This is a genomic window from Rhodanobacter spathiphylli B39 (assembly GCF_000264295.1).
GTDB lineage: Bacteria > Pseudomonadota > Gammaproteobacteria > Xanthomonadales > Rhodanobacteraceae > Rhodanobacter > Rhodanobacter spathiphylli.
In genome coordinates this window covers 56,525-111,593 of sequence record NZ_AJXT01000018.1, presented here as the reverse complement: position 1 = coordinate 111,593, position 55,069 = coordinate 56,525, and the positions used below count along the sequence as shown (strand labels likewise).

58 protein-coding genes (2 of these 58 cut by a window edge) are annotated in these 55,069 nt (G+C 67.7%); 43 read left to right on the top strand and 15 right to left on the bottom strand.

Annotation, left to right across the window (positions count from 1 at the left end; all coding sequences use genetic code 11):
• Positions 1-844, bottom strand: partial view of an acyltransferase family protein gene (locus UU7_RS08835; protein ID WP_007807453.1) — the 5' portion only. 356 nt of this gene lie to the left of the window's left edge; only the first 844 of its 1,200 coding nucleotides appear in the window; the start codon lies at positions 842-844; the stop codon falls past the left edge of the window.
• Positions 845-988: 144 nt separating this feature from the next.
• Between UU7_RS08835 and UU7_RS08830 the strand changes: the two genes are divergently transcribed.
• The 3 genes from UU7_RS08830 (at position 989) to UU7_RS08820 (ending at position 3,261) form a co-directional block, all read left to right on the top strand.
• Entirely contained in the window at positions 989-1,855 is an 867-nt protein-coding gene (locus UU7_RS08830) for a LytTR family DNA-binding domain-containing protein (protein ID WP_007807451.1), read from the top strand.
• A 79-nt stretch (positions 1,856-1,934) separates the two neighbouring features.
• Positions 1,935-2,672 carry a hypothetical protein gene (locus UU7_RS08825; RefSeq protein ID WP_007807449.1) on the top strand — a complete coding sequence of 246 codons (738 nt, stop codon included), beginning with the start codon at positions 1,935-1,937 and terminating at the stop codon, positions 2,670-2,672.
• Between the two features lie 130 nt (positions 2,673-2,802).
• Complete coding sequence (locus UU7_RS08820; RefSeq protein ID WP_007807447.1) at positions 2,803-3,261, top strand: DUF6491 family protein; 459 nt, start codon at positions 2,803-2,805, stop codon at positions 3,259-3,261.
• A gap of 54 nt (positions 3,262-3,315) precedes the next feature.
• On the opposite strand, the gene UU7_RS08815 is transcribed toward UU7_RS08820, so the two are convergent.
• Positions 3,316-3,732: a universal stress protein gene (locus UU7_RS08815; RefSeq protein WP_007807445.1), complete on the bottom strand. Its 417-nt coding sequence runs from the start codon at positions 3,730-3,732 to the stop codon at positions 3,316-3,318.
• Positions 3,733-4,000: 268 nt separating this feature from the next.
• On the opposite strand from UU7_RS08815, the gene UU7_RS08810 reads away from it, so the two are divergent.
• The 9 genes from UU7_RS08810 to UU7_RS08775 all read left to right on the top strand — a co-directional run bounded on the left by UU7_RS08810 (position 4,001) and on the right by UU7_RS08775 (position 9,908).
• Entirely contained in the window at positions 4,001-4,459 is a 459-nt protein-coding gene (locus UU7_RS08810) for a hypothetical protein (RefSeq protein WP_040673132.1), read from the top strand.
• A gap of 101 nt (positions 4,460-4,560) precedes the next feature.
• Positions 4,561-4,722 (top strand): hypothetical protein, encoded by a 162-nt coding sequence (locus UU7_RS18320; protein WP_157582051.1) that lies wholly within the window; start codon positions 4,561-4,563, stop codon positions 4,720-4,722.
• The gene (locus UU7_RS08805) at positions 4,722-5,195 is read left to right on the top strand and encodes a hypothetical protein (protein WP_007807441.1); all 474 of its coding nucleotides are present in this window, start codon (positions 4,722-4,724) and stop codon (positions 5,193-5,195) included. The genes UU7_RS18320 and UU7_RS08805 overlap by 1 nt, the downstream gene beginning before the upstream one ends.
• 53 nt (positions 5,196-5,248) lie before the next feature.
• The gene (locus UU7_RS08800) at positions 5,249-6,103 is read left to right on the top strand and encodes an energy transducer TonB (protein ID WP_007807438.1); all 855 of its coding nucleotides are present in this window, start codon (positions 5,249-5,251) and stop codon (positions 6,101-6,103) included.
• Positions 6,104-6,195: 92 nt separating this feature from the next.
• Positions 6,196-7,035, top strand: coding sequence for an energy transducer TonB (locus UU7_RS08795; RefSeq protein ID WP_007807436.1), 840 nt, complete (start codon positions 6,196-6,198; stop codon positions 7,033-7,035).
• Positions 7,036-7,156: 121 nt separating this feature from the next.
• Positions 7,157-7,915 (top strand): DUF2884 family protein, encoded by a 759-nt coding sequence (locus tag UU7_RS08790; protein WP_007807434.1) that lies wholly within the window; start codon positions 7,157-7,159, stop codon positions 7,913-7,915.
• An 84-nt stretch (positions 7,916-7,999) separates the two neighbouring features.
• Positions 8,000-8,575, top strand: a complete 576-nt coding sequence (locus UU7_RS08785) for a DUF924 family protein (protein ID WP_007807432.1) — start codon at positions 8,000-8,002, stop codon at positions 8,573-8,575.
• Between the two features lie 56 nt (positions 8,576-8,631).
• On the top strand, positions 8,632-8,940 hold the full coding sequence (locus UU7_RS08780; RefSeq protein WP_040673129.1) for a DUF2845 domain-containing protein: 309 nt from the start codon (positions 8,632-8,634) through the stop codon (positions 8,938-8,940).
• 116 nt (positions 8,941-9,056) lie between these two features.
• On the top strand, positions 9,057-9,908 hold the full coding sequence (locus UU7_RS08775) for a mechanosensitive ion channel family protein (RefSeq protein WP_007807428.1): 852 nt from the start codon (positions 9,057-9,059) through the stop codon (positions 9,906-9,908).
• A gap of 29 nt (positions 9,909-9,937) precedes the next feature.
• Here the strand turns inward: UU7_RS08775 and UU7_RS08770 are convergent, their stop codons facing one another.
• Both UU7_RS08770 and UU7_RS08765 read right to left on the bottom strand, forming a co-directional pair.
• Positions 9,938-13,525, bottom strand: a complete 3,588-nt coding sequence (locus UU7_RS08770; RefSeq protein WP_007807426.1) for an ABC transporter permease/M1 family aminopeptidase — start codon at positions 13,523-13,525, stop codon at positions 9,938-9,940.
• A 95-nt stretch (positions 13,526-13,620) separates the two neighbouring features.
• Entirely contained in the window at positions 13,621-14,505 is an 885-nt protein-coding gene (locus tag UU7_RS08765; RefSeq protein WP_007807425.1) for an ABC transporter ATP-binding protein, read from the bottom strand.
• Between the two features lie 226 nt (positions 14,506-14,731).
• Between UU7_RS08765 and aceF the strand changes: the two genes are divergently transcribed.
• Positions 14,732-16,135 carry a dihydrolipoyllysine-residue acetyltransferase gene (gene aceF / locus UU7_RS08760; RefSeq protein WP_007807424.1) on the top strand — a complete coding sequence of 468 codons (1,404 nt, stop codon included), beginning with the start codon at positions 14,732-14,734 and terminating at the stop codon, positions 16,133-16,135.
• A gap of 14 nt (positions 16,136-16,149) precedes the next feature.
• On the top strand, positions 16,150-17,961 hold the full coding sequence (gene lpdA, locus UU7_RS08755; RefSeq protein ID WP_007807423.1) for a dihydrolipoyl dehydrogenase: 1,812 nt from the start codon (positions 16,150-16,152) through the stop codon (positions 17,959-17,961).
• Positions 17,962-18,128: 167 nt separating this feature from the next.
• On the opposite strand, the gene UU7_RS08750 is transcribed toward lpdA, so the two are convergent.
• Entirely contained in the window at positions 18,129-18,632 is a 504-nt protein-coding gene (locus tag UU7_RS08750; protein ID WP_007807422.1) for a Spy/CpxP family protein refolding chaperone, read from the bottom strand.
• A 133-nt stretch (positions 18,633-18,765) separates the two neighbouring features.
• On the opposite strand from UU7_RS08750, the gene UU7_RS08745 reads away from it, so the two are divergent.
• Together UU7_RS08745 and UU7_RS08740 are read left to right on the top strand one after the other, a co-directional pair.
• The gene (locus tag UU7_RS08745; protein WP_007807421.1) at positions 18,766-19,467 is read left to right on the top strand and encodes a response regulator transcription factor; all 702 of its coding nucleotides are present in this window, start codon (positions 18,766-18,768) and stop codon (positions 19,465-19,467) included.
• Positions 19,464-20,816 (top strand): sensor histidine kinase, encoded by a 1,353-nt coding sequence (locus UU7_RS08740; protein ID WP_007807420.1) that lies wholly within the window; start codon positions 19,464-19,466, stop codon positions 20,814-20,816. Before UU7_RS08745 ends, UU7_RS08740 begins: the two co-directional genes overlap by 4 nt.
• A 955-nt stretch (positions 20,817-21,771) precedes the next feature.
• Here the strand turns inward: UU7_RS08740 and UU7_RS18315 are convergent.
• Positions 21,772-22,068 carry a hypothetical protein gene (locus UU7_RS18315; protein WP_157582045.1) on the bottom strand — a complete coding sequence of 99 codons (297 nt, stop codon included), beginning with the start codon at positions 22,066-22,068 and terminating at the stop codon, positions 21,772-21,774.
• Between the two features lie 666 nt (positions 22,069-22,734).
• Here UU7_RS18315 and dapB point away from each other — a divergent pair.
• Positions 22,735-23,535 carry a 4-hydroxy-tetrahydrodipicolinate reductase gene (gene dapB / locus UU7_RS08735; RefSeq protein ID WP_007807418.1) on the top strand — a complete coding sequence of 267 codons (801 nt, stop codon included), beginning with the start codon at positions 22,735-22,737 and terminating at the stop codon, positions 23,533-23,535.
• A 4-nt stretch (positions 23,536-23,539) separates the two neighbouring features.
• Here dapB and UU7_RS08730 read toward each other — a convergent pair whose 3' ends face one another.
• Both UU7_RS08730 and UU7_RS08725 read right to left on the bottom strand, forming a co-directional pair.
• Positions 23,540-24,019, bottom strand: coding sequence for a hypothetical protein (locus tag UU7_RS08730; protein ID WP_007807417.1), 480 nt, complete (start codon positions 24,017-24,019; stop codon positions 23,540-23,542).
• Entirely contained in the window at positions 24,016-24,591 is a 576-nt protein-coding gene (locus UU7_RS08725; protein ID WP_007807416.1) for an RNA polymerase sigma factor, read from the bottom strand. The genes UU7_RS08730 and UU7_RS08725 overlap by 4 nt, the downstream gene beginning before the upstream one ends.
• A 123-nt stretch (positions 24,592-24,714) precedes the next feature.
• Here UU7_RS08725 and UU7_RS08720 point away from each other — a divergent pair, with 123 nt between their 5' ends.
• The gene (locus UU7_RS08720) at positions 24,715-25,041 is read left to right on the top strand and encodes a DUF6249 domain-containing protein (RefSeq protein ID WP_007807415.1); all 327 of its coding nucleotides are present in this window, start codon (positions 24,715-24,717) and stop codon (positions 25,039-25,041) included.
• A 59-nt stretch (positions 25,042-25,100) separates the two neighbouring features.
• Positions 25,101-25,727, top strand: a complete 627-nt coding sequence (locus UU7_RS08715; protein ID WP_040673152.1) for a trimeric intracellular cation channel family protein — start codon at positions 25,101-25,103, stop codon at positions 25,725-25,727.
• 52 nt (positions 25,728-25,779) lie between these two features.
• Here UU7_RS08715 and UU7_RS08710 read toward each other — a convergent pair whose 3' ends face one another.
• Positions 25,780-26,730, bottom strand: a complete 951-nt coding sequence (locus tag UU7_RS08710; protein ID WP_238530912.1) for an OmpA family protein — start codon at positions 26,728-26,730, stop codon at positions 25,780-25,782.
• Positions 26,731-27,148: 418 nt separating this feature from the next.
• Between UU7_RS08710 and UU7_RS08705 the strand changes: the two genes are divergently transcribed.
• The 15 genes from UU7_RS08705 (at position 27,149) to UU7_RS08635 (ending at position 39,718) form a co-directional block, all read left to right on the top strand.
• Positions 27,149-27,433, top strand: coding sequence for a hypothetical protein (locus tag UU7_RS08705; protein ID WP_007807412.1), 285 nt, complete (start codon positions 27,149-27,151; stop codon positions 27,431-27,433).
• Positions 27,434-27,550: 117 nt separating this feature from the next.
• A complete protein-coding gene (locus tag UU7_RS08700; RefSeq protein ID WP_007807411.1) occupies positions 27,551-29,131 on the top strand; it encodes a pilus assembly protein TadG-related protein in 1,581 nt (526 codons plus the stop codon).
• A gap of 47 nt (positions 29,132-29,178) precedes the next feature.
• Positions 29,179-30,150 (top strand): hypothetical protein, encoded by a 972-nt coding sequence (locus tag UU7_RS08695; protein WP_157582042.1) that lies wholly within the window; start codon positions 29,179-29,181, stop codon positions 30,148-30,150.
• 21 nt (positions 30,151-30,171) lie between these two features.
• Positions 30,172-31,083 (top strand): TadE/TadG family type IV pilus assembly protein, encoded by a 912-nt coding sequence (locus UU7_RS08690; protein WP_157582039.1) that lies wholly within the window; start codon positions 30,172-30,174, stop codon positions 31,081-31,083.
• Positions 31,073-31,735, top strand: a complete 663-nt coding sequence (locus UU7_RS08685) for a hypothetical protein (protein ID WP_007807407.1) — start codon at positions 31,073-31,075, stop codon at positions 31,733-31,735. Before UU7_RS08690 ends, UU7_RS08685 begins: the two co-directional genes overlap by 11 nt.
• Positions 31,736-31,752: 17 nt before the next feature.
• Positions 31,753-31,959 (top strand): hypothetical protein, encoded by a 207-nt coding sequence (locus UU7_RS08680; RefSeq protein WP_007807405.1) that lies wholly within the window; start codon positions 31,753-31,755, stop codon positions 31,957-31,959.
• A gap of 4 nt (positions 31,960-31,963) precedes the next feature.
• A complete protein-coding gene (gene cpaB / locus UU7_RS08675; RefSeq protein WP_007807403.1) occupies positions 31,964-32,755 on the top strand; it encodes a Flp pilus assembly protein CpaB in 792 nt (263 codons plus the stop codon).
• A 2-nt stretch (positions 32,756-32,757) separates the two neighbouring features.
• The gene (locus UU7_RS08670) at positions 32,758-34,110 is read left to right on the top strand and encodes a type II and III secretion system protein family protein (RefSeq protein WP_007807401.1); all 1,353 of its coding nucleotides are present in this window, start codon (positions 32,758-32,760) and stop codon (positions 34,108-34,110) included.
• 10 nt (positions 34,111-34,120) lie between these two features.
• Positions 34,121-35,839 carry a TadA family conjugal transfer-associated ATPase gene (locus UU7_RS08665; protein WP_007807400.1) on the top strand — a complete coding sequence of 573 codons (1,719 nt, stop codon included), beginning with the start codon at positions 34,121-34,123 and terminating at the stop codon, positions 35,837-35,839.
• On the top strand, positions 35,836-36,684 hold the full coding sequence (locus UU7_RS08660; RefSeq protein ID WP_007807398.1) for a type II secretion system F family protein: 849 nt from the start codon (positions 35,836-35,838) through the stop codon (positions 36,682-36,684). The genes UU7_RS08665 and UU7_RS08660 overlap by 4 nt, the downstream gene beginning before the upstream one ends.
• A complete protein-coding gene (locus tag UU7_RS08655; protein WP_007807397.1) occupies positions 36,681-37,571 on the top strand; it encodes a type II secretion system F family protein in 891 nt (296 codons plus the stop codon). Before UU7_RS08660 ends, UU7_RS08655 begins: the two co-directional genes overlap by 4 nt.
• An 8-nt stretch (positions 37,572-37,579) precedes the next feature.
• Entirely contained in the window at positions 37,580-37,921 is a 342-nt protein-coding gene (locus UU7_RS08650; RefSeq protein WP_238530911.1) for a DUF192 domain-containing protein, read from the top strand.
• A complete protein-coding gene (locus tag UU7_RS08645; protein ID WP_007807393.1) occupies positions 37,906-38,418 on the top strand; it encodes a tetratricopeptide repeat protein in 513 nt (170 codons plus the stop codon). The genes UU7_RS08650 and UU7_RS08645 overlap by 16 nt, the downstream gene beginning before the upstream one ends.
• Complete coding sequence (locus tag UU7_RS08640) at positions 38,415-39,071, top strand: TadE/TadG family type IV pilus assembly protein (protein WP_007807391.1); 657 nt, start codon at positions 38,415-38,417, stop codon at positions 39,069-39,071. The genes UU7_RS08645 and UU7_RS08640 overlap by 4 nt, the downstream gene beginning before the upstream one ends.
• Entirely contained in the window at positions 39,068-39,718 is a 651-nt protein-coding gene (locus tag UU7_RS08635) for a hypothetical protein (protein WP_007807388.1), read from the top strand. The genes UU7_RS08640 and UU7_RS08635 overlap by 4 nt, the downstream gene beginning before the upstream one ends.
• 4 nt (positions 39,719-39,722) lie before the next feature.
• On the opposite strand, the gene dinB is transcribed toward UU7_RS08635, so the two are convergent.
• From dinB to UU7_RS08620, 3 genes are all read right to left on the bottom strand, one after another.
• Complete coding sequence (gene dinB / locus UU7_RS08630; RefSeq protein ID WP_007807387.1) at positions 39,723-40,796, bottom strand: DNA polymerase IV; 1,074 nt, start codon at positions 40,794-40,796, stop codon at positions 39,723-39,725.
• Between the two features lie 58 nt (positions 40,797-40,854).
• On the bottom strand, positions 40,855-41,760 hold the full coding sequence (locus tag UU7_RS08625; RefSeq protein WP_007807385.1) for an ATP-grasp domain-containing protein: 906 nt from the start codon (positions 41,758-41,760) through the stop codon (positions 40,855-40,857).
• A gap of 85 nt (positions 41,761-41,845) precedes the next feature.
• Positions 41,846-42,169, bottom strand: a complete 324-nt coding sequence (locus tag UU7_RS08620; protein WP_007807383.1) for a hypothetical protein — start codon at positions 42,167-42,169, stop codon at positions 41,846-41,848.
• Between the two features lie 116 nt (positions 42,170-42,285).
• On the opposite strand from UU7_RS08620, the gene UU7_RS08615 reads away from it, so the two are divergent.
• The 7 genes from UU7_RS08615 to UU7_RS08585 all read left to right on the top strand — a co-directional run bounded on the left by UU7_RS08615 (position 42,286) and on the right by UU7_RS08585 (position 52,285).
• The gene (locus tag UU7_RS08615; RefSeq protein WP_007807381.1) at positions 42,286-43,623 is read left to right on the top strand and encodes an APC family permease; all 1,338 of its coding nucleotides are present in this window, start codon (positions 42,286-42,288) and stop codon (positions 43,621-43,623) included.
• 14 nt (positions 43,624-43,637) lie between these two features.
• Positions 43,638-45,770: a hypothetical protein gene (locus UU7_RS08610; protein WP_007807379.1), complete on the top strand. Its 2,133-nt coding sequence runs from the start codon at positions 43,638-43,640 to the stop codon at positions 45,768-45,770.
• A 245-nt stretch (positions 45,771-46,015) separates the two neighbouring features.
• Positions 46,016-46,636, top strand: a complete 621-nt coding sequence (lexA, locus tag UU7_RS08605) for a transcriptional repressor LexA (RefSeq protein ID WP_040673126.1) — start codon at positions 46,016-46,018, stop codon at positions 46,634-46,636.
• Positions 46,636-47,259: a translesion DNA synthesis-associated protein ImuA gene (gene imuA / locus UU7_RS08600; protein WP_007807376.1), complete on the top strand. Its 624-nt coding sequence runs from the start codon at positions 46,636-46,638 to the stop codon at positions 47,257-47,259. The genes lexA and imuA overlap by 1 nt, the downstream gene beginning before the upstream one ends.
• A 12-nt stretch (positions 47,260-47,271) precedes the next feature.
• Positions 47,272-48,672, top strand: coding sequence for a Y-family DNA polymerase (locus UU7_RS08595; RefSeq protein WP_040673124.1), 1,401 nt, complete (start codon positions 47,272-47,274; stop codon positions 48,670-48,672).
• Complete coding sequence (locus tag UU7_RS08590; protein ID WP_007807373.1) at positions 48,669-51,737, top strand: error-prone DNA polymerase; 3,069 nt, start codon at positions 48,669-48,671, stop codon at positions 51,735-51,737. The genes UU7_RS08595 and UU7_RS08590 overlap by 4 nt, the downstream gene beginning before the upstream one ends.
• 119 nt (positions 51,738-51,856) lie before the next feature.
• Positions 51,857-52,285, top strand: coding sequence for a hypothetical protein (locus UU7_RS08585; protein WP_040673122.1), 429 nt, complete (start codon positions 51,857-51,859; stop codon positions 52,283-52,285).
• A 39-nt stretch (positions 52,286-52,324) separates the two neighbouring features.
• Here the strand turns inward: UU7_RS08585 and UU7_RS08580 are convergent, their stop codons facing one another.
• From UU7_RS08580 to UU7_RS08570, 3 genes are read right to left on the bottom strand one after another with little or no spacing between them, the layout of a single operon-like run.
• The gene (locus tag UU7_RS08580) at positions 52,325-52,729 is read right to left on the bottom strand and encodes a hypothetical protein (protein WP_007807369.1); all 405 of its coding nucleotides are present in this window, start codon (positions 52,727-52,729) and stop codon (positions 52,325-52,327) included.
• Positions 52,726-53,196: an Mpo1 family 2-hydroxy fatty acid dioxygenase gene (locus UU7_RS08575; RefSeq protein ID WP_007807368.1), complete on the bottom strand. Its 471-nt coding sequence runs from the start codon at positions 53,194-53,196 to the stop codon at positions 52,726-52,728. The genes UU7_RS08580 and UU7_RS08575 overlap by 4 nt, the downstream gene beginning before the upstream one ends.
• Before the next feature lie 21 nt (positions 53,197-53,217).
• Complete coding sequence (locus UU7_RS08570) at positions 53,218-54,114, bottom strand: phosphoribosylaminoimidazolesuccinocarboxamide synthase (RefSeq protein WP_007807367.1); 897 nt, start codon at positions 54,112-54,114, stop codon at positions 53,218-53,220.
• A 124-nt stretch (positions 54,115-54,238) separates the two neighbouring features.
• On the opposite strand from UU7_RS08570, the gene UU7_RS08565 reads away from it, so the two are divergent.
• Both UU7_RS08565 and djlA read left to right on the top strand, forming a co-directional pair.
• The gene (locus tag UU7_RS08565) at positions 54,239-54,565 is read left to right on the top strand and encodes a c-type cytochrome (RefSeq protein WP_007807366.1); all 327 of its coding nucleotides are present in this window, start codon (positions 54,239-54,241) and stop codon (positions 54,563-54,565) included.
• Positions 54,562-55,069, top strand: partial view of a co-chaperone DjlA gene (gene djlA, locus UU7_RS08560; RefSeq protein WP_007807365.1) — the 5' portion only. It continues 305 nt past the right edge of the window; 508 of the gene's 813 nt are visible here — the first part of the coding sequence; the start codon lies at positions 54,562-54,564; the stop codon falls past the right edge of the window. Before UU7_RS08565 ends, djlA begins: the two co-directional genes overlap by 4 nt.

Below are 55,069 nucleotides of genomic sequence, written 5' to 3'. Positions count from 1 at the left end.
GCACCGCCAGCACCAGGGGCGGGGCGGCATCGTCCGGCAGGGTCTCGATGCCCAGCAGGTAGAACGCGAAGCAGCCCAGCGCCAGTGGCAGCGAGGCCCGGCGCAGCCGCGCCAGTTCGGCCCAGATGCCGGTGTCGGTGCCGAGCAGGTAGCCATACACGAACACCGTGGCGTAGATCGCATGGGCGTACCAGTCGCCCCACAGCGCGCCGGTCACCGGGTAGCGGCCGGCCAGCAGGGAACCCCACAGCAGCAGCGGCAGGGCAGGCAACAGGAGCAGTTGCGTGCCGCGCAACTTCAGGCAGGCGTTGCGCAGGCGCTGGCCCGCCCGCGACTCCAGCAACGGCAGCAGGGCCAGCAGCAGCATCGTGTATACCCACAGGTAGGGCAGGTACCACAGGTGGTTCCAGGTGAAGCCGTACTGCCAGCCGGTGAACGCGCCCGCGGGCCACGGGCCGCCGCTCCAGTAGCGCAGCAGGAACTGGCCGAAGCCGGGCTCGACCAGATGGTTCGACAGTCCCTGCACGTACGGCTGGATCGGCACCACCACCAGCACGCCGAACACCAGCGGCAGCAGCAGGCGCAGGCTGCGCTTGCCGGCCAGCCGGCCGATGCTGCCGCGCCGGCGCATGAAGTTCACCGCCAGCCCGGAGACCAGGAACAGCAGCTCCATCCGCCAGCGGTTGAGGAACAGCATCGGGTACTGCAGCCATTCGGCGGTGTGGCTGCTCTTGAGGTGGAAGTCCCAGCCGTCCCCGGCCACGTACAGCATCGCGGCGTGGTACAGGATCAGCAGGCCGAAGGCGAGGACGCGCAGTGCGTCGATATCGTGGCGGCGGTTCATGGCGGCATTCCCGTGTGAAAGTGGCCCCAGCCTGGGTCGCCGCGCGCCGCCTGTCCCGTCCTAAGTGACCGCCTGACGGGCCCTGGGGACGAATGGCGGCCGGCAGGGACGAGTGGCGGGGACGACTTCGGTAAACTCCGGCCGATGGGCACGACTCCCGGCTTCGACATCTACCAGCGCTGGCGGCGACCGTTCGAGGTCGCGGTCTGGCTGGTGTTCTTCGCGATCAACGGCGTCTTCAACAGCATCAACTCGGGCATCGACCACGCCGGCGCGGCGGCGTGGGAACCCTGGCTGTGGGAGTGGAGCAGCGTGGTGATGCTGCTGGCGCTGTTGCCGGGGGTGATCGCGCTGGAGCGGCGCTGGCCGATCCGCTTCGACACCTGGCGCCGCAACCTGCCGTTGCATCTGCTGTTCAGCGTGCCGTTCAGCCTGATCCACGTGGGCGGGATGCACGTGTTGCGGAAGCTGGGCTACACCCTCGCCGGTGCGCATTACGACGCGTTCGGCGCCTCATGGTGGATGAATGCGGGCTACGAATACCTCAAGGATGTGCGCACCTATTTCGTGATCGTCGGCGCGCTGGTGCTGTACCGGCTGTGGCTGCTGCGCCAGCAGGGCGAGGCGCGACTGCTGGCCGCGCCGGACGAAGGCGCGCCGGTGGAGCCGGTCGAGCGCCCCGAACGATTCCTGGTGCGCAAGCTGGGCAAGGAATTCCTGCTCAACGCCAACGAGATCGAATGGCTGCAGGCTTCGGGCAACTACGTGAACCTGCGCGTACGCGGTCGCGACTACCCGCTGCGGGCCACCATGGCGGGGATCGAGGAGCGGCTGGACCCGGCCCGCTTCGTGCGGGTGCATCGCGGCTACTTCGCCAACCTCGACTATCTTGTCGAGATCGAGCCGCTGGAAACCGGCGACGCGCGCCTGCAGATGCGTGACGGCACCAGGCTTCCCTGCAGCCGGCGTTACCGCGCCGCACTGCGCGAGCGTTTCGGGCAGCCCGACTGATCGCCCGACCGCGGGCCGGTTGCGCCGCAGCGACGGATCGTTACAAGCTAGCCGTCTGTTCCCGCCAGGTATGCCGCTGATGAATGTCGCTTTTCCCTGTCGCGCCGTGATGGCGTTCGGTCTCGCCGCACTGCTGGCCGCCTGCTCGCAGGGCGGGGCTGCGGCGCCAGACGCCGCACGGCAGCAGGCGCAAGCCGCGAATGCGGACGCCGTGCGCAACCTCGACGCGTATCGTCAGTTGCTGCGCATCCACAACGACGAGATGGCAGTGACGATGGGCAAGGAAATCGTCAGGCGCTTCCCGGACAGCGACGCCGCGAAGGAAGTGCAGCAGACCCTGCCGGCGATCGAGAAGCGCTACACCGAAGCCAGCGAAAGGAGCCGGCTCGAACGCCTGTGGCTGTACCAGGTGGCGCCGATGGCCGGCGGCACGCAATCCACCGCGACCATCGAAAACAGCCAGCCCGCCAGCGGTGACCGCGTGCGGCTGGTGCTGCGCCGGCATACCAGTTGGGGCCAGAGCGTGTTCCTGTATGGCAGCAAGCCCGGCTTCGTCTGCCGTGGCAACTGCAGCATCGCCACCCACGTCGATGGGCGCACGGTGGCGGTGAAGGCGTTTGCGCCGTCCACCGGCGAGCCGGCGCTGATGATCCGCGACGACAAGGCGTTCATCGCCATGCTCGGCAAGGCGAAGAAGCTCAGCATGGACGTCACCCTGGTCGATGGCGAGAAGAAAGAGACCCTGGTCTATGAAGTGGCCGGCTTCGATCCCGCGAAGTGGACCGCCGTGGGCAAGAGCAGGTCCGCCGGGAAATAGCCGGAGTCTTTCTTGCGCTCGGGGCAAGGTAGCAACTATCGTGGAATTGCGCCGGGCATTGGACATGCTGTCATCCGCAGCGGCGCCACTGCGTTCTTGGTGAATGGAATTCCCGACGAGAGGATTGCAAATGGACAAGTCACTGCTGATCCCTGCCGCCGCACTGTTGCTGGCTATGGTCACGCCCGGATGCTCCAGCGTGCCGTACGCGCAACGCGTGCAGCAGCGCCAGGTGGCGTACACCGCGGCAGCCGGCGCGCCTGTGCGCAGTTTCACCTACTTCAGTCTGTACTCATGGGAGCCGCTGAGCGACACCGAACTGGCGGTATATACCCGGCCAAACCAGGCTTATCTGCTCGACCTCGGCGGTTGCCAAGACCTGATGTTCACCAACGCCATCGGTCTCACCTCGAACATCAACCAGGTGATGGTGGGTTTCGACAAGGTGCTAACGAGGTCGCGAAACTTCCCCTGCACCATTACCGGCATTCGTCCGGTCGACGTGAAGAGTATGAAGATCGCCCAGGAAAAACAGCGTAGCATCGAGGCTGCTGCGCGCAATGCCGCGCCGCCAGCAGAAAAAAACTAGCGGTGCTGTTTGAGATTTGCAGCAAGGCCTGCTCTCCACAGGCCTTGCCTGCCGTCAGCGCACCACGGTGACCGGCACGTGGGCGCGTGCCAGCACGTTGCCGGAGACGGAACCCAGCAGCCATCGCGCCAAGGCGCCGCGCTCGGTGTGTCCGATCACGATGTGATCGATGCCGTGCTGTTCGACCTGGCTGAGCAGGACGTCGCCGGGGCTGCCGTAGATCAGCTCCACATCGACCATGTCGGCCGCATCGGGGACCACCGCGGCCAGTTCCTGCAGCAGTTCCTGCGCCCGCCGGGTGCCGGAGTCGGCGATCATCAGTGCCGAGACGTCGGTGCCGCCTTCGGTCACCTGCAGCACCGATACCACGCGAACCCGGCCACCGGAGCAGCGCGCCAGATCGATCGCGAACTGGAACGCCCGTCGTGACACGTCCGAGCCGTCGTAACCCACCAGCGAGTGCCTGACCATCGTTTCCCTTCGCGCCTGCGCGGCCATCGGGCCGTGGCCTTCGAGTCTAGGAGCGTGGGGAGTGGAAACCAAGCGACGCACGCCGCCTGCCGTGCCTGGCGGTCCATGCATGCCGCCGAAAGCTGAACGGACGGTCATTCGTCTGCACGTCTCTGTCACGCCGCCCTGCACAGGATTCGTTCCACCCGCATCCACGACGGCCGTGCCACCCAGGCTGGCCGCGGGAAGCGCACCAACCGCTGTTCCGCACACTCGAAGGAGAGACCTCATGATCAAGCGTACTTTTGGATTGGCTGCCCTGGTAATGGCCTGCGCGGGTGCGATGACCGTACTGCCGACGAGCTCCGCACAGGCTGCCGAAGCGAGCGTGAAATGCGATCTGGTCTACAACCTGTCGGGCTGGTCGCTGATCTACAAGCATGCCGAAGGCACCGGCATGGTCACCTGCAGCAACGGCCAGAGCGCCAAGGTGAAGATCGCCGTGGTCGGCGGCGGCCTGACGGCCGGCAAGTACCACATCGACAACGGCAAGGGCGAGATCAGCAAGGTGCACGGCATCGCCGATGTCTTCGGCGACTATGCGCAGGCCGGCGCCGAAGCGGGCGTGGTCAAGAGTTCGACCGCGCAGGTACTGACCAAGGGCACCACGTCGCTGGCTCTGGCCGGCACCGGCGAGGGCGTGAACCTGGGCATTTCGGTGGGCAAGTTCACCATCAGCCAGCTCTGATCACGGCCACGGCCTGATCCGGAAGGGCGCCATGGGCGCCCTTCCTTTTGCGTGCGCGTAAACTGCAGCGATTGCGCACACCCGCTCGGAGACTCCTGTCCATGCGTCGTCTTGCTGTCCTGTTTGCGTTGCCCCTGCTGCTCGCCACGAACGGAGCGGCGTTCACCGCCATGCCCCGGGTGGGCAAGGCGGCCCCGGCGTTCCGTTTGCAGAACTCGGCCCAGGTACTGGCCGATCTGGCTCCCCTGAAGGCGGCGCACTGATGCCGCTGGCACCGAACGTCGCCGGCGCGGCGAACCGGCGCTTCGCGCCCTGGGCGATCGGCCCCTGGGTCCTGCTGTTGCTGGCCGCGATCGGCTTCGTGCAATACCTGCGGCATGCCGAGTACCTGTATCTCGGCGTGGCCGTCGCGATCATCGTGGTCTGCGCCGGCTGCATCCTGCGCCAGGCCTGGTCGCGGCCGGCGATGCAGCTGCTGGCGCTGCTGCTGGCGGTGTGGTCGCTGGTGACCGCGGTGCTGATGCTGCAGCAATCGGGTGACTTCGAGATCGCCCGCCAGCACGCCCGGGCGCAGCCGCAACTCGGCGAGATGGCGCTGTGGATGATCGCGCGGGCACAACGCACCTGGCAGGTCGGCATCGCGCTGAAGCTGGTGGCCATTCCCGCGCTGCTGTGGCTGGCCTGGCAGCTGGGGCGGCCCGCCGTGCGCACGCAATTCCGCTCGCGCCGGCCCTGACGGTCGGTGATACTGCAGCCGGGCACTTGCGCGGATCCGCTTCGGGGGAAAGGATGAAAAACTGGCTGGCGGGGTTGTGCTGTCTGTTGCTTTGCGGCGTGGCATTCGCGTCGGGCCCGGGCGGCGTGCGCAAGCGGGTCCAGGCGAGCATGCTGCTCACCGGGACGATCGTGGTGGCGCCGGACGGCAGCGTGCGCAGTTACGCCATCGATCGCGCCGACCAGGTCGACCCCGCGGCGATGAACCTGGTCAACCGCAGCATTCCCGCATGGAAGTTCGAGCCCGTGCTGATCGCCGGCAAGCCGGTGGCGGCCAGGGCAAAGATGAGCCTGCGGGTGGTTGCCAGACCGATCGGCGATGGCAACTACTCACTGGCCATCAACGGCACGCATTTCGGCCAGGAAGTGCCCGGTCAACATGTCACCTACCAGAATCGCGTGCCGCCCACCTATCCGCCGCAGGCCATCAAGGGGCGCGTGACCGGTACGGTCTATCTGGTGCTGCGAGTGGGACGGCAGGGGCAGGTCGAGGATGCCGAGGCGGAACAGGTCAATCTGGCCGTGATCGCCAGCGACCGGGACATGGTGCAATGGCGCAATGTGCTTGCGAAGTCCGCGCTGGCGGCCGCCAGGAAGTGGACTTTCCATACGCCGACCTCGGGCGAATATGTCAATGCGCCGTACTGGGTTGCACGCGTGCCGGTTGCCTACCATCTGAAAACTCTCGACGAGCCCGAAGTCGATACCTACGGGAAATGGCAGGCGTACGTCCCCGGGCCGAAGGAACTGGTGCCGTGGATCGATAGCAAGCGCCTGCTGTCCGGCAGCGCCGATGCACTGCCGGGCGACGGCATCTATCAGCTCGATCGGGACGGGCTGCAGCTGCTCACGCCGCCGAGCGGCGCCTGACTCCACCGGGGGTATTCCCGACGAATCGTGCAGGTCAGGTGCCTGGCATGGTTGGCGGCTCCGGTATTCCAAGGGCTTGCAGGGGAACACGGATGAAGCGATTTCTGATCGGGCTGTCCTGCGCTTTGCTGTCGGTCGCCGCATTGGCTACCGGCCCGACCGCACTGCGCAAGCGGATGCAGGCCAGCATGCTGCTCACCGGGACGATCGTGGTGGCGCCGGATGGCAGCGTCCGTAGCTACGTCATCGATCACGCGGAAAAAGTGCCGAAGGACGTGGGCAGCCTGATAGAGAGGAATGTGTGGCAATGGAAGTTCGCGCCCGTTCTGGTGAACGGCGCGCCGGTGGCGGCCGAGGCGAAGATGAGTTTTCGCGTCGTTGCCAAACCCGTGGGCGATGACAAATTCTCCATCGGCATCAGCGGCGCCCAGTTTGGCGAGGGCAGCCCGGGGCAGTCGATCAGCATCCGGGAAATGTCCTGGCCGGCTTATCCGGCAGTGGCGGCACGGGCTCGCGTGGAAGGCACGGTCTACCTGCTGCTGCGGGTGGGGCGGCAGGGGGAAGTAAAGGAGGTCGTGGCCGAACAGGTCAACATGGGTGTGCTGGACAACGAGCGCCAACTGGCGCGATGGCGCCCCCTTCTTGCCAAGGCGGCCATCGCAGCCGCCAGGAAATGGACCTTCAATCTGCCCGCATCGGGGCGTGGGGTCGATGACGACAACTGGTTTGTCAGGGTGCCAATCGGGTTTGGCATCGGCCCGCGAGCCGACGACTATGGCCAGTGGGAGGTCTACATACCGGGGCCGCGCCAGCCGATTCCCTGGTTTGACGGAGGGAGGCAGGTCTTGTCCAGCGCGGACGCCTCGCCTGATGGTGCCATCAGCCAGCCCGACCGGGGCTTGAATCTGCTCACTCCGCTGGACGGCGCCTGAGGGCGATGCGGGGAGCAAGGAGCCGGTCGTGAACGTGCGTGCACTTTCCCGGCGAAGGTATTCAGCGAGGGTTGCTGCGTGGGCAGTTATCGCTAGGGAACCGTTTTCCGGGATCGGGTTGATGCCCATGCGTGCGTTTCGAAGCTTCGCCTTTCTGTTGCTGTTGTCGGGTGCGTGTTCGCTGCAGGCGCAGGATCTGGCGGCGACCTGCCATGCCAGCAGCAGTTATGACGTCACCCTGAAACCTGACAGCCTGTTGTTCGACCGGCCTGCGCCGGCGCCGTTCCATGTCGAGTTGCAGCAGGGCGCCCTGCGCACCGATGGCGCCAGCGTGAGCTTGAACGCGGAGAGCCAGGACCGGCTGACGCTGTTCGAGCGCGAGCTGCGCGAGCTGGCGCCGCGCGTGCGCACGGTGGCCCGCAACGGGGTCGACGTCGCGGCGCAGGCCCTGCGCAGCGAGGCCGACGGCATGGGTCTGGGCGCCGATACCCGGGCCGAGTTCCAGCGTCGGCTGGACGCCCATGCGGCGGAGCTGAAACGACGCATCTCGGTCAGCCAGAGCACCCACGACTGGCAGGGCGATGCCGCCAACCAGGCAATGAACCAGATCGCCGGCGATCTGTTGCCGCTGCTGGCGGCCGATCTGGGCCAGCAGGCGATCAACGCGGCGCTGTCCGGAGACCTGCAGGCCGCCGCCACGCTGCGCGATCGCGCCGCCGACCTGGCCACCGAACTGCAGCCGCGATTGCAGGCGCGGTTGCAGGTATTGCGTCCTCAGGTCGAGGCGCTGTGTCCGGCGATCCGCCGGCTTGCCTCGCTGCAGCAGGGCGTGCGCGGCAGCGACGGCCAGCCGCTGAACCTGCTGCAGGTCGGGCCATGACACCCGCGCACCGGGCGCGTGTTTGCATGGTCCGCGTGCTGGCGGGCATAGTCGGAAGCCCTGCCACTGTTTGATGAATGAATCATGCCGGCCAGCGCCAGCGATGTTCTCGACTTCTGGTTCGCCGAAGCGCACGCCGCGCACTGGTTTGCCGCCAGCGCCGACTTCGACGGGCAGATCCGCGCGCAATTCGGCGGCGCCGTGGAGGACGCCGCGAACGGACGGCTGGACGGCTGGACGGCCACGCCGTCCGGCTGGCTCGCGCTGCTGATCCTGCTCGACCAGTTTCCCCGCAACCTGTATCGCCACGACCCGCGCGCCTGGGCGACCGATCCGGCGGCGCAGCGCGTCGCATTGTCGGGGCTGTCCCGTGGTGATGACCGTCAACTTCCCGCCATCCGGCGCGTGTTCGCCTACCTGCCGCTGGAGCACGCGGAGAATCCCGCGCTGCAGCGGCGTTCGGTCGAATTGTTCGAAGCGCTGAGGGTCGAAGCACCGCCCGGTGAGGTCGCCCGTTTCGACAATTTTCTGGACTATGCTCGAGGCCATCGCGACGTGATCGAGCGCTTCGGCCGCTTTCCCCATCGCAACGCCGTGCTTGGCCGCGCCAGCACCGCCGACGAGATGGACTATCTGGCCCGGCCGGGGGCGGGATTCTGAATCGCGCAACGCCGTCCGCCTCGCGGCGGCACATTCCACCGACCAGGGAGCAGGTCATGCGTATTCGTCCAGTCTTTGTGTTGTTCGCCTTCAGTGCCGCCGTGCACGCGTCCAGTACCTTGCGGGTCGGCAACCAGGTGCTGGTTGCCGGCGACAGCCGCGAACGGGTGGTGGACCTGCTCGGCAAGCCAAGCTCGAAATCGCATGCGCACAAGTCGCGCAGCCACGGCAGCCGCCGCGGCGGCGTGCGGGTGATCGACCGCAACGAGGGTGGCGAGCAGTGGCGTTACCGCCGCGATGGTCACGTCACCGTGGTGACCCTGGTCGACGGCAGGGTCACCGATATCGAGGACGATCGGCTCTGAGGCAGGTCCCCGCGGCGTCGGGGAGTTGTCGGGCACGATCCGTCCGCCTGCGTGCGTGTCACGCGGCTTTTGCGGCGGTTTGCTAGGCTGGTGGCGTTTCCGACCGGACCGAAGCAATGCACGATTTCCTCGACAACCTGCTGGGCCAGGCGCTGTCCGCCAGCGTGATCCATGCGGGACTGAACCTGCTGTTCGCCTTGCTGATCCTGCTGGTCGGCATCTGGGTGGCGGCGCGCATGGCCAACTTCAGCCGCCGCGCGCTGCAGCGAGCGAATGTGGACGACACCCTCAGCGGCTTCCTGCGCAACGTGATCTACGGCGTGCTGGTGGCGATGCTGATCGTGATGGCCCTGACCCGCGCCGGCGTGCCGTCGGCGCCCCTGGTTGCTGCGCTGGGCGCCGGAGGCCTGGCCATCGGCCTGGCCCTGCAGGGCTCGCTGAGCAACCTCGCGTGGGGTGTGTTGCTGGTGATCTTCCGGCCATTCCGCGTCGGCGATTACGTCACCGCCGGCGGAATCGATGGCACGGTGCAGGGCATCAACCTGATGCATACCCTGCTGCTGTTGCCGGACGGACGCGAGGCGGTGGTGCCGAACGGCAAGGTTGGGGGCGACGCCATCGTCAATTTCAACCGTCGCGGCCGGCGGCGGTTCGAGTTGAAGATCGGCATCGGCTACAAGGATGACATCGGTGCGGCGATGGCCGAGATCCGCCGCCTGTTCGAGGTCGACCCGCGCATCCTGCAAGATCCCGAGCCGGGGGTTTGGACAGTCGGGCTCGGCGAGAGCTCGGTGGACCTGGTGGTTCGCGCGTGGACGGGCACCGATGACTTCTGGGCGGTGCAGACCGACCTGCTGCGGGCGATCAAGGAGCACTTCGACGCCGCGGGCATCAGTATCCCGTTCCCGCAGCGCGAACTGACCATCACGCGTGGCGACCTGCCCGGGCCTGCTCCGAGGCAGGCGTGACGTCGGCGGGATGCCACGCGGGTTGACCGCTAGTCGACGGTCACCCCGCGGCGATTGTCGGTGGACACCTTGTCGATCAGCTCGTTGTAGGGATCGACGCCGGCCAGTGCGGGCTTGCCGTCGACCACCACGGTGATCGTGCTGTCGCCGTCCTTCAGCAGGCGTTTCTCCAGGTACAGCGGCTTGCCGTCCCGGCCGCCGCCGGGCGAGGCCGCGAACACGCCGATCTCGATCGGGATGTCCGCGCTGGCCGTGGTTTCCTTGCCGCTGCCGTCCAGGTAGACCTTGCCGGCGTGCAGCTTCAGGGTCACTTCGTATTTCCCGTCCGGCAGTTTCTTCGCACGGGCATCGGTGAGCCGGTTGTCGAACAGGGTGATCTTCCAGAAGAAGTCGTCCAGCAGCGATTTCCACTGCGGCCCGGCGGTCTTGTCCAGCGCGTCCATGAACTCCTGTGAAGTGGTGTAGGGCGGCTGCTGGAAGCCCTTGTCCAGCAGGAACTGCTTGAGCATGCCGTTGAGCTTCGCTTCGCCCAGGTAGTCCTGCAGCGCATAGAAGACCAGCGAGCCCTTGCGATAGTGGATGTACGGCTGGTTCTCCACCTTCGCCAGCGGCTCCTCGGCCAGCTTCTCGGTCGCGCGGCCAACCAGGTAGGCATCCAGTTCGTACTTCAGGAACTTGTGCATCTGGTCGGCGCCGTATTTGTGCTTCATCACCATCAGCGACGAGTACTGCGCCAGCGACTCGCTGAGCATGGTCGAGCCCTGCATGTTCGCGCCGATCACCCGGTGCGCCCACCACTGGTGGGCCACTTCGTGGGCGGTGACGTCGTAGACGTAGTCGATCTTCGACTTGTCGCGCAGGTCGGCGATGAAGCCGATCGATTCGGAGAACGGGATGGTGTTGGCGAACGACTGGGCGAACGCGGCGTAGCCGGGGAACTCCAGGATGCGCAGCTGCTTGAACTGGTACGGCGTGTAGTTGGCGTCGTAGTAGTCCAGCGAGTCCTTCGCGCTCTCGATCATCCGGTCCACGTTCCAGGCGTGCGCCGGGTTGTAGTAGACCGAGATGTCCACGCCCTTCCACTGCACGTGCTTCACCGAGTAGCGCGCCGACAGGTAGGCGAAGAAGTTCAGCATCGGCCGCTGCATGGTGTAGTGGAAGTAGTGCCGACCGTTGGCCGTCCATTCCTTCTGCAGCGTGCCCGGTGCCAGCGCGATCTGGTCGGCGGCGGTGGAGACGGTAGTGTCGAAGTCGATCCAGTCCGCATCGTTGCTGATGTAGGTATTGGCGCGGGCCTTCTCGTCACCCAGCTTCGGCATCCGCGGCACCTCGGCGGACAGGCCGTACTTGCGCCGGTCGTTGCGATCGGTGAGCTGGTACTCGGTCTGGTAACCGAACTGCGGCAGCATGCCGCTGTTGAAGAAGCTGCCGTTGTGCACCAAGAAGGTGGCACCGGTGTCGTTGGTGAAGCCCCTGGGCGCGTATTCCAGGCTGAAGTCGAAATCCATCGACGCCCCCGGCGCCAGCGGCGTCTTGAGGCGGTACACGGTGAAGCCCAGGTCCTTGTCCTCGCTGACCGTGTCGTGCGGGGCGAACTGCAGCGACTTCACGGTGAACTCGTCAGTGAAGTTCACGTACAGCTCGCTGATCGGCGCGGTGGATTTGTTGACCAGGGTGTAGTGGGCGCGGATGTCCAGCCTGCGCCGGTAGGGATGGATGTCCACGTCGGCCTTCACCGCGGTGATGCGCGGTTGCGGGGCGTCCTTGTACTTCGCGTACTTCTTCTCGTAGTCCGCGCGCTGCACCGTCTTCGCGGTGCTGTTGCGGTAGGTGTTGAGCACGTTGGTGTTGTAGTAGATCCACCCGCCGGTGCCGATGAAGCCCAGCGCGGCGACCACCAGCACGATCAGGGCCGGTGCATGCAGGCGGGCGCGGGCTTCGCGCAGGCGGTCGCGCCACGCATCGTCGGTGCCGCGCGCCCAGAACAGCGCAGCCAGCACCAGCATGACCACCGCCAGGCAGGCCCAGTAGCCGTCGAACCACAGTGCACCGGTGAGGAAATGGCCGAAGCCGTTCATGTCCGAATACGGCACGCTGGGACCGCTGCCGTAGTTGTACAGGTTGTGGTCCCAGTGCAGCAGGCCGAAGCCGATCGAGCTGGCCGCCACCCACAGGATGGTCAGCAGGTAGCCCAGGAACTTGTTGTTGGACATCACCTGCAGGAACAGCGCCAGCACCGCGATCAGCACGAACGGAATCGCGTTCAGCGCCAGCATGCCCAGGTACAGGCCCGGCTCCAGGTGCGTGTAGCCGTGCGCCAGCTGCCAGACGATGCCGACCACCGCGCCGATCAGCAGCATCAGCACGATGATGGTCAGCAGGGCGCCGAACTTCGCCAGCAGCGGTACCCAGTCCGGCACCGGGAAGGCGTCCGTGACTTCGGCGGAGTGCTGGCTGCGCTCGCGCCAGACCAGCTCGCCGGCATAGAAGATCACGATGATGATCAGCGGCAGGCTGAAGCTGCCGTTGATCGCGGTGAGCACCTGGTGTGTCACCGGCCACACCGGCGTGCCGTAGATCAGCCCGGACGAAACCAGCGACACCAGCATCAGCACCAGCGACAGCGCCAGCAGCACCAGCAGGGCCACGCCACGCACCACGCCAAGCGTGTCGAACAGGAACTGGGCGCGCAGCTGCTGCAGGTGGATACGCCAGCCGCGGCCAATGCTCACCCGGGGCAGGGTCAGCGCGGCGCCGCTGGCCGGCGGGCGCAGCATCGGCGGTTCGGCGCGCTTCTTGCGGCGCGGCAGCTGCAGGCCCTCGCGATTCGGCCGGAACAGCCAGTAGGCCGCCACGAACAGCACGACCGCCACGCCGATCCACAGCAGACGGTTGAACAGCAGCACGCCGTCCAGAGCGGGCAGCAGATGGTTGCTCTGGTCGGGTGACCAGTAGCGGGTGACGATGCCCAGCGTGCGGCCACCGAACGGGTCCAGCATCGCGGCGATGGTGTGGCTGTCGATGTCCCGGCTGAGATAGCCGGTGACGCCCGACAGCACGAAATACGCGATCACCCCGATATAGGTGGCCAGCAGCGAACGCGTGGTGGTGGCCAGCAGGAACAGCAGCGCGGCGATGAACAGCATGTTCGGGATCACCATCACGCCCAGCGACCACGCATAGCCGTACCAGCTGGCCGGGCCCAGTCGCGCCGCGTCGATCCACGGCATCGCGGCGCCCAGCGCCAGCCCGAGGGCACACACCAGCATGATCGCCAGCGCGGCCAGGTAGCCCGCGGCGAAGCGGCCGCCCAGGTAGGCGCCGCGACTCATCGGCGTGCTGAAAAACAGCTCCGAGGTGCGGTTGTCGAAATCACGCAGGGCGGCGCCGGCCACGAAGATGGTGATCAGGAACACGCTGAGCACGGTGAGCACGCCCAGCAGGCGCACGATCACCAGCGGCGCATTGCGCAGCACGTTGCCGCTGGCGCCTCCGGCAACCACCATGTCGGTGCTGGAAAGCGCGAAGGCCAGCGCGCCGAACGCGGCGGCGACGATCCAGAACAGCGGCGCCTTCAACTGCTGGCGCAACTCGAAGCGGAGTATTTCGAAGAACATGGGTGATCCTGGCTGCTGCAAGGACGCCGTGTGCGCGATGTCCTCCATCGGACGGAACATCGCACGCAGGTGGCCCCTGCGGATTCGGGGCGCCTTCAGGCGGCCTTGGCGGTGGCCTGCGCCCGCAGGCGACCGAAGTAGACGTCCTCCAGGTCCGGTGCGACCGCTTCGAAGCCTTCCTCCGGCTTCGTGTCGGCCAGCACGTGCAGCAGGGTGCGGCCGCCGGCAAGGCGGGTGGACAGGATGTTCATGCGGGCGCGATAGCCGTCCAGCTGGTTCTTGTCGATGCTGCGGCGCCAGACCCGGCCCTCCAGCGAGCGGATCGCCTCGCCCGGTTCGCCGGTCAGCAGCACCTGGCCCTGGCCGATGATCGCCATGCGCGAGCACAGGTCGGTGACATCCTCAACGATGTGGGTGGACAGGATCACCACCATCCGCTCGCCCAGTTCGGCCAGCAGGTTGAGGAAGCGGTTGCGTTCCTCCGGGTCGAGTCCGGCGGTGGGTTCGTCGACGATGATCAGGCGGGGCTCGCCAATCAGCGCCTGGGCGATGCCGAAGCGCTGGCGCATGCCGCCGGAGTAGGTGCCCAGCTTGCGCTTGCGCACGTCCCACAGGTTGACCTGGCGCAGCAGCGCTTCGACCAGGTCGCGCCGCTCGCCTTTCACGGTGACGCCCTTGAGCACGGCGAAGTGGTCCAGCATCGCCTCGGCCGAGACCTTCGGGTACACGCCGAATTCCTGCGGCAGGTAGCCCAGCAGGCGCCGGGTGTCCTGCTTGTCGGCCAGCAGGTCCATCTCGTCCAGCCTGATCGTGCCCTCGTCCGGGTCCTGCAGCGTGGCGATCGTGCGCATCAGCGAAGACTTGCCGGCGCCATTGGGGCCCAGCAGGCCGAACATGCCGCCGGGAATGTCGAGCGACACCCCGCGCAGCGCCCGGACGCCGTTGGCATAGGTCTTGGACAGGTCGCGTATCGTCAGCATGGGTTCCTTCCGGTGCCGCGCGGTGCGGCGTGAACATGGGCTCAGGTTAGGCTACGCAAGCGCACGGCGCGTCCGCTCAAGGTCATGGATACGCCGGCGCATGGTGGGGTGCGAAGGCCCGAAGTTACACGATCCGGCATACGCAAGGCACGCCCCTTCGCTATGATTGACGTCTTGTATGCAGCCGCCATCCCCGAGCGGCGCGCCCTCGCCAGCAGGAGTCATCATGGCCGACCTCAAAGAAGCCCGCGTTCCCGACATCGGCCACGCCGACGTCCCCGTCATCGAAGTGCTGGTGAAGGTCGGTGACCGGGTCGAGAAGGAACAAAGCCTGATCACGCTGGAGTCGGACAAGGCCACGATGGAAGTTCCCTCGCCGTTTGCGGGCGTGGTGAAGGAGATGAAGCTCAAGGTGGACGACGAGGTTTCCGAGGGTGCGGTGATTGCCGTGATTGAAGCCGACGGCGCAGCCGTCTCCGCGTCCCCCTCTCCCGTATCGGGAGACGACCGCAAGGATGCGGGAGGTAGAGCAATGCAGGGAGCGATTGCCGAGGGCAGGGGTGAGGGAGCTCAGGCCCCCGCTCAGCCAACCGCCCCCGCTCAGCCGACCCCCGCGCCAGTAGCCGGCCAGGGCGTGCAGCCGGGCATCGCCCCCGAGGGCGACGTGCCGCCACAGGTGCGCCCGCCGGTCGATGCGCGCGTGGTGATGCCTGGCGACGCGCCCTATGCCAGCCCGGCGATCCGCGCCTTCGCCCGCGAGCTTGGCGTGGACATCCAGCAGGTCAAGGGCAGCGGCCGCGGCGGGCGCATCCAGCGCGACGACGTCAGCGCCTACGTCAAGCACGCGCTGGCCTCCGGCGCGCGTCCGTCGACGGGCGCCGCCGCTTCGGTCGGCGGTCTCAGCCTGCTGCCGTGGCCCAAGGTCGACTTCGCCAAGTTCGGCGAGATCGAGGAGAAGCCGCTGTCGCGCATCCAGAAGATTTCCGGTGCGAACCTCGCGCGCAACTGGGCGATGATCCCCCACGTCACCCAGCACGAGGACGCCGACATCACCGAGATGGAGGCGTTCCGCAAGCAGCTGGGCGCCGAGAACAAGGACCTCAAGATCAGTCCGCTGGTATTCCAGATCAAGGCCGTGGTGGCCGCGCTGAAGGCGTTCCCGCAGTTCAACGCCTCGCTCGACGAATCGGGCGAGAAGCTGATCCTGAAAAAGTATTTCCACATCGGCATCGCGGTGGATACGCCCGACGGCCTGGTGGTGCCGGTGATCCGCGACTGCGACAAGAAGGGCCTGCTCGAGCTGGCGCGCGAGCTGGGCGAGATCTCGAAGAAGGCGCGTGACAAGAAGCTGGGGCCGGCTGAAATGTCCGGTGGCTGCTTCTCGATCAGCTCGCTGGGCGGCATTGGCGGCACGTATTTCACGCCGATCGTCAATGCGCCGGAGGTGGCCATCCTGGGTGTCTCCAAGTCCGCGGTGAAGCCGGTGTGGAACGGCAAGGAATTCGCACCGCGCACGATGCTGCCGCTGTCGCTGTCGTACGACCACCGGGTGATCGACGGCGCGCTCGCCGCGCGCTTCGCGTCGTTCCTCGCCAACCAGCTCGGCGACATCCGCCGGCTGCTGCTCTGACGGAGGCGATGACGATGGCGAACACGATCGAGATCAAGGTTCCCGACATCGGCGGCCACGACAACGTGCCGGTGATCGAGGTGCTGGTGAAAGCCGGCGACACGGTGGCGAAGGAACAGAGCCTGATCACGCTGGAGTCGGACAAGGCGACCATGGAGATTCCCTCCAGCGCCGCCGGCGTGATCAGGGAAGTGAAGTTGAAGGTGGGTGACGAGGTTTCCGAAGGGGCGGTGATTGCCGTGGTGGAAGTGGCTGGTGAAACGGCTGCGGCGCCGGCTGCGAAAGCGGAAGCGCCCGAGGCCGCTGCACCGATGCCGGCCGCCGTTCCGGCGGCCACCCCTCCTCAGCCCTCCCCTGCGAGCAGGGGAGGGAGCGAATCGGCACCGAAGGCTGCCGCGGCATCCGGTCGCAAGGCCGACATCGAATGCAAGCTGGTCGTGCTCGGTTCCGGTCCGGGTGGCTACAGCGCCGCATTCCGCGCCGCCGACCTCGGCGTCGACACCGTGCTGGTCGAACGCTACGACAGCCTGGGTGGCGTCTGCCTCAACGTGGGCTGCATCCCCTCCAAGGCATTGCTGCATGCTGCGGCGGTGATCGACGAAGCCGCCGCGATGTCCGCGCACGGCGTCAGCTTCGGCGCGCCGAAGATCGACCTCGACAAGCTGCGCAGCTTCAAGACCAAGGTGGTCGGCCAGCTCACCGGCGGCCTTGCCGGCATGGCCAGGGCGCGCAAGGTGCGCACCGTGACGGGCACCGGCATGTTCGTGTCGCCGCATGAAATGGAAGTCCGGACGGCCGAAGGCACGAAGCTGATCCGCTTCGAGCACGCGATCATCGCCGCCGGTTCGCAGTCGGTGAAGCTGCCGGCGTTCCCGTGGGACGACGAGCGCGTGGTGGACTCCACTGGCGCGCTGGAACTGAAGGATGTGCCGAAGAACCTGCTGGTCGTCGGCGGCGGCATCATCGGCCTGGAGATGGCCACGGTGTATTCGGCGCTGGGCAGCGCGGTGACCGTGGTCGAGTTCATGGACCAGCTGATCCCGGGTGCGGACGCCGACCTGATCAAGCCGCTGGCCAAGCGCCTGGGCGGCAAGCTCAAGGGCGTGCACCTGAAGACCAAGGTGGTCAGCGCCAAGGCCACCAAGAAAGGCATCGAGGTCGGCTACGAAGGCGACAGCATTCCCGAGACCACGCTGTTCGACCGCGTGCTGGTCGCGGTGGGCCGCTCGCCGAACGGCGGCAAGATCGGCGCGGACAAGGCCGGCGTCGCGGTGACCGAACGCGGCTTCATCAACGTCGACACGCAGATGCGCACCAACGTGCCGCACATCTACGCCATCGGCGACCTGGTCGGCCAGCCGATGCTGGCGCACAAGGCCACCCACGAAGCGCACGTGGCGGCGCAGGCGGTGGCCGGGCTGAAGAGCCACTTCGACGCGCGGGTGATCCCGTCGGTGGCCTACACCGATCCGGAGATCGCCTGGGTCGGCGTGACCGAGCGCGAGGCGAAGGAAAAGGGCCTGAAGGTCGGCGTGGGCAAGTTCCCGTGGGCGGCCTCGGGCCGCGCCATCGGCATCGACCGCACCGAAGGCTTCACCAAGCTGATCTTCGACGAGGAAACCCATCGCATCGTGGGCGCCGGTATCGTGGGCGTGCACGCGGGTGACCTGATCTCCGAACTGGCGCTGGCGATCGAGATGGGCAGCGAGGCAGCCGACATCGCGCTCACCATCCACCCGCATCCCACCCTGGGCGAGTCGGTGGGCATGGCCGCGGAAGTCTACGAAGGCACCATCACCGATCTGTATCTGCCGAAGAAAAAATAGGCATTCCCGACGAAGGCCGCGAAGAGCGGGAGTCTCGGTTCACTCCGGGCGTGGCGCAGCGAAGTCGAAGGATGATTGCGCGGAGGTCGTCTGCACGCCGCGTCCATGAAGAAGCCCGGACCAGTCCGGGCTTCTTCCATTTGCGCGACCGGTCGGTCGCCGATCACTTACCCGGCTGACGGCTGCGGGTGCTCCGCCCGGAACTGCTTCCACTGGGCGCGGCGGGCCTGCGCCTGCGCTTTGAGCGTGGCTGCCTGCGCCTGCTGCGCCGGGGTCAGCAGCGCGTAGATCTGCGCCCGCAGGTTGGCCATCTGCTGCACCCGCTGCTGGGCGGCCTGGCCTTCGGCCTGGGCCAGCCGGGAAGCGGCGGCCTGGTAGCCGACCTGGTTCGGCGTCATCGATTCGAAGGCGCTGCGCTGTTGCCGCAGGGCGTCGCGCGAGGACTTGTTCTGCTCGCGGCTGCTGCGGATGATCTGCTTGACGCTGGCCTTCTGCGCGTCGCTGAGGTTCAGCTTGCCCAGCATCATCATCTGGCCGTCGCCCCGATGATGGTGGCGCCCATGGCCGAAGTCGCCATGTCCTGCGCCGCCAGCGGGCGCGGCCAGTGCGACGGAGCTGCCGATGGCCAGTGCCGAGGCCAGGGCCAGGCCGAGGAGGGTGTTCTTGCGCATGACGTGTACCTCTGTGGTGGGGAGTTTGTACGCCATCATTTGACGACACCGCTGCGTATATGTTCTTTGCGGACAGGTAAAGATCGGTAAAGAACGTGGTGTCCCGACCGGGCCATCCCATTGAATGGCGGCCATGCAAACTCCGAATCCCCCTCGCATCCTGATTGTCGATGACGACCGCGCGCTGTGCCGGCTGCTGGCGGAGTACCTGCAGCGCGAGGGCTTCGTGGTGGATCTCGCCCACGACGGCGACGCCGCGCTGGCCCGCCTGCGCAACGCTGCCGAGCGGCCCGACCTGCTGATCCTCGACGTGATGATGCCCGGTCGCGACGGCCTGGAAACCCTGCGCGAGCTGCGCATGCAGTACCGCTTGCCGGTGATCATGCTGTCCGCGCGGGGCGAGCCGGTGGACCGGGTGATCGGGCTGGAGCTGGGCGCTGACGATTACCTGGCCAAGCCCTGCCTGCCACGTGAACTGCTGGCGCGGGTGCGCGCGCAACTGCGCCGCAACGCGCCACCGGTGTCCGGCACGCTGCAGGTCGGCAACCTGCAGCTGTTTCCGGGCGAGCGCCGCGCCCAGGTCGGCGGGCAGGACCTGGTGCTCACCGGTGCCGAGTTCCTGTTGCTGCTGGGCCTGGCGCAGCGCGCCGGCGAACTGGTCGACAAGGCCAGCCTGACCCGGCAGGCGCTGGGTCGCGAAATCGAGCGCTTCGACCGCAGCATCGACGTACACGTCAGCCGCCTGCGCCACAAGCTGGCCGACGCATCGCCCGACGCGCCGCGGATCGACGCGGTGCGCGGCTCCGGCTACGTGCTGGTGGCGGCCGCGCCATGAAGCCGATGCGCACTTCGCTGTACTGGCGATTGCTGGTCTGGTTCTGCGTAGCCAACCTGCTGGTGCTGGCGCTGGGCGGACTGTTCGCCCGCCGCTTCATCGAGTTCACCACCAGCATCGAAATCAACTGGGCCGCGCTGGCGCAGGACGCCGACCAGGCCTATGAAAGCGGCGGCCGCGACGCGCTGGCCGCGTGGGTGGCCCAGCAGCGTCAGCAGGGTGTGGAGGCCACCCTGTTCGAGCACGGCGAGATGCTCTACCCGATCCGCCTGGGCGTCTCGGTGCGTTCGCAGCTGCCCGCGTTGCTGTCGTCCGATCGCAGCGTGGTGATGCAGCCGCGGCCCGGTTTCTACGTCGCCGTCCAGCAGGTCGTCGGCAACGACGGCCACGCCCGCCAGCTGCTGGCGATGAGCCACTCGCACGTGCGCCTGCGGCCGCAGACCCGCGAGAAGATCTACCTGGCGATGCAGCTGGCGCTGTCGCTGCTGTTCATCGGCCTCGTCGGCTGGTGGGTGGCGCGCAGCGTGGCACGTCCGGTCGAGGCTTTGCGTCGCGCGACCCGGCGCATGGCCGAGGGCGAACTGTCGACGCGGGTCGGCCGCCAGGGTGGGCTGGCGCATGACGAGCTGGCCCAGCTCGCCGGCGACTTCGACGTGATGGCCGGGCGGATCGAGGCACTGGTCGCGCACGAGCGCGGCGTGCTGCAGGATCTGTCACACGAGCTGCGCTCGCCGCTGGCGCGATTGCAGCTGATCCTCGACCTGTCCCGGCGCGGCGGCGACAGCCCGGAGGGTGCCGCCTACTTCGCCCAGGCCGAGCAGGAAATCGCCCGGCTCGACCGGATGCTGGGCGAGATGCTGGCGCTGTCGCGGATGGAGGGCGGCCTGCCCGGCATGGAGCGCGAGCTGCTGGAGCTCGCCGAGGTGGTGCATGAAGGCGTCGAGCAGTCGCGCCTGGAAGCGGATGCGCAGCGGGTCGAATTGCAGCTGACCGGCGTCGACTCCGCGAAAATTTCCGGCAACGCGATGCTGCTGGAACGGGCGGTGGCCAACCTGCTCGCCAACGCGATCAAGTTCAGCGCGGCAGGTGGTCGGATCGAGGTGGCCCTGCGTGTTGACTCGTCGTTTGCCGAGATCAGCGTGCGCGATCACGGGCCGGGTGTGCCGGCGAATGAACTCGCGCTGCTGTTTCGGCCGTTCTTCCGTGGCAGCAATGCGGCGCGGGCGGAGGGGCATGGCCTTGGATTGGCCATCGTGCAACGGGTGGTGCAGGTGCATGGGGGCACGATCGACGTGGCCAACGCCGAGGGTGGTGGGTTGGAGGTGAGGTTGCGGTTGCCGCTGGCTTGACGGCGTCCGCAAGGTCCGCGTGCGGGTTGCGGGGTTTGTCGACAGTCCATCCATGGACTGACGCCAAACTGTTTTGCATCCATGCGAACCACCCTCCGGGCTGATCCTCCACCCGCTCGCCGCTGGAGAGGGGCCTGGGTAGGGCAGCGAGCCAGGGTGGCACGCACTCGGTACGCAACCGCTGCGCGGTTGCGAAAACCGAAGCGAAGAGCGAAGAGCAAGGCAAAAAGCCTGCTGTCGGTGGGACTGGCGGCGGACGTGAGCGTGCAACCGCACACGTCGATCGCCTGATGCATGCGGCGCAGCGCCCGGCCTTTCTCCCTCCCCTGCTTGCAGGGGAGGGCTGGGGTGGGGTCCGCTCTGGATCTTTCTCTTTGACTCCTTGCATCTTGCCGATACCTCGATCTGCGGGATATGCAAGGTCGCCCCAGGCCGTACGAGCCTCTCACATCTTCATGCAAGCCTGCCAAACCGAATAATCAACTCGCTTGACGGGCCCGCTTCGAAAGCTGACCATCGAATGCATGTACCCGATATGGGTCCACCAAGCTTCGGGCCATATGGGCAGACGATGAGCCAGCAAAGACACTGCCCGTACTGCGAGAAACCATTCTCCATCGGGTATCTTGAGTTATGCACGTTGCCTCTGTGGCCAAATTTCAGGAGGTGGCGTGGCAGGTGTATTCATTGTGATTGTGGCTTGCAAGCATCAGGCTTTTGGGAAATTTTGACCGGGATCGTGTCAACTGTTGCTCTGGTTGCTGCTTTCGTACTTTTCGTGCCTGTACATCCGAGGCCATCAAACGCTCTGGGCTGGGCATATGCAGTTCTGGCTTTGCCGGCTCTTTATTTTTTCAATGGATCAATCAGATATATGACGATTTCGTATCCGGAACTTTCGTAGCATCGGCTAATCGTTCAAGGCGGATGGCTTCGCCGCCGCTTAACCCCATGGTCATTCTTCATATGGGTGTTCACGCGAATTTGAAAGCGTCGCCACTACTGGTGATCGTGTTCTGCAAAGCTCCCCTTTGCCCTTGGGCGTCATCGCAGCGATTCCGTACTTGTAACGCTTACTGTAGTTGGGGAGCGCGTCGAAATTGACGTCTTTGAGGATGGTCACGCGGAGGTTTCTCGGTTCAGAGGGCACGAAGATATTGAGGGCGGCCTTGAGCTGGTAAACAGCATCATTGCAGCTAACATCGATCCTGCTGCTTAACAGATCATTCGAGGCAGGCGGGACAGTTTCCATGTTTTAGTGGACACCCTGAATGAAATTTTCGGGAGTTCACGCCATGTCCACGAGCCGTCTATCGCTCCTCTGATCAAACGCACCGCCTCAGGTTAGAGCGTGCCTGAGCTGGCCAGCGCGGTTCAAAACCCCGGGTCAGTGTGAACTTTCGAGTGACCGTCCCGAGTACGAAGCCAGCTCCCGCAACACCGTCATCCTTGAAGGAGGGCGAAACACCTGTGCGTGGCGTGCGCGGTGCACTGTGCGTTGCGGCTTTGCTCTTGAGACGGCTCTTCTGAAAAGTGCGGGCCACGATGGCCCGCTGCTCTACCCGGGACCCCTCTGCAGCGGCGGGCGGGTGGAGGACCAGCCCGCAGGGTGGTTCGCATGGATGCGAACCAGTTTGGCGTCAGTCCATGGATGGGCTGTCGACAAACCCCGGAGCCCGACCGCGCGCCTGCGGACAGGCGACGGCATGGATGCCGGAGTTGAGGCAACGCAGGAGCGGTTGCCCGATGTCCGCAAGGCGCGGAAGCGGGGTGCCCCTCTCTTTGGTTCCTTTCTCTCGGGCAAGCGAGAGAAAGGGACTCGCCCTCCGCCAGGAGGACGAAAGCTCTTGCTCCGAAATTGAAATGACCCGGAGTCGCCTGCGACTATGCTTGCCCATCACCCCTCAACGAGACTCCCATGTCAATCAAGATATGCGTCGCCGGTGCCACTGGTTGGGCGGGTTCCGAACTGTCGCGCGGCATTGCCGCGACGGATGACCTCGACATGGTTGCCGCGGTGGCACGGCGACGTGCCGGTGAAACGCTCGGCGCGGTGCTTGGCGAGGCAGGCTTGCAGGCACCGATCTTCGCCAGCGTGGACGCGGCGCTGGCGCAGCCGTGCGACGTGTTCGTCGAGTACACGCGGCCGTCCAGCGCGAAGGCGAACATTCTCGCGGCGCTGGAGCATGGCGCGCATGTGGTGGTCGGCACCTCGGGGCTGACGGACGAGGACTATGCGCAGATCGATGCGCTGGCACGGCAGCGGCAGCGTGGCGTATTGGCCTGCGGCAATTTCGCCTTGACCGCAGTGCTGCTGATCAAGTTTGCCGAGATGGCGGCGAAGCTGATCCCGCAGTGGGAGCTGATCGACTACGCCAGCGCGACCAAGCCCGACGCGCCCAGCGGTACGGTGCGCGAGCTGGCCGGGCGGCTGGGCAAGGTGCGCCAGCCGCTGCTGGCGGTGCCGCTGGAGCAGACCGCGGGTGTTCGCGAGACGCGTGGCGGCACGCTGGCGGGCAGCCAGGTGCATGCGGTGCGGTTGCCGGGCTTCGTGCTGGGGGCGGAGGCGATCTTCGGCATGCCGGACCAGACCTTGACGATCCGCCACAACGCGGGAAGCAGCGCGAAGCCGTATGTCGATGGCGCGCTATTGGCGATACGCAAGGTGCCCGGCCTGGTCGGGCTGCATCGCGGGCTGGATGCGGTGATTGATTGGTAGTGACTCAGCGTTGGTGGCGATGTGTGCGTTGTTGCCACAGTCCCAGTAGCCACGACGCGCCGACGCAACCGGCCAGTGCCAACAGCCAGTGTGTGGCGGGTGCCTGCGGATTCGGTGCCAGCGCAGCGAATGAAGGCAGCCAGGCGCTGCCGTAGATCGCGATCACAGCGATTGCGGCCACCGCCATCGTGGCGGCGAGTACCAGCATCAGCTTGAACTCGAAGGAAGCGCTAGCCGATGCGGCGGGTGACGGAATGGCGCCGACTCGCGCAGCCAACTGCTGCGCAAAATCTGCCGGCAGCGATTCGGTCAGCGGCTGGCGCAGGCTGCGCGCGATCAGCCGGTAGCGCCGGCTGTGTGCATCGTCGCCGGCGGGATCGAGCTGCAGCCGTTCGCGCCGCATGGCGCTCTCCTGCGCCTGCCATTCGCGCTCGAGCGCGGCATCGTCAAACGTGGGGATGTGGTCTTCGTCGTGCGGAATCATGCGGCAACTCCTGTCCGTGTTTCGAGCGCGTCGCGCAGGCGCAGGCGCGAGCGGAACAGATGGCTCTTGATCGTGCCCGCGGCCATGCCGGTGATGCGGGCGATCTCGGGTATGGACGTCTCTTCGAGGTAATACAGGGTCAGCAAGGTGCGTTGCAAGGGTGGCAGCGCCTCGATCGCCTCATGCAGGTGCCGTGCGGTTTCCTCGTCGGCGCAGGCGGCCTCCAGGTCGAAACCGTCCCCGATGCTGTCCACCAGCGACTCGCCGTCGTCGCCGCCGGGCTCGACCAGGGCGATGCGCTTGTGTTGCAGGTGGCGCAGCGCGATGGTGAAGGCGATCCGGCCAATCCATGATTTCAGCGCGCTTTCGTAACGGTACTGATGCAGGCACTGGTGCACGCGCAGGAAGGTGTCCTGGCACAGCTCGCGGGCGTCTTCCGGGTTGCGCACCATGCGCTGGATGATGTGCCAGCACAGTCCCTGATACTCGCGCACAAGGCGTTCGAACGCGCCCGGCCGGTTGGCCAGCACGGCGTCGACCAGCGCGCGATCGGCTTGGCGGATGTCATCCATGGGTGCAGAGATACGCGCACGGCTCGAACGGTTGCAAGCAGATCGCTGCAACCGTTGCCGGGTCACCCGTATCTGTGGATATCGAACGGTCGACCTTTTCGGCCATCTGCAAGGGAGCATTCCATGAATTTCGGTGATCTGATTCCGATGGTGTTGTTCGTCTGCATTGTCTACGCCATCAAGGTCGTGGTCGATGCCCGGGTCCGCAGTCGCATGATCGGGGCCGGGGGTTCGGAGGAACTGGTCAAGTCGATCCTGCTCGACGAGGAGCAGCGTCGCCGCCATTCGTCGCTGCGCTGGGGCATCGTGCTGCTGTCGGTGGGCGTGGGTTTCGGGCTGATCCAGTGGTTTGGCTGGCAGGAAGTCACCCCCGGCCTGATCGCCGTGCTGGCGCTGGCCACCGGCGCGGGTAACCTGGCGTTTTTCGCGATTTCGCGCAAGGTCTCCTGAAGCTGGTTCAATAGCGGGCATTCGCCGTGTCGTCGGCATGCCCGCAAGTGAGCCACCGCGTGAACGAGCAACTGTTGTTCAACCTGGTCGACCTGGCCGGCACGTTCGCCTTCGCGATCAGCGGCGCCACCGCCGCGCGGCGCTGCAACCTCGACCTGTTCGGCATTCTGGCGATCGCCTACATCACCGCCTGCGGCGGCGGCATCGCCCGCGACCTGTGCATCGGCGCGGTGCCGCCGGCGGGCCTGTCGGACTGGCGCTACCTGCTGACCGCGGTGATCGCCGCCCTGCTCACCATCGTGGCCTATCCGTGGGTGGAGCGGCTGACCTATCCGGTGCGGCTGTTCGACGCGATGGGGCTGGGCTTGTTCGCGGTGTATGGCGCGCACAAGGCGCTGGTGTTCGGCTACAACGCCGAGGTGGCGATCCTGCTCGGCATGATCACCGCCGTGGGCGGCGGCATGGCGCGCGACGTGCTGCTGGCGCGGGTGTCGATCGTGCTGCAGCAGGAGATCTACGCGCTGGCCGCGCTGGCCGGCGCCGCGCTGGCGGTGCTCGGCGAGTATCTGCACTGGCCCGCGGTATGGGCCACTTGGCTGCCTATCCTGTTCTGCTTCGGCCTGCGCTTTGCATCGCTGCACTGGCACTGGAACCTGCCACGCTTCGGACGTCCGCGGAACGAGTGAGCGCGGCACGGGCCGCCTGCCGTCGGCGACCCGCTCGGCCGATGTCCGTGGGTTACTGCTCGACCAGTTCGACGCGCCGGTTGCGCGCCTTGCCGTCGTCGTCGCGGTTGCTGGCCACCGGCGCGTAGGAGGCCAGCCCCTTCGCCGCCAGCCGGCCCGGCGCGATGCCGTAATCCGCGATGAGCGCCTTGATCACCGCCTCGGCGCGCTGTTGCGACAGGGCGAGATTGTGCGCCAGCGCGCCGCTGTTGTCGGTGTGGCCCACGATGCAGACCTTCAGCGACGGCTGCGTCTTCAGCAGCTTGGCCATCTCCTTCAGCGTGCCGCCGGATGACTTGTCCAGCACCGCGCTGTCGCTGGCGAAATGGATGCCGTACAGCGCGATGTGTCCGCTTTGCGCCAGGCCCTGGCTCATCGCCTTCGCGTCGACCGTCACCTGGCCGGTGGCCATCGTCCTGGCCTCGACGACCTGCAGCAGGACGCCCACGGGTTGCTGTTCGTTCTGGCTGACCAGCAGCGAAAGATCGACGTTGCCGCCGGGTCGCTGCAGTCGGGCGGTCAGCGATTGCACGTTGCCGTCGGCGGATTCCAGGGTGGAGACCATCAGGTTGCGGTCGCCGTGCATCTGGTCGAGCAGGGGCTCGATCAGCGCGCTGCCGAAATCGAAACCGCCGCAGCCCTCGTCACCGCTGCAATGGAAGCGCAGCTGGAAACCGGCGGCCTGCAGTGCCTGGGCGAAATTGCGGTAGACCTCCAGCGCACTCTTGCCGGCCGGCACCGTGTAGGCGATGCGGGTGAGCCGGCCTTCCGCGGGTTCGCTGCGGGCGAAGCGACCGGGCTGGTCGGCATCGTAGCGGCCCAGTGGCAGGGTCGCGGTGCCGTAATCCTTCTGCGCGTAGCCCACGATGACCGAGCCGGCGAAGCGCGACACCACCGGATGGTCGTGGCTGCCGGACACGTCGTGCGGGGGCAGTGCGGCGGCGAGTGCCGATGCCGCCAACAAGGGGAGCGCGAGGGTGGGCAGGAGGACGAGCGGGCGGAGCAGGAGCTGGCGCATGTATCGAGGGTCTCCAGCGACTTTCGAAGAGCGGGCACCTTAGCAAATTCGCCGCAGGTGCCATCGTGATCGCCTGCCGTGTCGCCGCGCCCGTTCAGCTGCGGCGTTTGAATCGCGGCGGATTTTCGCCGTTTGTGTGACACGTTTCGCAAAAAAAGTGCTGCATGCCGCGACCTTCACAAATCTGCAGCAGGCCTTCGGTAAGTTCCTGCGACAGGAGAGGCCATCTGCGAAAGCATGACGTTGGCGCTCCTGCATGGTGCGTGGTCGAGACGACTGACCAGGGGGCGCACCACCTTCCATCGAAGTCTGTCTGGGCCGGCCGTGTCGGCGGTCCCACCATCACTTGAGAAAGGGGTAGCCCATGAAAGCTCGTTTCATTCGCAACACAGGGATCCGTGTCCGCCAGCGTGGCCAGGGCATGACCGAGTACATCATCATCACCGCCCTCATCGCGATCGCCGCCATTGCGGCCGTGACGTATTTCGGCGGCACCGCCCGCGCCCAGATCGGCGGCATGGCCAAGGAGCTCTCCGGCCAGAGCGCAACGCAGGACATCAACCGGGCGAAGAACCAGGGCAACAAGGCCCATTCCGAGGGTACCAAGGACAAGACCCTCAACAGCTACAACAACGCCACCGCCAAGTAAGCACCGCCACGAACTGACGAACCGGATGCGGCATCGCCGCGTTCGCGGGGATGCCCGTGCGCGCCGGCAGCGATGCCGGCCTGCACGGGCGTCCGGTTCCCGACATGGGGGTGTGCAATGGCCTGGTCGATCGACGATGGAACAAGCGGCGACGGTGCGAAGCGGCCGTCGCGTGCCGGTGCGCCTGGCCGCCAGCGCGGCCAGGCGCTGGTGCTGGCGATCGTGGCGTTGCTGGTGCTTTGCATCGGCGTGATCGTGGTGTTCAACACCGGGCAGGCGGTGTCGAAGAAGGTGGAGCTGGTCAACGCCGCCGACGCTGCGGCCTACAGCGCCGCCGTGCAGCAGGCGCGCGCGTACAACCTGATCGCCTACATGAACCGTGCCGAGGTCGCCAACGAGGTGGCCGTGGCGCAGATGACCAGCTGGTATTCGTGGACGAATTTCACCCTGCGCGGCACCGACAACTTCAAGGATGCCGTGCAGGCGATCGCGATCATCTTCGACGTCAGCATCGTCGGCGCCGAGGTGGGCGCGGCGCTGCAGGAAGTGGTCACCGCGCTGAATGAAGTGAAGACGGTGGTGAAGACCCTGCGCGACGGCATGCAGGTGGCGTTCTCGGCGGGCGTGACCGCCATCGCGGCGATCAACAAGGCCTACTCCATCGCCTCGCGCGGCATCGCCACGGTGGAATCGCAGGAGGCGCTGAAGCTGGTGCCCGAGGTGGTCAAGCGCAATACCGACGGCAAGGCGAAGATCGGCGCCCGTGGCTATGCGCTGCTGGAACAGGGCGCGCTCGACGCGCGCGCCTATGTCACCCACTACACGATCCCCACCTCCGGTCGGCGCGATGCCGGGGCCGACCGCTTCGCCAACGTGGTGATGGAGGCGCGCGACGGTTTCTCGCGCGAGCGCAACGGCGGCATCGGCCCGATCCACAAGCGCGGCGGCACCGACCTGGTCGGCTACACCCAGTGGGTGGGCGTGGACACGCTCAACGTCAAGGTCGGCTGGCTGGGCGTGAACGAGCCGCTGGCCTGGGGCGGCGGCGCGGCGGTGAACAGCATGTCGCGCTCGTTCCGCTCGGTGGCCAGCCCGGGCTTCAACAACGGCCGCGGCTGGGACTCGCCGTACGAGATCGATCGCGGCCACTACAAGCGCTACGCCGAAGGCATCGACAACGGCAAGGCGGGCAAGAAGGTGCTGTCGTCCCCCGCCATCGGCGGCAGCAGCAAGGCCTGGCTCAGGAACTACACGCCCGCCAGCAGTCCCGGCCTGCAACCCTACGACGACATCGCCGACAACAAGGCCACCGTGCCCTACGACAACGATCGCAGCGCGAAGCAGAACGGCGTGGAGGCGATGGACGTGGGCCCGGTGTTCACCGTGCTGGTCGAGCAGCCGATGAAGACGGTGCGCACCAGCGACAACGTGCCGGGCATCGGCGGGCCACCGGATTTCGAGGCGCCCGACCAGACCGTCGCCAACGACATGACCGCCCTGTCCTCGGCCCAGGTCTACTTCAGCCGTCCGCGCGGGTTCGGCCTGTTCGACAACGTGATCAGCCCGTCGAGCCGCGAGATGGGCAGCCTGTTCAGTCCCTACTGGCAGGCGCGGCTGATCGATACGCCATGCAACACCCGTCAGGAAGTCGCCATCGCCTATGGCGCCGTGGCCCCGTGCGTGCCGGGCAAATCCTGATGGCCAGCGGCACCTCCTCCCCTCACACCCAGTGGAAACAGCAAGCCATGATCGAAGCAAGAACAACACGGAGCGGCATCGCGCAGGGATCGTGCAGCAGCAACACTCCGGGTCACCGACGCCCCCTGCGGCAACTGTCGGTGGCGTTGTGCACCGTCCTGCTGGCAACCGTGCCGCTGGTCGGCTGCTCGTCAGGCGACGGTGGCGACAGTGGCGGTGATGCGCAGGACGGCGCGGTCAACCTGGCGCAGAAGACGCCGCCGATCCACCTCAACCAGACCAGCGTGCTGCTGCACGATGGCGTGCCCGCGGCGGAACACACCTATCGCCAGGCGCTCGCCCGCTGCAGCGCCGGGGCGGTGCCGGTGAAGCCGCTGGCCGACGACGTGGTGGCCAAGCTGGGCCACACCTATCTGGAAACCTGGTACGACGGCGAGCGGATGGCGGTCAAGGCGGATCGCTGGGACTTCAGGAGCGCCGGTCCGTCTGCCGCGGGCTGCGTGTTCGAGCCGGTGCACGAGGCGCGGCTGACCATCGTCGAGCCGGGCGCGACCACGGTCGCGGACCTGGTCAAGGGCACCGCCACCCGCGAGCGCTCCGACGGCGTGGTCCGTGAAGCCGTTGCCGGCGACGAGGACGGCACGGCACCGGATGACGTGGCACAGGACGACGCGAAGCTGCGGGCCCAGGTCATGGGCGAGCTGCAGAAGCAGGGCCAGGCTGACCTGGTCGGCCAGTCCGCGGGCGAGGCGAAGGTGGCCGGCCAGCCGTGCGTGCGCCTGAGCAGTGCCCAGGGCGAAGCCTGCGTGTGGAGTGGCGGCAGGAAGTGGCGCTTCGTCACCGATACCGCGGCCGACGCCGACCGCATGGATGCGCCGGTCGACAACATCACCTTGTCGAACAAGCCGGCCGACGGCAACGGCTACCAGCTGACCACCGACAGCATGAGCGTGGGTACGCCGATCGACGACAAGGTGTTCGTGCTGCCCGGCAAGCTTGCCGTGACCCCGGCCCGCTAGCGCGAACCGATGGAGACGACGATGCGCCCTGTTCGAACGCGGCCATTGCGCACGGCCACGCTGTCGTCGTCGATCGGCGGCCGGCGCCAGCGCGGGCAGAGCCTGGTGGAGATGGCGGTGGCCTGCATCGTGCTGGTGCCGCTGGCGGCGGGGGTGATGCTGCTGGGCCAGTACATCCACATCAAGCAGCAGACCCAGGCCGCCGCCCGCCAGGCGGCCTGGGCCGCCACCGTCGATCCGGCCCTGGCCGACGCCGGCCTGCCGCGCAAGGCCGCCGTGCAGACCGCACTGCGCGCGCGCCAGTTCGCCGATGCCAAGGCGCCGATCAAGTCCTCCGCGCGCACGCCGGCGGCGTTCGGCGATGCCATGTTGACCAGCTTCGCCAACCAGGCGCTGCTGAAGACTTCCGACGTGTCGTTGAGCGTCTACCAGCAGGAAACCGCGCCGACCTTCCTCGATGGCGCACTGGGCACCGTGGCCAAGGCGACCAGGACGCTGGGCAACCTGCCGCCGAATCCGAAGGGTTTCGTCACCGCCGAAGTGCATGCACGGCCGCAGAAGCTGAAGGGTGCCGATGGCCGGGCGCTGGACTTCCTCGATCCGCTCGACACGGCGCAACTGGACTTCTCGGCCCGCACCGTGCTGCTGGCCGATACCTGGGCGGCCAGCGGCGGTGGCGAACGCAAGAACGGCGAGGCCGCGTCGGGCGCCATGTACAACCGCACGGTACGCGAGGTGATCCGGCCGCTGGTGCCGACCAGTGCGCTGGGCGACAAGGTCGATGACGTGCTCAGCGACGTGATCAACGTGCTGGGCAAGATCCCCATCGTCAACGACCTGTTCACCCCCGGCTTCGACAAGTTCCAGCTGGGCCGGATGGCGCCCGATGCCGTGCCCGCCGACAAGCTGACGAGGTACCGCGATGTGCATTAGGCGTGGCCTGCCGCTGCTGGCCGCCGCCTTGCTGCCCGGCATCGCCGGCGCCGGCACGTGGCCGCAGCCCGACCTGCCGGCCGGCACGGATGCGGCCGACGTTTCCCGGCACATCGTCTTCAACGGGCTGGACATGCATGCCCGCGTGTTCACCTCGTCGCAGAGCCAAGCCGAGGTGGTGGCCTTCTATCGCAAACTGTGGAACGGCCGGGTGGTGGTGAACCCGATGGGTGCGGCGCAGGTGGTCGGCCACATGGAGGGCGACTACTACGTCACCGTGCAGGTCAGCGCATCGGGCCGCGGCAGCAAGGGCAACATCGGCATCGTCGACGTGGCCACCGCGCCGAAACACTTCGAGCGTGGCAAGGGCCTGCCGCGGCCGATGGGCTCCACCGTGTTCAACGACATCGCCTATCCGGACGACCCCACGCCCGCCCGCACCGTGGCGATGCGCAACAGGTTGTCGCCCCGGCAGAACGAGGCGTTCTTCCGCGAACGGCTGGGCGCCGATGGCTGGAAGCCGGCCGATGCGAATCGTTGCGCGGACGATGGCTGCGTCCTGCGCTACGAGCGCGGCGACAGCCGGATGACCCTGGTGATGAGCCCGCTCGACGGCCAGTCGCAAGTGACGATCAACCTGTTGAATCCGTGAACGGGAGGATGACGGACATGTTCATTCGACGGAACGCGCGCCACCCCGCCATGCCGCCGCGGCGTGGCCGCCAGCGCGGCAGTGCGCTGATCGAATACACCGTGGTGGTGCTGTTGCTGGTGACGGTGCTGCTGGCCAATCCCAACGTCATCCGCCAGCTCGCCGACGCGCTGCGCGATGCCTACACCAGCTTTGTCTACGCACTCTCCATTGCCTGGATCTGAACGAATGGAACGACGCATGCCGGCGGTCAACCGCAACTTCCTCTACCTGGGCGGCGCCATCCTGCTCGGCATCGTGGCCAGCCTGATGGCGGTGCACTACATCAACAAGCAGGTCGCCGCGCGCACGCAGACCAGGCCCACCGAGACGCGCCAGGTGGTGGTGCCGGTGCATGACCTGGAGAAGGGCGCCAGCATCAGCCAGGACGACATCGCCGTGCGCGATGTGCCGGCCGAGTTCGTACCTGCCGATGCACTGACGCCCGACAACTACGAGGACTACCTGGGTCAGGTGCTGCGGGTGCCGCTGGCGCAGGGCGCGCCGATCGGCGGCAGCGCGGTGGATCGGGTCACCGATCATTTCTCCAACGTGATCGAGCCGGGCAAGGTGGCGTACTCGATCCAGGTGGACGAGTCCAACTCGGTCTCCGGGCTGATCGTGCCGGGCGACCATCTCGACATCCTGCTGCTGCTCGACGGCGAGGGCAGCGAGCAGATCCGCCCGCTGCTCGGCGACGTGCCGGTGCTGGCCACCGGCAAGCGGGCGAAGGGCCTGCGCAGCAGCCATCCGGATGACGGCGACGACGACACCTACTCGAACATCACGCTCGGGCTCGCGCCGAACGACGCGCAGCGCCTCGGCATGGCGATGAAGGTGGGCGAGCTGCGCGTGATGCTGCGTCCGGCCGGCAACCGGCAGCCGTTCGACCTGAAGACGCTGAGCAGGGCGGAGCTGCTGCGGCTGGGCCGGCCGGTGCATGGCAACGGCATTCAATTCATCATCGGCGGGAACAGTTGAACATGGAAGCAGGCAAACATTCCGGCCGGGCGACGGCGACCTTTCTGGCATGGCTGGCGCTGTGCGCCGCGGCGCTCGCGCTGCCGTTGCGCGAGGCGCGCGCGACCTCCCCGGTGATCGGCGATTCGCTCAGCATGTATGCGGGACAGGCGCTGGTGCAGAGCGCGCCCGGCCCGCTCAAGCGGGTCGCGGTGGGCGACGGCAAGTTGCTGCAGGTCAAGGCGATCGGCAGCCGCGAGCTGGTGCTGATCGCGAACCAGCCCGGCGACACCTCGGTGCAGCTGTGGATGGCCGACGGCAGCCAGCGCAGCGTCAGCGTGCACGTGGTGGTGGGCAACAGCGCGGAAGCGGCGGGGATGGTCGAGCGCCTGCTGGGCGAGGACAGCGCGGTCTCGGTCGCCACCGTGGGCGGCAACGTGGTGCTGACCGGCAGCGACCTCTCGCAGGCGGACATGGCGCACATCGCGGCGATCAGGAAGATCTACCCGCAGGTGCTCGACTTCACCAGCGCCAACGCGGTGGAGATGAAGCCCACCGTGATGATGCGCGTGCGCATCATGGAATTCGACAAGAAGGCGATCAACCAGCTCGGCATCAAGTGGGACAGCATGATCGCCGGCCCCGGCGGCGGGCTGGTGCATGACTGGGTCACCAATCCGTACTACCGGATGACCCCGCAGGGCTTTGCCGGCATCGGCGCCGACGGTGGCCCGGCCAACCTGCCGCTGCGGGTGCCCGGCACGCCGTCGTATTTCGGCATCGCCACCTCGATCGCCTCGCAGATCAATCTGATGATGCAGGACGGCAACGCGTGGGAACTCGCCGCGCCGCAGCTGTCCGCCCGCAGCGGCGGCGTCGCCGACTTCCTGGTCGGCGGCGAGGTGCCGATCCCGATCAGCCAGGGCCTGGGCGAGACGACGGTCGAGTACAAGCAGTACGGCATCAAGCTGCACATCGCGCCGGTGGTCAACAGCAAGGGCGACATCTCCACCGACATCGAGACCGAGATCAGCAAGATCGATCCCAGCGTCAACGTGCAGGGCTACCCCGGCTTCATCACCCGTCGCGCCAGCGCCCAGCTCAACGTGCACGAGGGCGACACCATCGTGATCTCGGGCCTGGTCGACGCCAGCGCCTCGAAGACCTTCGACAAGGTGCCCGGGCTGGGCGACATCCCGGTGCTGGGCGCGCTGTTCCGCTCGCGCGACTTCCAGCGCAATCGCACCGACCTGGTGATCTTCGTGACGCCGATCGTGATCACCCCCGACTCGCCGGAGAACCGCGAACTGATCGAGAAGAGCGACCGCCTGCGCGACGACTTCCGCAAGGTCGCCGGCAAGGACATCGTGGATTGAAGGTGAAGCCATGTTCGAAGTGCTGATCGAAACCGCCAACCGCGACCCGCGCCAGGTGCGCTGCCTGCACAACGCCTGCGGCATCGGCCGCGGCGAGGACAACCTGGTGGTCCTGCAGGGCTGGAACATCGGCCGCGAGCACGCGATGTTGAGCGTGCGCAAGGGCGGCGTGTTCATCGAGGTGCTGGGCGGCCGCGCGCCGGTGGTGATCAACGGGGCCCGGGTGCAGCGCGAGCACGGCCCGCTGCGGCGCGAGGACATCGTCATCATCGGTTCGTACCGGCTGCGCGTGCTGGTCGACCAGGACGAGGCCGCGCCGGTGAGGGTGCCGCAGCGCGCCGCCAACGCGCCGGTCCATCTGGACCCGGTCGCTTCGCCGCCGGCCGTCGAACCGCCGGCCGCGCCGGTGACCGGCCTTCCCGCGACGCTGCAGCCATCGGCCGACATGCTGGCCTGGCGCACCCGCGTGCACCAGTCGCTGGTGCGGCAGATGGACCTGCGCCGGGTCGACGTGCGCGGCATGACGGACGACGACCTGCGCCAGAAGACCTCGTCGCTGATCGAGGAAATCATCGAGCGCGAGTTTGCCGACGAACTGCCGCGCACGATCAACCGCCGCCGGCTCGCCAAGCAGGTGCTGGACGAGGCGATCGGACTGGGGCCGCTGGAGGACCTGCTGGCGGACGAGACGGTCACCGAGGTGATGGTCAACTGCTCGGACGACATCTACATCGAACGTGCGGGCCGGATCGAGAAGTCCGAGGTGATCTTCACCAGCGACAAGGCGGTGCTGGCGGCGATCGAGCGCATCGTGGCGCCGCTGGGCCGGCGCATCGACGAGAGCTCGCCGATGGTTGATGCGCGCCTGGCCGACGGCTCGCGCGTCAATGCGGTGATCCCGCCGGTGGCGCTGCGCGGGCCCAGCCTGAGCATCCGCAAGTTCAGCAAGCGCAAGCTCAGCGGCGACGACCTGCTGCAGTACGGCTCGGTCAACCGGCAGATGCTGGAGTTCATGCAGGTGGCGGTGCGCGAGCGCAGGAACATCGTGGTCACCGGGGGCACCGGCTCGGGCAAGACCACGTTGCTCAACATTCTTTCCAACTTCATCCCCGACCACGAGCGCATCGTCACCATCGAGGATGCGGCCGAGCTCAGGCTGAGCCAGCCCAACCTGGTGGCGATGGAGGCGCGTCCGGCCAACCTCGAGGGCAAGGGGCTGATCACCATCCGCGACCTGGTGCGCAACTCGCTGCGCATGCGCCCGGACCGGATCGTGGTGGGCGAGTGCCGCGGCGGCGAGGCGCTGGACATGCTGCAGGCGATGAACACCGGCCACGAGGGTTCGCTGACCACCGCGCACGCCAACTCGCCCCGCGATGCGCTGTCGCGCCTGGAGGTGATGGTGATGATGTCGGGCATGGACCTGCCGATGACCGTGGTGCGCGAGCAGATCGCCTCGGCGATCGACCTGATCATCCACCAGCGCCGCTTCCCCTGCGGCTCGCGCAAGATCACCCACATCTCGGAGATCACCGGCATCGAGAGCGGCACCATCCAGGCGCAGGACCTGTTCACCTTCCGCGCCCGCGACCAGGGCGGCCCCGGCGGCAAGGTCCGCGGCGAGTACGCGGCCACCGGCGCGGTGCCGGAGTTCTACGAGGAGCTGGCCGATCGCGGGGTGCCGGTCGACCTGTCGATCTTCAAGATCCACGAGGACGATCGCGCATGAGCCTGCTTCCCGTCGCGATCGTGGTGTTTCTCGCCGTCGCCGCGATCGGCTACCTGGCGGCGCGCAGCTCGACGGTGTTCTGGGGGCGCTACCAGGAAGCGTTCACCGAGCAGGCGCGTTTCAATCTCGCCGACATGTTCATGTTCATGGACGAGCGGAACCTGTTCCGCCTCAACGCCGTGGCGATGGTGCTGGTGCCGCTGCTGGTGTGGTTCCTCAGTGGCAACCCGCTGCTGGCCATCGTGACCCTGGTGCTGATCCTGGTGCTGCCGAAGAAGATCTACCGATGGCTGCGCCAGCGACGCATCAACCAGATCCAGCAACAGCTGCCGGACGGGCTGATGATGGTGGCCGGCAGCATGCGCGCGGGGCTGGGTTTCACCCCGGCGCTGGAAAGCCTGGCGCGCGACGTCGAGCCGCCGCTGGCGCAGGAGTTCGCGCTGCTGCTGCGCGAGCAGCGCATGGGCGTGAAGCTGGAAGAGGCGCTGGAACATTTCAACGACCGCGTGCCGATCCAGGACGTGACCCTGTTCGTCTCCGCCGTGGGCATTTCCCGCGAGGTGGGCGGCAACCTGGCCGAGAGCATGGCCTCGCTGGCCGACACGCTGCGGCGGCGGCTGATCATGGAAGGCAAGGTGAATTCGCTGACCGCCCAGGGCCGCCTGCAAGGCATCGTGATGGCGATGATGCCGGTCGGCCTGATCGGCTTCCTCAGCTTCGCCTACCCCGACACGATGCACGAGATGTACCACTCCTACGTGGGCTGGGCGGTGATCGCGGTGGCCGCGGTGATGGAGTACCTGGGCTATCGCATGTGCCGCAAGATCACGAGCATCGACATATGAGCCCGGTCGTCATCCTGCTCGCGGTGGCCATCGGCGGTGGCGTCGGCTTCGCCTTCTGGGGCATCTACGGGCTGCTGCGCGAAGTGCCCGTGGCCGACCGCAATTTCCAGGACCCGCTGCCGTTCGGGCTGCGCCTGATCTGGCCGCTGGTCAACGCCGCCACCCACGTGCTGGCGCCGAAGCTGGGCGCGGACAAGCTGGAACAGGCGCACCGGCAACTGCAGACCGCGGGCCAGGATTTCGTGTTGAGCCCGGAACAGCTGTACGGATTGCGCGTGGTGGGTGCCGGCCTCGTGGCGGCGTTCTTCTGGCTGCTGCTGGGCATGCTCGACCGGCACGGCTACCTGCTCTACGGTACGGCGATGCTGTTCGGCGCCACTGCCGGCTGGTTCTACCCGAGCCTGTGGCTGGGCGAGCGGCGCAGCAAGCGCCGCCGCCTGGTGATCAAGGACCTGCCGGTGTACCTGGACTTCATCACCATGGCGGTGGAGGCGGGGCTGAACATCACCGGCGGCATCGAGCAGGCCACGCAGAAGGGCCCGGCCGGTCCGCTGCGGCAGGAGTTCACTCGCCTGCTGCGCGACATCCGTTCGGGTCTGCCCCGCGCCGAGGCGCTGAAGCGGATGTCCGAACGGATGGAGATGTCGCAGATCTCCAGCTTCACCGGCACCCTGATCCAGGCCGACCGGGTCGGCGCCAGCCTGGGCGCCGCGCTGCGGGCGCAGGCCGGGCAGCGCCGCGAGGAGCGTTTCCTGCGCGCCGAGAAACTCGCGCTGGAGGCGCCGGTGAAGATGATGCTGCCACTGGTGCTGTTCTTCTTCCCGCTGATCTTCCTGGTGCTGGGCTACTTCATCTACCTGCGCATGCGCCAGGAGGGCATCTTTTGAAATCGGGCGTGATTCTTCGTGATGGCCAGCCGATCGTGCCGCAGGCGTGGCGCGCCGATCGTCCATGGAGCCGCCTGCGCGGCCTGCTGGGGCGCCCGCCCTTGTACGGCGGCGCGGCGCAGGCGCTGTGGCTCACGCCCTGCGGCGGCGTGCACACGTTCGGCATGGGCTATCCGCTGGACATCGTTTTCCTGGACCGGGACGGGCGCGTGCTGGAGTGCTGCGAGAGCCTGCCGCCCTGGCACACCTGCCTGCGCTCCGACGCGTGGCAGACGGTGGAGCTGGCGCCGGGCGGCATCGCCGCGCTTTCGCCCGCACGCGGCGAGGAGTGGACATGGCAGGCACACTGAAAATCCGCATCGCATGCGTGGTCATGCTGCTGGCGCTGGCTGGCTGCGCCGCGTCACCCACGCAGCGTCTGGTCAAGACGGTCGCCCGGCAGCAGCGGGCCGAACAGGCGTACCGCGGCGGCCATCCCGAACAGGCACTGGCCGACTACCAGGCGCTGGTGCAGCAGCTGCCGCAGAACGCGGACTTCTGGTTTCGCCTCGGCAATGTCTACGTGCGGTTGCAGCGTCCCGACGACGCGGTCGACGCTTACCAGCACGTGCTGCGCATCGAGCCCGGCCACGCCAAGGCGTGGCACAACCTGGGCATCGTGCGGCTGCGCCAGGCCGAGGCCGCGTTTGCGCAGGGCGCGCAGCATGCGGCCGGCATCGACGCCGGACTGCAGCGGGACAGCGCGGCGATGGCGCATGGCATTGCCGCGCTCGGTGCTGCCGCGCCGGACACGCCGGCATCCTCCGCCTCGGCGCCACCGCCACCCGCTGCCGGACGGCGGCCATGAACCTGGGCGGGCGCCAACGCGGCCAGGCCGTGGTCGAGACCTGCGTGGTGATCGTGGTGTTCGGCGTGTTCCTGCTGGGCATCCTGCAGGCAATCCTGTTCTACCGGGTCAAGACCACGGTCGACTACGCCGCGCTGGAAGCCGCCCGCAACGGCGCCACCCACAATGCCAAGATGAGCGCGATGCGGGTCGGCCTGGCGCGCGGCCTGATGCCGCTGTACGCGCACAAGGTCGGCAACGGCGAGGCGACCAGGGCGTATGCCGAGGCTTTCGTCGCCGCCAGCAATCCGCTGGTCAGCGAGATCAGGGTGATCAGTCCGACGAAGGCCGCCTTCGCCGACTGGAAGGAGCGGCAGTTCGACGGCGTCGAGGCGATTCCCAACGACAGCCTGGCATTTCGCGCGAAGTCCCCCGGCAGCCGCAGCGGGCTCACCGTGCAGGACGCGAACGTGTTGAAGATCCGCGTGGTGTACGGCTACAAGATGATCGTGCCGGTGATCGACAAGCTGGTGATCGCGATCTTCCGCGAGTCGTTCTACCAGGGCCTGAGCGCCCGGGAAATCGCCATGCTGGAAAGCGGTCGCCTGCCGATCGTGAGCCAGGCTATGGTGCGCATGCAGACGCCGATCCGCGACGCGGGCGTGCTGCCGTGAAGCGATGCCTGATCGTCATGGCGTGGGCCGTGCTCGCGCTGCCGGCATCCGCCCTGCACGCGGCCGAGCTGCCCGACGTGAAGATCGACGCGGTGCTGCAAGGCAGCGGCATCCGCACGCTGGCCGGGCACGATGGGGTCGCCGCCGAAACGATCTGGATCAAGGGCGACAAGACGCGGGTGGACTTCGACGCGGGCGCAGGCCGTCGCGGCCGCATCCTGCGCGGTGGCGATCATGCGTGGCTGCTGATGTCCACGTCGCGGCGGGCCTTGCCGGCCGACCATGTGCGGATCGGCGCGATCACCCGGCTCGACGTGGCCAGGCCGTGCTGGGATCTCGGTTTTGCCTGCGCGGCGGTGGAAAGTCGCCGCATCGCCGGTCGCCCGGCGCACGGCTGGCGCTACCGCCACGCCGGCCATGCCGGGCCCGGCGGCAGCGACAGCGGCGTGTTCTGGATCGATGCCGAATACGGCCTGCTGCTGGCCTTCGAGGCGAAGGACAGCGCCGGCCAGACCCACCGCATGGAAGCCACCGCGGTCGGCTTCGCGAAGATTCCCGACGACACCTTCGCCATGCCGGAAAGCCTGCGCATGGACGTAAAGAAGGCCGATTCGCGGGCGGACCGCCTGCGCCGCTACGCGCAGTGAGCGGTCAGGCAAACAGGTCGGACTGGGCCTGGTAGCTGTCGCGGTCGACGAAGCCGGACAGGCCCACGCCGACCAGCCGGTAGCGGCTGTCGGCCGGGCGTTCGACCCGCTCGCGCAGGGCGCAGGCGATGTCGCCCAGTTCGTCGGCGGACAGCGGTCGGGTGGATGGCGTGAGGCTGCGGGTCAGGGTACGGAAGTCGGAGGTCTTCAGTTTCAGCACCACGGTGCGCGCCACCCGTTCGCGCTCGCGCTGGTAGCCGGCCCAGGCCTTGGCGGCGAGCTGGCGGATGTGCGGTTCGAGATCGTCCAGGGTGAGGTCGTGCTCGAAGGTGTCTTCGGCGGAGATCTGCAAGGTGGGACGATCCGGCTGCACCGGGTGCTCGTCGATGCCCAGCGACAACTCGTGCAGGCGCCGGCCCCAGCGACCGAAGCGCTGTTCCAGCTCGGCCAGCGCCAGCGCCCGCAGGTCGGCCACGGTGACGATCTGCAGCGCCGCCAGCTTCGCCTCCATCACCTTGCCCACGCCGGGCAGGCGGCCCACTTTCAGCGGGGCGAGGAAGGCCTCGACCTGGTGCGGACGCACCACGAACAGGCCATCGGGCTTGCGGAAGTCCGAGGCGATCTTGGCCAGGAACTTGTTGGGCGCCACGCCGGCCGAGGCGGTCAGTTGCGTCTCCTCGCGGATCGCTGCCCGGATCGCCTCCGCCGTGGCGGTGGCCGAGGGCAGGCCGGTTTTCGTTTCAGTGACGTCGAGATAGGCCTCGTCCAGCGACAGCGGCTCGATCAGGTCGGTGTGCCGCGCGAAGATCTCGCGGATCTGCCGCGACACCGCCTTGTAGCGGACGAAGTCCGGCGGCACGAAGACCAGTTGCGGGCACAGGCGTTCGGCGCTGACCGCCGGCATCGCCGAGCGCACGCCGAACACGCGTGCCTCGTAGCTGGCCGCGCAGACCACCGAGCGGGCGCCACGCCAGGCCACCGCCACCGGCTTGCCGCGCAGCGAGGGATCGTCGCGCTGCTCCACCGACGCGTAGAACGCGTCCATGTCGACGTGCAGGATCTTGCGTGGCGAAGACATCGGGGGTTGCGGGAATCACGGCGTGCGGGGTGGGGCCATTGTACGCAGCGCCGTCGTTTCAGTGCCGCTGCGCAGCCGCCGGCGGCAGGTTCAGGCGTTGCGCCAGGTGCTGCGCCAGCCGTTCGGCCGCGTGTGCCTGCCCGGCCAGGAACAGGAACGGCTCGATCAGTTCCAGCTCCATGATCAGCAACCGTCCGGCGCTGACCACCCCGTCGACGCGGGCGTAGGCCAGCTCGCCGTGGTTCCGCGTGTCGACGGCGGCCAGCGCCGCAGCGGCCGCGGCAAGGATGGCCGCGTCGGGCTGGACCGCTTCGACGCTGCCGCCGAACTCGCTCTGCACCCGATAGTCGCCGGCGGCCGGACGCTTGATCACCGCGTGGCTGAACTCGCCGCCGAAATACAGCAGCGACCACTCGCCCGCGCTGACGATCTCCGGCACGAACGGCTGCACCAGGAAGTCGATGCCGCAGGGCAGCCGCGCCACCTCGTCGGCGAACGCCGCATCGCCGACCCGGCCGCGCAGCGTGTGCCAGGCGCCGCCGCTGATGCTCGGCTTGATCACCACCTGTTGACCCGGCATCGAGGCCAGCACGTGCGGAAGTTCGCCGGCAGCAGCGAGCCGGGTCGGGATGGTCGCCACGGCTTGCGCCGCCAGCTCGAGCAGGTAGCGCTTGTCGCTGTTCCAGCGCAGCACGCGACTGTCGTTGAAGGTGGCGACGCCGAGCCGGTCGAGCCGGTCCAGCCAGGCGATGAAGTCGGCGTGGTGCTTGTAGTAGTCCCAGATGGTGCGGATCAGCACCGCGTCGAACGACGCCCAGTCGATCGCCGGATCGTTCCACACGCACGACACCGGCGTGACGCCGCGCTGTTCCAGCCGGCGCGCGAGTTCGGCGTCATCAGGCTGGATCGAGGGAAGCTCGGCCGAGGTGGCGAAGGCGAGTCGGCGAGTGGCGGTGGCGGACAAGGTGACACCTCATGCGGGAGCGCAGGACGGCTCTTCGTGGCCATCGGGTGGGCGTGCTGCCGAGTCTCTGCACGGCGGGCGCCTTTCAGTGCTCATGTTCCCATCTCACCTCGATGGCGTCGCCATCCATTGCGCCGGTCCAGTAAGTGCCCAGCCGTACCCAGCCCGAGCGGATGCGCTTGAGCGAGTCGTCGTAGACCGCCACGTGGTAGACCACCTGGGATCTGGACGTGGTGAAGAGCATGCCCAGGGGCATCATCAGGCGGCGCTTCGCGTGCAGGATCCGGTAGCTGTTTGCGTCGGCCCAGGACTGCAGCAGTGCGCGCGCCCTGAGGTAATGGCGGTAGCTGTAGCAGCCGGCCAGGACAAGCACGATCAGGCAGAGCGGCAGCAGGCCAAGGTTGTTCATCGTTTGCGGTCTTCCGGAAGGCGGGCGATGGATGAAGCCCGCTCGCGAGTGCGTGAACCGTAGCAGACGGCCGATGGGACTGGCTGAAACGGCCCGGACAATGGCAAGGTAGGCGGATGCTGACCGAACCCGCCAATGCCTATGCCCGTCGCCTGAACACCTGGGACGCCGCGATGATCGTCATCGGCGGCGTGATCGGGGCGGGCATCTTCCTCACCCCGGCCACCGTGGCACGCAGTACCTCCTCCGGGGCCGAGGTGCTGATGTTGTGGGTGATCGGCGGCCTGCTCACGCTGGCCGGCGTGCTGTGCTACGCCGAGCTGGGCGCGCGGCGTCCGCAGGCGGGTGGCATCTATGTCTACCTGCGCGAGGCATTCGGCCTGCTGCCCGGTTTCCTGTTCGGCTGGACCATGGCGCTGATCAACTACCCCGGCAGCGTGGCCGCGGTGGCGACCATGTTTGCCGACTACCTGTGCACGGCGCTGGGCCTGCCCTCGCAGGTCTACGTGAAGCCGGTGGCGGTGGGTGCGATCGTGTTCATCGTCGGCATCAACCTGTTCGGCATCCGTGCCGGCGCGTGGATGCAGAACATCTTCACCGTGCTGAAGCTGATCGCCGTCACGCTGCTGGTGGTCGCCGGCCTGGTGCTGGCACACGGCCAGCCGGGGCCGGCGCTGGCGACGGACACCCTCCATCCGGTGTCGTCCTGGGCGTTTGCCGGCGCGCTGCTGCCGGTGCTGTTCACCTATGGCGGCTTCCACTATCTCAACGATCTCGCCGGTGAGGTGCGCAATCCGCAGCGGACCCTGCCGCGGGCACTGGGCATGGGCATGGTCGGCGTGGTGGTCTGCTACGTGCTGGTCAATTACGCCTACCTGGCCGGACTGGGCCATGCCGGGCTTGCCGCCAGCACGGCGCCGGCGGCCGACCTGATGCGCGGCCTGTTCGGCGACGCCGGGGCCACCGTGATCGCCGTGGGCATCGCCTGTTCCACCTTCGGCTATTGCAGCATCGCGATCGCCGGTGGCGCGCGGGTGCTGCAGACGATGGGCGCCGACGGCGTGTTCTTCCGTGCCGCCGGACGCGTCGACGCGCGCACCCGCGCGCCGCAGATCGCGCTGGCCCTGCTGGGCGGCTGGGCCGCCGTGCTCACCTATTCGGGCAGTTTCAACCAGTTGCTCAACTACACCACGGTGGGCGAGTGGCTCGGCCACGTGTTCGGCATCGGCACGCTGTTCTGGTATCGCAAGCACTTCATCGACCAGCCGGCGCCGTATCGGGTGCCGTTCTATCCGCTGCTGCCGCTGATCTTCGTGATCACCGTGTTCGGCGTGATCGTGGCCAGCGCGATCCATGCCCCGGGCGACGCCGGCATGAGCCTGCTGATCATCGCGCTGGGCGTGCCGGTGTATTACGGCTGGCAGCACTGGGTCCGCCGGCATCCCGTCGGGTAGCGCGGGCACGCGCGATGAGATGGCGCGGCTGGCTCGCCCTGTGTTGCCTTTGCGGCCTGCAGCCCGGCCACGCCGCTGCACCGGCGCTGCCCGATCTGGCCGGTGCCGGTGCGCGGATCGGTCTCGACCAGGTGCGCCGTGTCGGCGCGGTGGAACACGCGGCTGACGGCGTGGCGCAGCAGCGCTATGCGTTCCAGCCGGCGGCGCATCCATCGATCGTGATGACGCCGGCGGGCGATGCGTGGGACTGGTCGGGCGCGGGCGAGCTGCATGTGCGGGTGCAGAACGCGATGCCGTGGGCGGTGACGCTGGACATCGAGATCGATGGCACCGGGTCGACGCGTCTGCAGGCGCGCGTGGGCGTGCCGGCCGGGCCGGCGCAGACGCTGGTGGTTCCGCTGCGCGCCACTTCGCCACGCGAACAGGGCATGCAGGTGGGGCCGCCGATGCCGTTCGAGTTGCGCGGCCGGTCGATCCTGCTGGCGACCACCGTGCAAGGCACGCTGGATCGACACCACGTGCGCGCGATTCGCCTGGGCATCCCGGGGCCGCAGGCGGTGCAGACCCTGCTGTTCGGCAAGCTGTCCGTCACCGCGGGCGAGGCCACGCTGCACGAGGCCTATGCCGGCATCGTCGATCGCTACGGACAGTACACGCGCGGCCGCTGGCCGGAGAAGATCGATTCCGATGCCGCGCTGCGCGCGGCGGTCATGGCCGCTCCGGAGGCCGCGAAGCCCGCCGGCGTCGACGCTCATGGCGGACGTCTGGACGGCCAGAAGCTGCGCAAGACCGGCTGGTTCCACGCGCAAAGGCAGGCGGGTCGCTGGCAACTGGTGACGCCCGAAGGCCACCCGTTCTTTTCGCTGGGCGTCAATGCGGTCAACATCGGAGACCAGCGCACCCGCGTCGAGGGGCGCGAGTTCATGTTCACCGGGCTGCCGCCGGACCGTGGCGCATGGGCCGCGTTTCATGGGCGCGGCGACAGCCGGCGTCCGGGCCAGGCTGCCAGCAGCGGCATCGGCCATGACCACGGGCGCTGGTTCGACTTCCACGCGGCCAACCTGTATCGCATCGATGGTGCGGGCTGGTTGTCCGCATGGCGCACGCGCACGCTGGACCGGTTGCAGGCCTGGGGCTTCAACACCCTCGGCAACTGGAGCGATCCGGCGTTGGGCCAGGCCCACCGGCTGCCGTATACGCGCTCGATCAACATCATCGGCGACTACGCGAATGTCTCCAGTGGCTACGATTACTGGGGCCGCATGCCCGATCCGTTCGATCCCCGTTTCGTCGCCGCCACCGAGGCGGCGGTAGCGAAGGCCAGTGCCGACGTGCGCGACGATCCCTGGCTGCTCGGCTACTTCGCCGACAATGAACTGGCCTGGGCCGGCATCGGACCGCAAGGTCGCTGGGGACTGGCGCTGGGCACCCTGGCGGGCGAGGCGGCAAGCCCGGCCAAGCAGGTCTTCATCGCGATGCTGCGCAAGCAGTACGTGACGCCGCAGGCGCTGGCCGCCGCGTGGGGCATTCCACTGGACTCGTGGAAAGCGCTGGACGCCACCGGCTACGCCGCGCCCGTGCCGAGCGAGGCGCATCCGGCGATTGCCCGCGACTACAGCGCATGGCTGAGCCACTACGCCGACGCCTATTTCCGCATCGTGGCCGCAGCGATCCGCCGCCACGATCCGCACCATCTGTTCCTCGGCGGCCGGTTCGCGGTGTACACGCCCGAAGCCGTCGCGGCCTGCGCGCAGTATTGCGACGTGGTCAGTTTCAACGCCTACGCCGACCTGCCGCAGCACCACATCGACATGGCCCGGATGCAGGCGCTGGACAAGCCGGTGCTGATCAGCGAATTCCACTTCGGCTCGACCGATCGCGGCCCGTTTGGCGCAGGCGTGGTGCCGGTAGGGAACGAGGCGCAGCGCGGCGAGGCCTATGCGAAGTACCTCGCGGCCGCCGCGGCGAATCCGCAGGTCGTCGGCGTGCACTGGTTCGAGTACACCGACCAGCCGGTGACCGGTCGCCTGCTCGATGGCGAGAACAGCCACATCGGGCTGGTGGGCATCACCGACATTCCGTTTGGCGGCTTTGTGCGGGCCGTGCGCCAAGCCAATGAACAGGCGCAGCCATCAGGCGGGCGTTGACGATGGACGCAAAAAAAACCCGCAGAGGGGGATCTGCGGGTTTCGGGGGGTTCCATCTTGATCGCGTGGAGGAGGAGGGGAGCCTCGCCACGCAGCGGGAAGGTTGTCTCACGACATGGGCTTAATGTACTACGCGGTTTGTTAATGCCGCGTAACTGGGCTGCCACAACGGCTCGCCCGCTTTGCCGATGGGCTCCGCAGCGCCAGACTGTATTTTCACCACAAAAGGTGAAAACATGGCGGCCATGAGCCTGCACCTGACCAGCCGCCAGTCCAACATCCTCGAGTTCATCCGCGCCCGCGTGGCGCGGGATGGTCAGGCGCCCACGCTGGAGGAGATCGGCCAGGCGATGGGCCTGCCCCACGTCAGCGCGGTGCTCAAGCACGTGCGTTCGCTGGAGGCCAAGGGGCGGCTGGCGATCGAGCCGAACCGTTCGCGCGGCATCCGCCTGGTGGACGCGCCCGACGCGCTGGATGCGGACACCCTGGAGCTGCCGCTGGTCGGCCGCATCGCCGCCGGCGAGCCGCTGTTTTCCGAGTCGCGGATCGAGCGCAGCCTGCGCGTGTCGCGTTGGCTGTTCCGGCTCACGCCGGATTACCTGGTGCGGGTGGTCGGCGATTCGATGCGCGATGAGGGCATCCTCGACGGAGATCTGGTCGGCGTGCACGCCACGCCGGTGGCCCGGCACGGCCAGGTGGTGGCGGCGCGCGTCGGCGGCGACCGCTTCACGATCAAGCGGCTGTACTGGCAGGGCGAGGTGATCCGGCTGCTGCCCAACAGTCCCGGTTACCAGCCGATCGACCCCGACCCCAGCGAGGACTTCGCCATCGAAGGCCTGTTCGCCGGTCTGCTGAGGGGCGGCTGATGGCGGCCGTGATGCCCTTGTCGAACCTGCTCGATGCGCGCCGGGTCTGGCGCGGCCGGGCCGAACCGCTGCCGGCCGGCGAGCAGCCCACCGGCTGGGCCGCGCTGGATGCGGTGCTGCCCAGCGGCGGCTGGCCGGCGGCGGCGCTGTCGGAAATCCTGCTGCCGCTGGATGGCGTGGGCGAACTGCAACTGGTGCTGCCCACGCTGGCGCGCCTCAGCCAGGGCGCGCGGGCGGTGGTGCTGGTCGCGCCGCCGTATCTGCCCTGCGTGGCTGGTTGGCGCCAGCACGGCGTGGACATGCGCCGGATCGAGATCGTCAGCGCGACCGAGGCCGACGTGTTGTGGGCGACGGAGCAGTGCCTGCGCTCGGGCAGTTGCGCGGCGGTGCTGGCGTGGCCGCGGCAGGCGGACGATCGCGCGTTGCGCCGGCTGCAGGTGGCCGCCGACGGCGGCCGCGCGCTGGCCTTCGCATTCCGCGACCGACAGCATCTCTCCAATGCCTCGCCGGCCGCGTTGCGGCTGGAGCTGGAAGCGCGGCCGCAGGCGCGGGTATGGGTGCGCAAATGCCGTGGCGGCGCGCTGCCCGCCCAGCCGGTGGCGCTGCCGCGCGCCCTGCATTGATGGTGGGCGCCGATGTTGTGGGCCTGCATAGCGTTGCCGCAGCTGGCACTGGACGGTGTCCTCCGTCGTCGTGCGGACGCGGGCCCACTGGTACTGGTGGCCGGCACCGGACATGCGCGCAGCATCGTGGCGGCGAACGCGGCCGCGCGCGAGGCCGGCCTGCGCGTGGGTCAGCGACTGAGCGCGGCGCAGGCGCTGCTGGCGCAATTCGAGGCACTGCCGTACCAGCCTGAGCGGGTCGATCAGTGGCATCGGTTCCTGGCCGCGGTGGCCTATCGCTACAGCGCCGAGGTGAGCCTGCTGCCCCACGCGATCGTGCTGGAGGTCAGCCGCAGCCTGAACCTGTTCGGTTCGTGGCCGCGGCTGGAAAGCCTGCTGCGCGCCGATCTCGATGCGCTGGGTTTCCGCCACCGGATCAGCGCCGCGCCCACGCCGCATGCGGCGCATGTGCTGGCCGGCGTCGCCGACGGCCAGGCGGTGCTCACCGACGAACAGCTGCGTCACGCATTGCAGCGCATCCCGCTGGCCCAGAGTCGCCTGCCTGCGGCGGCGGCCGAGGCCTTGCCGGGCATGGGCATCCGCACGCTGGGCCAGTTGCTGGCGCTGCCGCGCGACGGCCTGCGCCGGCGTTTCGGTGCGGAGTTGCTGCTCGCGCTGGATCGCCTGACCGGCGCGGCCCCGGCCGGCCTGGAAGCGTATCGGCCACCCGACCGCTTCGACCTGCGCATCGAGCTGACGCACGAAGTCGAAGCCATTGGCGCGCTGGTCTTTCCGCTGCGTCGCATGACGTCCGATCTGTCCGCCTATCTGGCCGGTCGCGACGGCGGCGTGCAGCGTTTCACGTTGCAGCTGGAACATCGCGAGGGACACACCGAGGTGAAGGTGGGCCTGCTCGCGCCCGAGCGCGAGGCCGGCATGCTGTTCGAACTGGCGCGCGCGCGGCTGGAGCAGGTGCAACTGCCGCAACCGGTCATCGCCATGCGCCTGCTCGCGCGCGATCTGCCTGCGTTCGTGCCGGCCGGCCGCGACCTGTTCGACGAGCGTCCCGCCAACGCGTTGCCGATCGAACAGCTGCGCGAACGCCTGCGTGCGCGGCTGGGCGATCGCGCCGTGCATCAACTGGGCAGCACCACCGATCCGCGGCCCGAGCTGGCGCAGAAAGTGACGGCCCACGATGACGGCTGGCAGGAACCCTCGCCGCGACCGACCTGGCTGTTCGAGCGGCCGATTCCGCTGCGCGGTGCCGCGCCGCGCATCCTGGCCGGCCCCGAGCGACTGGAAACCGGCTGGTGGGATGGCGGCGAGGTGTGCCGCGACTACTACGTGGTGGAGACCGCGCAGGGCCAGCGCGGCTGGGCGTTCTGCGCGCCGGGCGAGCGCGACGGCTGGATGCTGCACGGCTGGTTCGCATGAACGCGTATGCCGAGCTGCATTGCCTGTCGAACTTCTCGTTCGGCCGCGGCGCGTCCAGTGCGCGCGAACTGTTCGAGCGCGCGAAAGTTTGCGACTACGAGGCGCTGGCGATCACCGACGAGTGTTCGCTGGCCGGCATCGTGCGCGCGCTGGAAGCCTCGCGCGCCACCGGCGTCAAACTGATCGTGGGCGCCGAATTCCAGCTCGACGACGGCCCCAGGCTGGTGCTGCTGTGCGAGAACAAGGCCGGCTATACCGCGTTGTGCAAACTGATCACCCGCGGCCGCCGGGCCTCGGTCAAGGGCACCTATCGCCTGCATCGCGCCGATCTCGCCGATGGCGTGCCGGGCACCTTCGCGCTGTGGCTGCCCGGGCGCGAGCCCGATGTCGCCCACGGCCGCTGGATGCGCGACACCTTCGCCGGGCGTGCGTGGCTGGCGGTGGAGTTGCATCACGGGCCGGACGACGCCGGGCGCCTGCGCGAGCTGCAGCGACTCGGGCACAGCCTCGACCTGCCGCTGGTCGCCGCCGGCGACGTGCACATGCATGTGCGTCGCCGGCTTGCGCTGCAGAACACGCTGACTGCGATCCGCCATCGCGTGCCGCTGGCCGAAGCCGGCGCGCTGATCTTCCGCAACGGCGAGCGCCACCTGCGCCGGCGCGAGGCGCTGGACGCGATCTATCCCGCCGAACTGATGCACGAAAGCACCGCCATCGCCGCGCGCTGCACGTTCAGCCTCGACGAACTGACATACCGCTATCCCGCCGAGCTGGTGCCCGAAGGCCACAGCGCCAGCAGCTGGCTGCGGCACCTCACCGAAAAGGGCATGCGCTGGCGCTGGCCGAATGGCGTGCCAGAGAAGGTTCGCGCACAGATCGAGCACGAACTGGGGCTGATCGAGGAGCTGCAGTACGAGTCCTATTTCCTCACCGTGCACGACATCGTGCACTTCGCCCGCAGTCAGAAGATTCTCTGCCAGGGCCGCGGCTCGGCGGCCAACTCCGCCGTGTGTTTCGCGCTCGGCGTCACCGAGGTCGACCCGGCGCGGATGAACCTGCTGGTGGAGCGGTTCATCAGCAAGGAGCGCAACGAGCCGCCCGACATCGACGTGGATTTCGAGCACGAGCGGCGCGAGGAGGTGATCCAGTACATCTACGCCAAGTACGGTCGCGAGCGCGCCGCGCTGGCGGCCACGGTGATCTGCTATCGCGGCAAGAGCGCCGTGCGCGACGTGGCCAAGGCGCTGGGCCTGCCGCCGGACCAGGTGGATCAGTTGAGCGGCATCTTCGGCTGGCGCGGTGAGCAATCGCTGGACGAGCGCCTGCGCGAACACGGTTTCGATCCGCAGGGTGCGGTACTGCGCCGGGTGCTCAAGCTCACCGCCGAGTTGCGCGACATGCCGCGGCACCTGTCGCAGCACGTGGGCGGTTTCGTGATCAGCGACGCGCCGCTGGCCGAACTGGTGCCGGTGGAGAACGCGGCGATGGCCGATCGCACCATCATCCAGTGGGACAAGGACGACCTCGACACCATGCGCCTGCTCAAGGTCGATTGCCTGGCGCTGGGCATGTTGAGTTGCGTGCGCCGTTGCCTGGACCTGCTGCGCGCCCATCGCGGCCAGGATTACAGCCTGGCGACGTTGCCGGCCGAAGACCCGCAAACGTACGAGATGATCCAGCGTGCCGACACCGTCGGCGTGTTCCAGATCGAAAGCCGCGCGCAGATGGCGATGCTGCCGCGGCATCGCCCGGAAAATTTCTACGACCTGGTGATCCAGGTGGCAATCGTGCGGCCCGGCCCGATCCAGGGCGACATGGTGCATCCGTACCTGCGCCGTCGGCGCGGCGAGGAGCCGGTGGACTATCCGTCGGAGGATCTGAAGGCGGTGTTCGAACGCACCCTGGGCGTGCCGCTGTTCCAGGAGCAGGTGATGAAGCTGGCGATCGTGGCGGCCGGTTACACGGCCGGCGAAGCCGACCAGCTGCGCCGCGCGATGGCGGCGTGGAAACGTCATGGCGGCATGGAGCACCATCGCGAGCGGATCATCCGCGGCATGCTCGAACGCGGTTACACCGCCGAGTTTGCCGCGCGATTGTTCGAGCAGATCAAGGGCTTCGGCAGCTACGGTTTTCCCGAGAGCCACGCGGCCAGTTTCGCCGGCATCGTCTACGCCAGCTGCTGGCTGAAATGCCACGAGCCGGCCGCATTCGCCTGTGCCCTGCTCAACGCACAGCCGATGGGTTTCTACGGGCCCAGCCAGATCGTGCAGGACGCGCAGCGCCACGGCATCGCGGTGCGCCCGGTCGACGTGCGCCACAGCGAGTGGGACTGCACGCTGGAAGACGACGCACGCGATCAACCGGCGCTGCGGCTCGGCTTGCGGCAAGTGCGTGGTTTTCGCGAAGACGTCGCCGAACGGATTTCGGCGGCACGCGCCGCGCGTGCCTTCGTCGACGTGACGGATCTGTGCGCCCGCACCGGCATCGACCGCCGCCAGCAGGAACTGCTGGCCGAGGCGGGCGCCTTGCGCGGCTTGGCGGGTCATCGCCATCGGGCGAAGTGGGCGGTGGCCGGCGTCGAGCCGCAGCTGCCGCTGTTCGGACGCGCCAGCCCGGCGGAAGAGGCCATCGCGCTGCCGGTGCCGTCGGTCGCGGAAAACCTGCAGTCGGACTATGCGCGTACCGGGCTCAGCCTCGGCCCGCATCCGCTGCAACTGATCCGTTCGCGCCTGCGCGCGGCGCGTTTCGCCGACTCGCGCAGCCTGCGTGGCCAGCGGCATCAGAGCCTGGTGCGCGCCGCCGGCCTGGTCACCCAGCGCCAGCGCCCGCAGACCGCCAGCGGCGTCACCTTCATCACCATCGAAGACGAGCACGGCGCCATCAACGTGGTGGTCTGGAGCCAGGTCGCCGAGCGGCAGCGGCGTGCGTATCTGGAGGCGCGCCTGCTCGGCGTGGAAGGGCAATGGGAGTGCGTCGACGGCGTGGCCCACCTGATCGCCCGGCGGCTCACCGACATGAGCGCGTGGCTGGGCGAGCTGGACAGTCGCTCGCGCGATTTCCATTGAATGTTCCGCGTGCGCAACCCGTGCGCTGTCGCGCGCCGCGGAATCGGGTAGGCTGACGCCACCGTCGCGACCGGCATGGGGATGCCGTCGCGCGGTTCTCTTTCCAATCCGGGGGATTTATGGGTACTTCTTCGTTGGCTGCATTGGCCGGCATGGGCCTGTTCGCCATGCTGGTGATGATCGTGGTGGGCATCCTGGTGGCGGCACTGGTGCTGAGCGTCGCCTTCCGGCTGGTGGTCGGCGTCATGCCGTCCTACCTGCGTGCGCTGGGCGCGGTGGTGCTGAGCTGGGTCGCGGGCGCCGTGGCGATGGTGATCATCGGCATGGTCAGCTCCGGTGGCGGCGGCGGACTGCTGTCGCTGATCGTGCAATTCCTGGTCGGCGCCTTCGTGGTGAACTATCTGCTGCTGTCGCAGAACGGCAGCCAGATCGGCTTCGGCAAGGCCTGCCTGGTGCAGGTGATCTACCTGGTGATCTTCCTGGTGCTGGCGATGATCTTCGCTGCGCTGATGGCGGTGTTCTTCGGCAGCATGCTGGCGCACGGATGATGCATCGAAGGGGCGGGACACCCGCCCCTTCGTCGTGTTTCAGGCCAGGCTGGTGGCCACGCCGAAGCTGATCGCCATGATCGCGGCCACCGCCATGCAGGCGCTGCCCGGGCGGATGCGGTGGGCATCGATGCGCGGCACCAGCCGCCACAGCAGGACGGCGCCGATCAGCATGTCCAGCACCAGCATCCAGCGCAGCAGGCCGGAACTCAGCAGCGCGCCGTAGGGCGGGTGCAGGTGGCCTTCATGGGCGGCCACGCCGACGACCAGCAGCAGGCCGATCATCGTCCACAGCAGGCAGGCCAGGTAGATGCGGTTGAACACCACCGCGCAGCGCTCGGTCCAGCGCAGCACCGACCAGCCGATCAGGGCGAACACCAGCGCCGCCATGCTGCTGTAGAGCACCCACCACAGCAGGGTGCTGATCACCGTGAGAAGCGTCATGTGATCTGCTTGAACCCCAGTTTGCGAAACAGCTTGGCCATCAGCCAGGCCGGGCCGACCAGCAGATAGGAAAGGTCGGTGAGGAAGCTGGGCTTGCGTCCCTCGTACTTGTGCCCGATGAACTGGCCGATCCAGGCCACCACGAATACGCCGATCGCGAGGTAGCACAGCTGCGCGGCGCCGAGCCGGTAGTACAGGAAGTTGGTGAGCAGGCCGAACAGGGCGAACACCACCAGCAAGCCGAGCGCCAGCTGGTGCGAGCGCCGCCAGTACCAGTAGAACGCCAGCACCATCACCAGCACCGCCCACGAGCCGGGACGCAGCTGGCCGATTGGCACCGGGATCGCCCACAGCAGCGCGATCACCGACCACAGGATCGGCGGCACGCAGAACCAGTGGAACATCTGGTTGGTCGGGTTCTGGTGGTCGCCGCTGTAACTGTCGAGCCAGTCCTGCATGGTGCGCATGGCGTTCCCCCGTTGAACGTTTCAGTCGAGCCGGATGCCTGCCAGGCGCTGCAGGGCTTCGGCATATTTGGCGGCGGTGCGGGCGATCACGTCGTCCGGAATCACCGGGCCGGGCGCGGTCTTGTTCCAGTCCTGCGTTTCCAGCCAGTCGCGCACGAACTGCTTGTCGTAGCTGGGCGGGCTGATGCCCACGCGGTATTCGTCGGCGGGCCAGAAGCGCGAGGAATCCGGGGTCAGCATCTCGTCCATCACGTACAGCTTGCCGCTGGCATCGGTGCCGAACTCGAATTTGGTGTCGGCGATGATGATGCCACGTTCGGCCGCATAGGCGGCTGCCCAGCGATAGATCGCCAGGGTGGCGTCGCGCACCTGGCCGGCCAGTTCGCTGCCGACCGCATCGATCACCGCGTCGAAGCTGACGTTCTCGTCGTGGTCGCCCACGGCGGCCTTGGTCGACGGCGTGAAGATCGGTTCGGGCAGTTGCTGCGCCTGCTGCAGGCCGGCCGGCAGCGCGATGCCGCACAGCGTGCCGGTGGCCCGGTAATCCTTCCAGCCCGAGCCGATCAGGTAGCCGCGGGCGATGCATTCCACCGGCACCGGCTTCAGCCGCCGCGTCACCACCGCGCGCTTTTCGTACAGCGCGAGATCGGTGCCTGGCGGCAGCACGTCGGCCAGCGGCACGTCGAGCAGGTGGTTCGGCACCAGGTGGGCGGTCTTGCCGAACCAGAAATTGGACATCTGGGTGAGCATTTCGCCCTTGCCCGGGATCGGGTTGGGCAGCACCACGTCGAACGCCGACAGGCGATCGGTGGCCACCATCAGCAGGCGGTCGTCGTCCAGCGCATAGACATCCCGCACCTTGCCGCGGTGGATCAGTTCGAGTCCGGGAAGGTTCGATTGCGGCAGGATGGTGGGCACGGCAGCGGGTTCCACGTGGCGGAGAAGCAACCATTCTAGCCGTTGCGACAGCGTCGCCGGTAACGCGCTGTGGGGTTTCGGGGGCACTGCTAGAATTGGCGTCCTTTGGCCCCATGTGTTGCCGATGCGCATTCCATTGATCGCGGTGCTGGTCCTGCTCGCCGCCCCCACGCTCCACGCCGGCACGCCGGCAGCCCCGGCCCGGCTCGGCCTGTGTGCCGCCTGCCACGGTGCCGACGGCCACGCCAGCATGCCCGGCGTGCCGAACCTGGCCGGGCAGCGGCTTGACTACCTGCGCGACGCGCTGAAGCAGTACCGCGACGGTCGCCGCAACATTCCGGTGATGCGCGCCGCGATCGGCCCGGTCAGCGACGCCGAGCTCGACGCGCTGGCGCGCTGGTACAGCGCGCAGCTTCCCCAACCGCAAGCCCAACCGCAAGGGCAGCCATGAGCTTCACTTATACGCTGTGGTTCGCGTTCTTCGGACTGATCATCGGCCACCTGCCCGGTGCGGTCACCGGCGCGGTGCTCGGTTTCATCTTCGACAACATGCGCTACAGCCAGCGCAAGAACGCCACGCCGGAAGCCGGCGGGTTCGTGGGCCCGCTGTTCACCCTGCTGGGCGCGGTGGCGAAGTCCGACGGCCGCGTGTCGGAGCAGGAGATCGCGATCGCCGAACGGCTGATGACGCGAATGAACCTGGATACCGAGCTGCGCAAGCAGGCGGTGGTCAGTTTCAACGTGGGCAAGCAGCCGGAGTTCGATGTCACCCGCACCATCGCCGAGCTGCGCAACTGGGTCGGCCTGCGTCGCGACCATGCCTTCCCCGTGCTCGACGTGGTGATCGAGACGGTGCTGGCCGAAGGCAATCCGCCCCCGGAGAAGATGTCGATCCTGCGCCAGCTTGCCTTCGCCCTGCGCATCAGCGACATGGAGCTGATGGCGCTGATGGCGA

Bases quoted from the DNA above. Each gene is read 5' to 3' on its own strand.
- UU7_RS08830 (WP_007807451.1), top strand. From the start codon at position 989: ATGGGCACGACTCCCGGCTTCGACATCTACCAGCGCTGGCGGCGACCG.
- UU7_RS08825 (WP_007807449.1), top strand. From the start codon at position 1,935: ATGAATGTCGCTTTTCCCTGTCGCGCCGTGATGGCGTTCGGTCTCGCC.
- UU7_RS08820 (WP_007807447.1), top strand. From the start codon at position 2,803: ATGGACAAGTCACTGCTGATCCCTGCCGCCGCACTGTTGCTGGCTATG.
- UU7_RS08815 (WP_007807445.1), bottom strand. From the start codon at position 3,732: ATGGTCAGGCACTCGCTGGTGGGTTACGACGGCTCGGACGTGTCACGA.
- UU7_RS08810 (WP_040673132.1), top strand. From the start codon at position 4,001: ATGATCAAGCGTACTTTTGGATTGGCTGCCCTGGTAATGGCCTGCGCG.
- UU7_RS18320 (WP_157582051.1), top strand. From the start codon at position 4,561: ATGCGTCGTCTTGCTGTCCTGTTTGCGTTGCCCCTGCTGCTCGCCACG.
- UU7_RS08805 (WP_007807441.1), top strand. From the start codon at position 4,722: ATGCCGCTGGCACCGAACGTCGCCGGCGCGGCGAACCGGCGCTTCGCG.
- UU7_RS08800 (WP_007807438.1), top strand. From the start codon at position 5,249: ATGAAAAACTGGCTGGCGGGGTTGTGCTGTCTGTTGCTTTGCGGCGTG.
- UU7_RS08795 (WP_007807436.1), top strand. From the start codon at position 6,196: ATGAAGCGATTTCTGATCGGGCTGTCCTGCGCTTTGCTGTCGGTCGCC.
- UU7_RS08790 (WP_007807434.1), top strand. From the start codon at position 7,157: ATGCCCATGCGTGCGTTTCGAAGCTTCGCCTTTCTGTTGCTGTTGTCG.
- UU7_RS08785 (WP_007807432.1), top strand. From the start codon at position 8,000: ATGCCGGCCAGCGCCAGCGATGTTCTCGACTTCTGGTTCGCCGAAGCG.
- UU7_RS08780 (WP_040673129.1), top strand. From the start codon at position 8,632: ATGCGTATTCGTCCAGTCTTTGTGTTGTTCGCCTTCAGTGCCGCCGTG.
- UU7_RS08775 (WP_007807428.1), top strand. From the start codon at position 9,057: ATGCACGATTTCCTCGACAACCTGCTGGGCCAGGCGCTGTCCGCCAGC.
- UU7_RS08770 (WP_007807426.1), bottom strand. From the start codon at position 13,525: ATGTTCTTCGAAATACTCCGCTTCGAGTTGCGCCAGCAGTTGAAGGCG.
- UU7_RS08765 (WP_007807425.1), bottom strand. From the start codon at position 14,505: ATGCTGACGATACGCGACCTGTCCAAGACCTATGCCAACGGCGTCCGG.
- aceF (WP_007807424.1), top strand. From the start codon at position 14,732: ATGGCCGACCTCAAAGAAGCCCGCGTTCCCGACATCGGCCACGCCGAC.
- lpdA (WP_007807423.1), top strand. From the start codon at position 16,150: ATGGCGAACACGATCGAGATCAAGGTTCCCGACATCGGCGGCCACGAC.
- UU7_RS08750 (WP_007807422.1), bottom strand. From the start codon at position 18,632: ATGCGCAAGAACACCCTCCTCGGCCTGGCCCTGGCCTCGGCACTGGCC.
- UU7_RS08745 (WP_007807421.1), top strand. From the start codon at position 18,766: ATGCAAACTCCGAATCCCCCTCGCATCCTGATTGTCGATGACGACCGC.
- UU7_RS08740 (WP_007807420.1), top strand. From the start codon at position 19,464: ATGAAGCCGATGCGCACTTCGCTGTACTGGCGATTGCTGGTCTGGTTC.
- UU7_RS18315 (WP_157582045.1), bottom strand. From the start codon at position 22,068: ATGGAAACTGTCCCGCCTGCCTCGAATGATCTGTTAAGCAGCAGGATC.
- dapB (WP_007807418.1), top strand. From the start codon at position 22,735: ATGTCAATCAAGATATGCGTCGCCGGTGCCACTGGTTGGGCGGGTTCC.
- UU7_RS08730 (WP_007807417.1), bottom strand. From the start codon at position 24,019: ATGATTCCGCACGACGAAGACCACATCCCCACGTTTGACGATGCCGCG.
- UU7_RS08725 (WP_007807416.1), bottom strand. From the start codon at position 24,591: ATGGATGACATCCGCCAAGCCGATCGCGCGCTGGTCGACGCCGTGCTG.
- UU7_RS08720 (WP_007807415.1), top strand. From the start codon at position 24,715: ATGAATTTCGGTGATCTGATTCCGATGGTGTTGTTCGTCTGCATTGTC.
- UU7_RS08705 (WP_007807412.1), top strand. From the start codon at position 27,149: ATGAAAGCTCGTTTCATTCGCAACACAGGGATCCGTGTCCGCCAGCGT.
- UU7_RS08700 (WP_007807411.1), top strand. From the start codon at position 27,551: ATGGCCTGGTCGATCGACGATGGAACAAGCGGCGACGGTGCGAAGCGG.
- UU7_RS08695 (WP_157582042.1), top strand. From the start codon at position 29,179: ATGATCGAAGCAAGAACAACACGGAGCGGCATCGCGCAGGGATCGTGC.
- UU7_RS08690 (WP_157582039.1), top strand. From the start codon at position 30,172: ATGCGCCCTGTTCGAACGCGGCCATTGCGCACGGCCACGCTGTCGTCG.
- UU7_RS08685 (WP_007807407.1), top strand. From the start codon at position 31,073: ATGTGCATTAGGCGTGGCCTGCCGCTGCTGGCCGCCGCCTTGCTGCCC.
- UU7_RS08680 (WP_007807405.1), top strand. From the start codon at position 31,753: ATGTTCATTCGACGGAACGCGCGCCACCCCGCCATGCCGCCGCGGCGT.
- cpaB (WP_007807403.1), top strand. From the start codon at position 31,964: ATGGAACGACGCATGCCGGCGGTCAACCGCAACTTCCTCTACCTGGGC.
- UU7_RS08670 (WP_007807401.1), top strand. From the start codon at position 32,758: ATGGAAGCAGGCAAACATTCCGGCCGGGCGACGGCGACCTTTCTGGCA.
- UU7_RS08665 (WP_007807400.1), top strand. From the start codon at position 34,121: ATGTTCGAAGTGCTGATCGAAACCGCCAACCGCGACCCGCGCCAGGTG.
- UU7_RS08660 (WP_007807398.1), top strand. From the start codon at position 35,836: ATGAGCCTGCTTCCCGTCGCGATCGTGGTGTTTCTCGCCGTCGCCGCG.
- UU7_RS08655 (WP_007807397.1), top strand. From the start codon at position 36,681: ATGAGCCCGGTCGTCATCCTGCTCGCGGTGGCCATCGGCGGTGGCGTC.
- UU7_RS08645 (WP_007807393.1), top strand. From the start codon at position 37,906: ATGGCAGGCACACTGAAAATCCGCATCGCATGCGTGGTCATGCTGCTG.
- UU7_RS08640 (WP_007807391.1), top strand. From the start codon at position 38,415: ATGAACCTGGGCGGGCGCCAACGCGGCCAGGCCGTGGTCGAGACCTGC.
- dinB (WP_007807387.1), bottom strand. From the start codon at position 40,796: ATGTCTTCGCCACGCAAGATCCTGCACGTCGACATGGACGCGTTCTAC.
- UU7_RS08620 (WP_007807383.1), bottom strand. From the start codon at position 42,169: ATGAACAACCTTGGCCTGCTGCCGCTCTGCCTGATCGTGCTTGTCCTG.
- UU7_RS08615 (WP_007807381.1), top strand. From the start codon at position 42,286: ATGCTGACCGAACCCGCCAATGCCTATGCCCGTCGCCTGAACACCTGG.
- UU7_RS08610 (WP_007807379.1), top strand. From the start codon at position 43,638: ATGAGATGGCGCGGCTGGCTCGCCCTGTGTTGCCTTTGCGGCCTGCAG.
- lexA (WP_040673126.1), top strand. From the start codon at position 46,016: ATGAGCCTGCACCTGACCAGCCGCCAGTCCAACATCCTCGAGTTCATC.
- imuA (WP_007807376.1), top strand. From the start codon at position 46,636: ATGGCGGCCGTGATGCCCTTGTCGAACCTGCTCGATGCGCGCCGGGTC.
- UU7_RS08595 (WP_040673124.1), top strand. From the start codon at position 47,272: ATGTTGTGGGCCTGCATAGCGTTGCCGCAGCTGGCACTGGACGGTGTC.
- UU7_RS08590 (WP_007807373.1), top strand. From the start codon at position 48,669: ATGAACGCGTATGCCGAGCTGCATTGCCTGTCGAACTTCTCGTTCGGC.
- UU7_RS08585 (WP_040673122.1), top strand. From the start codon at position 51,857: ATGGGTACTTCTTCGTTGGCTGCATTGGCCGGCATGGGCCTGTTCGCC.
- UU7_RS08580 (WP_007807369.1), bottom strand. From the start codon at position 52,729: ATGACGCTTCTCACGGTGATCAGCACCCTGCTGTGGTGGGTGCTCTAC.
- UU7_RS08575 (WP_007807368.1), bottom strand. From the start codon at position 53,196: ATGCGCACCATGCAGGACTGGCTCGACAGTTACAGCGGCGACCACCAG.
- UU7_RS08565 (WP_007807366.1), top strand. From the start codon at position 54,239: ATGCGCATTCCATTGATCGCGGTGCTGGTCCTGCTCGCCGCCCCCACG.